The 42888-nt window shown below is 43.3% G+C and carries 42 protein-coding genes; 18 read left to right on the top strand and 24 right to left on the bottom strand.

From position 1 onward, the window contains the following. Positions 1–55 precede the first annotated feature (55 nt). Positions 56–988: an RpnC/YadD family protein gene (locus BMX56_RS20785; RefSeq protein ID WP_090651589.1), complete on the top strand. Its 933-nt coding sequence runs from the start codon at positions 56–58 to the stop codon at positions 986–988. Positions 989–1205: 217 nt separating this feature from the next. Here BMX56_RS20785 and BMX56_RS20790 read toward each other — a convergent pair whose 3' ends face one another. Genes BMX56_RS20790 through BMX56_RS20805 form a run of 4 tightly spaced genes read right to left on the bottom strand, consistent with a single transcriptional unit; the run spans position 1206 to position 3710 of the window. Continuing rightward, complete coding sequence (locus tag BMX56_RS20790; protein ID WP_090651590.1) at positions 1206–1865, bottom strand: response regulator transcription factor; 660 nt, start codon at positions 1863–1865, stop codon at positions 1206–1208. After that, positions 1858–2637, bottom strand: coding sequence for a sensor histidine kinase (locus BMX56_RS20795; RefSeq protein ID WP_090651591.1), 780 nt, complete (start codon positions 2635–2637; stop codon positions 1858–1860). The genes BMX56_RS20790 and BMX56_RS20795 overlap by 8 nt, the downstream gene beginning before the upstream one ends. After that, on the bottom strand, positions 2619–3269 hold the full coding sequence (locus BMX56_RS20800; protein WP_090651592.1) for a hypothetical protein: 651 nt from the start codon (positions 3267–3269) through the stop codon (positions 2619–2621). The genes BMX56_RS20795 and BMX56_RS20800 overlap by 19 nt, the downstream gene beginning before the upstream one ends. Before the next feature lie 36 nt (positions 3270–3305). Further along, a complete protein-coding gene (locus tag BMX56_RS20805) occupies positions 3306–3710 on the bottom strand; it encodes a hypothetical protein (protein ID WP_090651593.1) in 405 nt (134 codons plus the stop codon). A 231-nt stretch (positions 3711–3941) separates the two neighbouring features. Between BMX56_RS20805 and BMX56_RS20810 the strand changes: the two genes are divergently transcribed. Both BMX56_RS20810 and BMX56_RS20815 read left to right on the top strand, forming a co-directional pair. Continuing rightward, positions 3942–4214, top strand: coding sequence for a hypothetical protein (locus tag BMX56_RS20810; RefSeq protein ID WP_090651594.1), 273 nt, complete (start codon positions 3942–3944; stop codon positions 4212–4214). 5 nt (positions 4215–4219) lie between these two features. Then, positions 4220–5455, top strand: coding sequence for a hypothetical protein (locus BMX56_RS20815; protein WP_090651595.1), 1236 nt, complete (start codon positions 4220–4222; stop codon positions 5453–5455). 412 nt (positions 5456–5867) lie between these two features. Here BMX56_RS20815 and BMX56_RS20820 read toward each other — a convergent pair whose 3' ends face one another. The 3 genes from BMX56_RS20820 to BMX56_RS20830 form a co-directional block, all read right to left on the bottom strand. Next, positions 5868–6311: a DinB family protein gene (locus tag BMX56_RS20820; RefSeq protein WP_090651596.1), complete on the bottom strand. Its 444-nt coding sequence runs from the start codon at positions 6309–6311 to the stop codon at positions 5868–5870. 776 nt (positions 6312–7087) lie between these two features. Further along, positions 7088–7642 carry a cysteine hydrolase family protein gene (locus BMX56_RS20825; protein ID WP_090651597.1) on the bottom strand — a complete coding sequence of 185 codons (555 nt, stop codon included), beginning with the start codon at positions 7640–7642 and terminating at the stop codon, positions 7088–7090. A gap of 120 nt (positions 7643–7762) precedes the next feature. Continuing rightward, on the bottom strand, positions 7763–8341 hold the full coding sequence (locus BMX56_RS20830; RefSeq protein ID WP_090651598.1) for a Crp/Fnr family transcriptional regulator: 579 nt from the start codon (positions 8339–8341) through the stop codon (positions 7763–7765). Between the two features lie 441 nt (positions 8342–8782). On the opposite strand from BMX56_RS20830, the gene radA reads away from it, so the two are divergent. After that, positions 8783–10258, top strand: a complete 1476-nt coding sequence (gene radA / locus BMX56_RS20835) for a DNA repair protein RadA (protein WP_090651599.1) — start codon at positions 8783–8785, stop codon at positions 10256–10258. Positions 10259–10387: 129 nt separating this feature from the next. Here the strand turns inward: radA and BMX56_RS20840 are convergent, their stop codons facing one another. Further along, positions 10388–11764 carry an NHL repeat-containing protein gene (locus BMX56_RS20840; protein ID WP_090651651.1) on the bottom strand — a complete coding sequence of 459 codons (1377 nt, stop codon included), beginning with the start codon at positions 11762–11764 and terminating at the stop codon, positions 10388–10390. A gap of 256 nt (positions 11765–12020) precedes the next feature. Between BMX56_RS20840 and BMX56_RS20845 the strand changes: the two genes are divergently transcribed. After that, positions 12021–12485, top strand: coding sequence for a DUF4920 domain-containing protein (locus BMX56_RS20845; protein WP_090651600.1), 465 nt, complete (start codon positions 12021–12023; stop codon positions 12483–12485). 65 nt (positions 12486–12550) lie between these two features. On the opposite strand, the gene BMX56_RS20850 is transcribed toward BMX56_RS20845, so the two are convergent. The 4 genes from BMX56_RS20850 to BMX56_RS20865 form a co-directional block, all read right to left on the bottom strand. Then, positions 12551–13240: a hypothetical protein gene (locus BMX56_RS20850; protein WP_143065495.1), complete on the bottom strand. Its 690-nt coding sequence runs from the start codon at positions 13238–13240 to the stop codon at positions 12551–12553. 159 nt (positions 13241–13399) lie between these two features. Then, complete coding sequence (carB, locus tag BMX56_RS20855) at positions 13400–16216, bottom strand: carbamoyl-phosphate synthase large subunit (protein WP_090651602.1); 2817 nt, start codon at positions 16214–16216, stop codon at positions 13400–13402. A gap of 165 nt (positions 16217–16381) precedes the next feature. Continuing rightward, on the bottom strand, positions 16382–17101 hold the full coding sequence (locus BMX56_RS20860) for a sterol desaturase family protein (protein WP_090651603.1): 720 nt from the start codon (positions 17099–17101) through the stop codon (positions 16382–16384). 73 nt (positions 17102–17174) lie between these two features. Then, positions 17175–17744, bottom strand: coding sequence for a Crp/Fnr family transcriptional regulator (locus BMX56_RS20865; RefSeq protein ID WP_090651604.1), 570 nt, complete (start codon positions 17742–17744; stop codon positions 17175–17177). Positions 17745–17839: 95 nt separating this feature from the next. On the opposite strand from BMX56_RS20865, the gene BMX56_RS20870 reads away from it, so the two are divergent. Beyond that, complete coding sequence (locus tag BMX56_RS20870) at positions 17840–18370, top strand: hypothetical protein (RefSeq protein WP_143065496.1); 531 nt, start codon at positions 17840–17842, stop codon at positions 18368–18370. Positions 18371–18376: 6 nt separating this feature from the next. Here the strand turns inward: BMX56_RS20870 and BMX56_RS20875 are convergent, their stop codons facing one another. The 3 genes from BMX56_RS20875 to panC all read right to left on the bottom strand — a co-directional run bounded on the left by BMX56_RS20875 (position 18377) and on the right by panC (position 20678). Further along, on the bottom strand, positions 18377–19345 hold the full coding sequence (locus tag BMX56_RS20875) for an energy transducer TonB (RefSeq protein WP_090651606.1): 969 nt from the start codon (positions 19343–19345) through the stop codon (positions 18377–18379). 32 nt (positions 19346–19377) lie between these two features. Further along, the gene (panD, locus tag BMX56_RS20880; protein WP_090651607.1) at positions 19378–19728 is read right to left on the bottom strand and encodes an aspartate 1-decarboxylase; all 351 of its coding nucleotides are present in this window, start codon (positions 19726–19728) and stop codon (positions 19378–19380) included. A 119-nt stretch (positions 19729–19847) separates the two neighbouring features. Beyond that, the gene (panC, locus tag BMX56_RS20885; RefSeq protein ID WP_177183874.1) at positions 19848–20678 is read right to left on the bottom strand and encodes a pantoate--beta-alanine ligase; all 831 of its coding nucleotides are present in this window, start codon (positions 20676–20678) and stop codon (positions 19848–19850) included. Between the two features lie 154 nt (positions 20679–20832). Between panC and BMX56_RS20890 the strand changes: the two genes are divergently transcribed. From BMX56_RS20890 to BMX56_RS20915, 6 genes are all read left to right on the top strand, one after another. Further along, positions 20833–21657 (top strand): glycogen/starch synthase, encoded by an 825-nt coding sequence (locus BMX56_RS20890; protein WP_090651609.1) that lies wholly within the window; start codon positions 20833–20835, stop codon positions 21655–21657. A 15-nt stretch (positions 21658–21672) separates the two neighbouring features. Further along, on the top strand, positions 21673–23079 hold the full coding sequence (locus tag BMX56_RS20895; protein WP_090651610.1) for a DUF4270 family protein: 1407 nt from the start codon (positions 21673–21675) through the stop codon (positions 23077–23079). Between the two features lie 187 nt (positions 23080–23266). Then, positions 23267–25102 (top strand): glutamine--fructose-6-phosphate transaminase (isomerizing), encoded by a 1836-nt coding sequence (gene glmS, locus BMX56_RS20900; protein ID WP_090651611.1) that lies wholly within the window; start codon positions 23267–23269, stop codon positions 25100–25102. 173 nt (positions 25103–25275) lie between these two features. Beyond that, on the top strand, positions 25276–26211 hold the full coding sequence (locus BMX56_RS20905; RefSeq protein WP_090651612.1) for a hydrogen peroxide-inducible genes activator: 936 nt from the start codon (positions 25276–25278) through the stop codon (positions 26209–26211). A 202-nt stretch (positions 26212–26413) separates the two neighbouring features. Then, a complete protein-coding gene (locus BMX56_RS20910) occupies positions 26414–28831 on the top strand; it encodes a TonB-dependent receptor (RefSeq protein WP_090651613.1) in 2418 nt (805 codons plus the stop codon). Positions 28832–28833: 2 nt separating this feature from the next. After that, on the top strand, positions 28834–29994 hold the full coding sequence (locus tag BMX56_RS20915) for a PepSY-associated TM helix domain-containing protein (RefSeq protein WP_090651614.1): 1161 nt from the start codon (positions 28834–28836) through the stop codon (positions 29992–29994). 72 nt (positions 29995–30066) lie between these two features. Here BMX56_RS20915 and BMX56_RS20920 read toward each other — a convergent pair whose 3' ends face one another. Both BMX56_RS20920 and BMX56_RS20925 read right to left on the bottom strand, forming a co-directional pair. Continuing rightward, a complete protein-coding gene (locus tag BMX56_RS20920) occupies positions 30067–30402 on the bottom strand; it encodes a DUF5615 family PIN-like protein (protein WP_090651615.1) in 336 nt (111 codons plus the stop codon). After that, the gene (locus BMX56_RS20925; protein WP_218152463.1) at positions 30399–30626 is read right to left on the bottom strand and encodes a DUF433 domain-containing protein; all 228 of its coding nucleotides are present in this window, start codon (positions 30624–30626) and stop codon (positions 30399–30401) included. Before BMX56_RS20925 ends, BMX56_RS20920 begins: the two co-directional genes overlap by 4 nt. A 37-nt stretch (positions 30627–30663) precedes the next feature. Between BMX56_RS20925 and BMX56_RS20930 the strand changes: the two genes are divergently transcribed. Next, positions 30664–31122, top strand: coding sequence for a nuclear transport factor 2 family protein (locus BMX56_RS20930; RefSeq protein WP_090651616.1), 459 nt, complete (start codon positions 30664–30666; stop codon positions 31120–31122). On the opposite strand, the gene BMX56_RS20935 is transcribed toward BMX56_RS20930, so the two are convergent. The 5 genes from BMX56_RS20935 to BMX56_RS20955 form a co-directional block, all read right to left on the bottom strand. Next, positions 31123–31674 (bottom strand): NUDIX hydrolase, encoded by a 552-nt coding sequence (locus BMX56_RS20935; protein WP_090651617.1) that lies wholly within the window; start codon positions 31672–31674, stop codon positions 31123–31125. Continuing rightward, positions 31667–32074, bottom strand: a complete 408-nt coding sequence (locus BMX56_RS20940; RefSeq protein ID WP_090651618.1) for a hypothetical protein — start codon at positions 32072–32074, stop codon at positions 31667–31669. The genes BMX56_RS20935 and BMX56_RS20940 overlap by 8 nt, the downstream gene beginning before the upstream one ends. Before the next feature lie 75 nt (positions 32075–32149). Then, positions 32150–32950, bottom strand: coding sequence for a TPM domain-containing protein (locus BMX56_RS20945; protein WP_090651619.1), 801 nt, complete (start codon positions 32948–32950; stop codon positions 32150–32152). 12 nt (positions 32951–32962) lie between these two features. Beyond that, positions 32963–33397, bottom strand: a complete 435-nt coding sequence (locus BMX56_RS20950) for a TPM domain-containing protein (protein WP_090651620.1) — start codon at positions 33395–33397, stop codon at positions 32963–32965. Between the two features lie 202 nt (positions 33398–33599). Continuing rightward, entirely contained in the window at positions 33600–34181 is a 582-nt protein-coding gene (locus BMX56_RS20955; RefSeq protein ID WP_090651621.1) for a LemA family protein, read from the bottom strand. 174 nt (positions 34182–34355) lie between these two features. Here BMX56_RS20955 and BMX56_RS20960 point away from each other — a divergent pair, with 174 nt between their 5' ends. Together BMX56_RS20960 and BMX56_RS20965 are read left to right on the top strand one after the other, a co-directional pair. Continuing rightward, positions 34356–36647 (top strand): GH92 family glycosyl hydrolase, encoded by a 2292-nt coding sequence (locus BMX56_RS20960; protein WP_090651622.1) that lies wholly within the window; start codon positions 34356–34358, stop codon positions 36645–36647. Positions 36648–36867: 220 nt separating this feature from the next. Further along, complete coding sequence (locus tag BMX56_RS20965; RefSeq protein ID WP_090651623.1) at positions 36868–37245, top strand: hypothetical protein; 378 nt, start codon at positions 36868–36870, stop codon at positions 37243–37245. 87 nt (positions 37246–37332) lie between these two features. Here BMX56_RS20965 and BMX56_RS20970 read toward each other — a convergent pair whose 3' ends face one another. Beyond that, positions 37333–37899, bottom strand: a complete 567-nt coding sequence (locus BMX56_RS20970; RefSeq protein WP_090651624.1) for an RNA polymerase sigma factor — start codon at positions 37897–37899, stop codon at positions 37333–37335. 655 nt (positions 37900–38554) lie between these two features. Here BMX56_RS20970 and BMX56_RS20975 point away from each other — a divergent pair. Genes BMX56_RS20975 through BMX56_RS20985 form a run of 3 tightly spaced genes read left to right on the top strand, consistent with a single transcriptional unit; the run spans position 38555 to position 40945 of the window. After that, on the top strand, positions 38555–40105 hold the full coding sequence (locus BMX56_RS20975; protein ID WP_090651625.1) for an NAD(P)/FAD-dependent oxidoreductase: 1551 nt from the start codon (positions 38555–38557) through the stop codon (positions 40103–40105). Beyond that, complete coding sequence (locus BMX56_RS20980) at positions 40102–40587, top strand: DinB family protein (RefSeq protein ID WP_090651626.1); 486 nt, start codon at positions 40102–40104, stop codon at positions 40585–40587. The genes BMX56_RS20975 and BMX56_RS20980 overlap by 4 nt, the downstream gene beginning before the upstream one ends. Further along, positions 40580–40945, top strand: a complete 366-nt coding sequence (locus BMX56_RS20985) for a CoA-binding protein (protein ID WP_090651627.1) — start codon at positions 40580–40582, stop codon at positions 40943–40945. Before BMX56_RS20980 ends, BMX56_RS20985 begins: the two co-directional genes overlap by 8 nt. Before the next feature lie 71 nt (positions 40946–41016). Here BMX56_RS20985 and BMX56_RS20990 read toward each other — a convergent pair whose 3' ends face one another. After that, positions 41017–42396: a methyltransferase RsmF C-terminal domain-like protein gene (locus BMX56_RS20990; protein ID WP_090651628.1), complete on the bottom strand. Its 1380-nt coding sequence runs from the start codon at positions 42394–42396 to the stop codon at positions 41017–41019. Positions 42397–42888 lie beyond the last annotated feature (492 nt).

Raw genomic sequence — 42888 nt, forward strand, 5'->3', positions numbered from 1 at the left:
CGTTTTCCTTTATTAAGTTTTAATAAACCGGGCTTTTTATTTTTATTATTGCTTAATGAGAAGAAAAGACGACATTCTTTGGAAAGGGATCCTTGAAGATGTTTTTGACGATTTTTTGTGTTTTCTTAATCCTGAAGCTGCAGAGGTTTTCGACTTTGATAAAGGCTTCGAATTCCTGGATAAAGAGCTGGAGCAGGTTTTTCCGCCCGAAAACAATGAGTACTCGCCAAAGGTGATCGATAAGCTGGTTAAGGTATTTACCAAAGCAGGCAAAGAAGAATGGATTTTGGTACATGTGGAAGTGCAGGGCCAATATCAAAAAGATTTTGCAAGCCGCATGTATACTTACTTTTACCGGATACTTGATAAGTACCAAAAGCCTATAGTTGCCTACGCCATATTTACCGAAGCCAATACAAAAGTAAGGCCCGATCATTTTGCGATAGACTTTATGGGCACAAGCTTACGGTATACGTTTAACACTTATAAAATAGCCAGCCAAAGCGATAAAGCGCTGCAAGCGAGCGATAACCCTTTCGCCCTGGTGGTGCTTACAGCAAAAGCGGCGCTTGCAGGCAAAGACCTGAAAAGCAGCAGGGAGCGTGATGAACTATTGCTGAACTTAAAGCTTAACCTGACCAGGCTATTACTGGCCAAACAGATAGCGAAAGAAAAGATAAGGGTACTGATGAATTTTTTGAGGTATTACATACGCTTTGAAAATCAGGATATAAACACTAAATTTGAGCAACAGGTAGAAATTTTAACAGGAAGGAGCAACACCATGGGCATCGAAGAACTTTTATTAGACAGGGCTGAGAAAAAAGGCGAGAAAAAAGGCGAGAGAAAGGGTGAGAGAAAAGGCAGAAGTGAAGGTGAAAAAGCAAAAGCTATAGCCATTGCCCGTGAAATGAAAAAAGAAGCCATGCCGGTTGCCCAGATCGAAAAATTCACCGGGCTTTCGGCTGAGGAAATAGAAAAATTATAAGCAAGCCACTGTAAATGCTAAAAAGCCCGTTACTTATAGTACAACGGTTAACCATAATTGGCTTTAGTCCATCGTCATTAAATTTTAACTATCCGTTATTGAGTCCCCCAAAACTTATCAACTTACACAATTGAACAGCAAGCGGGAGCTTTATCCTGAAAAACTTCAACACAATTTCCCTGTCGGTTTAAGCTTAATATTAAGCCCGATTGAAGCTTTATAAAGTAACCAGGTTGTTTTTTATGGCATACATGGCCAGCCCTACCCGCGTTTTAAGTTCCAGTTTTTCGCAAAGTGTATCGCGGTAACCCTCTGCAGTGCGTACGCTCACAAATAGTTTGTCGGCTATTTCCTTGTAAGTAAGCTCGGTGCAGGTAAGTTTTAAAAATTCAATCTCCCTGTCGGATAATTTTGCAAAAAGGCCGGCGCTGTTTTTTGCTTCGGTTAATTGCATTACCGAGTTCATGACTTTGCGTGTTACCAGTTCATTGTAAAAGTATCCCCGGGTGGTTAGTTCATCAAAAGCCAGCTTTAATTCGGCTGGATCGGCATCTTTTAGTACATATCCCTTTGCGCCGCTTTTAATCATTTTAATAATCGCCGATTCGGCATCCATTGTACTAAGTGCAAGTGTTTTTATTGCAGGATAATTGGCCCGTAGCCAGGCCGTGGTGGCATATCCATCCATAACGGGCATGTTTATATCCATTAAAACAATATCTGGCAGGTTGCCCGGTTTTAATTGTGCTATAAAATCCTTGCCGTTTGAGGCATCACATGAAACATGATAGTTTGCAAAAAGATTGATCAAAACCGTAAGGCTTTTTCTGAAAAGCGCATGATCATCAACTATTGCTATTTTTATTTTTTCACTCATAAGGTGTAATAATGGTAATTGTTGTCCCTATATCTGCCCTGCTCTCAATTATAGCTTTACCTCCTATAATTGCTGCGCGCTTTACAATATTTTGCAGGCCAAGCCCATGCTGTTTACAGGTTGATGATTGGCTGTCAAATCCTTTTCCGTTATCGGTTATTTCAATTTTCAAATTATCAGTATCATATGTAAAATTAACGGTTACATCCGTGGCATTGGCGTGCTTGATCACGTTTTGAAAACTCTCCTGCATCATGCGGAATAAAATGAGCTTTTTTTCGTTTTTTATAACCCGTTCATCCCCTGTGCTATTAAGCGAAACCCGTATGATACCGGTTTGGCTTATTCGTTGTAATTCGTGCTTTACCATCTCGGGTAAATCTGAAAACAAAACACGCTCGGGGTTCAGGCTTTTGGCAATATCACGCAAATCGGTCATGGCTTTGCTAACGTTTTGTTTGGCTTCGGCCAGCAAGGTTTTGTTCATAGCCTCCTGTTGGTCCATAATATTTAGCTGTACTTTTAATACACTTAGCGTTTGCCCAACGTTGTCATGAATTTCCATGCTGATGGTATCGAAGCTTTGTTCCTGTATCTCCAGCTGCGATTTTAACAGCTGTTCGTTAAAGTTCGCCTTCATTGTTTCCCGCTCGTTAATAAACCTGTTGCTTTTGGCCCGCTGCCAAAACAACATAAACAGCATAAACACGGTTAACAGCAAAACCAATAGCGTAACCAAACATATGGCCAAAATCAACTCACTTTTATCCATGTTTTTTTACAACTAAAGCCAATACAAAAAAAGCTATACTCAATAATACTCAGGGCGGTTTCCATAATACTGTATATATGGCCATCCTGGTCCAGGTTGTTGTTCATGATATAGTTAAAAAAGCTCATGTACAAAAAATCGCCCACGGTGGCAAACATAATGCCCGTTGTTATCCAAAACATTGGCGTGTTAAAAAAAACTATTAATTCATCATCCATCAGCAAATCGGCAAAATAACACAGGCAGCAAATGAGGGTTAAAAACTCACCTATGTTGCTTGTAAGCGAGTTGTATATAAAAAACTGCCCCTGTAAAAATATTTGGTATATGTAAAACAGAACAAAAGCCAGCAAGGCAATTTTTATCAGCTTTTTGGTGAAAGCCTCCTTAACTGTTTTACTAAAAATATACGGGTAAAAAGTGTATTCAATAAGCGTATAAAGGTTAAATATAAAATGGTTACTTTTTTTAAAGGCCAGTGAGTAAAAGTAACCTGATGTTTGTATAATAAAAGTAATCATTAAAAACCAGGTAAAAAGCCGGAGCCAGCGAGGCTCCAGCCGATGGTACCTGAAACATGATATGGTTAACGCGATAAGCAGCGGTATTGTGGCGATGATAAGATCTTGCATTTAAGGTGGTTAAGCCTTAAATATAAGTATTTTTTATCAAGGACAGTTAGGGGGGCACAAAGGTACCCGGTCATCGCCGAGGCCTTTGTATGAAGTTGAACCAGGGACTGCCACTGCATTCGGGTCCAGCTGATCTTCACTATTAAATGTTGTTGGATTATCCGGGTTAACTTTGTCAACGGTTGCTACAAGGATCATATTAACCTGTCCGGGATATTCCAGATCATCATCTTCATGGCGACCCAGATAAATCCTGATGCCATTGGCAAGGTTATCGGAAAGCAATGCACTGATTTCTTTGGCACTTACCCAGCCAGACTTGGTTTCCCCTGGAGGCAATGTGCTTTCATACTTCTTCCGCATTTTCATGATGTCTTCATAGTTGGTTGGTTGAATTGGGGCCAACTCTAAAGGAATTGTTGCATTTAATTTTACTGACATGGTTTTAGTTTTTAAATTGTGAAAAATGGTTGATTGTATTTTGTGTTAACACTTATGCAAGTTGCAAATACATTAAGCTTCAGGCAATCGTATTAAATACCCTTTCGCCACCGTAAAAATACGGTAGCAAGTTACCGCCATTGTACGCTGGTGGCATGTCACATGCCGTTGTAATTTTACAACGCTGTACACATTGTATAGCAGTTAATTATAAACTTAAATCATAAAAAGATGAAAAAGATCACAATTACTGTAGTATTTAATGTTAGCGGGCATGGCAACATTGGTTTAATCCCAACTAATTTTAGCCAGTGGACGGTTAATGGAACAAGCTCACGGGATTTTAACCTGGATCCGGGAGATTATACTATTACTTATTTAATGGCTACAGCAACTCCTGTCGGCGGCGGTTCAATTACCATAACCGAAGGCAGTAAACAGCTTGGTAATGTGGTGCTTTCTTCTGGCGTTGCAGGTGGCACAATTGATATCACCGTAATATAGTTGTTATGAAAAAGCTTATTTTGATGGTTATACTCGGTTTATGTACCGGTATGGCATACGCGCAAACCCAGGGTGCCGCACCCTTAAAGAAAACGGTCGCCGATTCGTTAAAAGCAGATACAGCCGCAGCAAACAAGGACGTTATAAGAACAGCCGCAAGCCTAAAAACCGGGACGAGCCAGGATGTACTGAGCAGCTTTTTTAAACTGGCGTTTGCTGATTTGAAAGATGGACATCATTTTCAGTTTAACTCTTCGCTTTTTGCGGTAAGGGCAAAAACCGACCCGACACTCTGGATTGACACCAATTATAAAAAGCAGGTATTTGCCAGGAATTTTGTTTTTGGGGTTGATTATGGTCTTGATTCGAATTATAAATTCAAATCGACATCAGTGAATGTCAAATATGCCATCATCAATAACCGGGATAAGAATATTTTTGAATTCGGTGTTGGCAAAAAACTGACTCTTCTGATGGACAATGCCAGTAATCTGTTTAATACAGCTTCCAACATGTATTTTGATAAGTATAAATCGAGATATGCGGCTGAGCACAAATTGGTGTTGAATTTTTTCAATTATACTGATCTTAAATCTAAAACCCCTAAAGATAGTTTACCCAAAGATTTTATCGCTATAGTAGAATCGTTGATAAAGCTTAATCATTTTGATCTTATTACTATCGACAATTATCAAGATATCCGTGAAGCTATTGGTGACATGTATAAAACAGCTGCCGTTCTCATGGCCCAGCAAAGCCTTTGGACGGTAGGTGCCCAGATAACAGCCGACAAAAGCAAGCTCATTTCGAGAACCAATTTCAGTTCGGAATACCTGAAAGGGATCACAAAAAACAATACCAGCATGGGCCTTGAGCTGGATATTAAAGCCAACCTGAGTATTTACGATTCGACGATAGTAAGCACAACTTTTCATCGGAATGTATTTGCGGCATCGGCCGGTATTAACTGGATAATTTATAAAGATAAAACCACGCAGAAATCATACGTGGAATTTAAGCCCGCGTTAGCTTATGACAATGTATTGAGCGGCGTTTATGCCGGCGAAACAAAAAGCAGGTTTACTGCCGACGGGGTTTTGCGGTTCAGGGTTACCGATGATTTGTGGATACCGATTGATATTAAATATGACCCCAAGGCGGGTAAGGTTTTTGGCTTCCTGAACATCACCTCGAACTTTGACTGGCTTGGGGCCAAATCAAAAACATCGGGCACCAATTAGCTTTATCTGAACGTTAGTTTAGCATTACTCCGGTTATTGGCGTACCTGGTTATTTGGCGGTGTGCAGGGCTTATTTTAGTCAGCCTGGCATCTTCTTTCAGTTAAATTTTTTAATTGTATGTCACGTCCTTAAAACAAAACCAACTTTATTCCGTTCTATATACATCACGGAATCCGGAGAGGTTGGTAGAATAGCCTATCCAGGTTTTTAAGATTAAACGACAGAAACAGGGCCACAGAAGAAATTTTGCGGCCCTGTTTCGTTAGGCACACCCTGCGGCTATGATGTCTTCCACTGCGGTTTGGTTTCCCACAGAATGCTGTTCCTAAAGCGGCCTTTAGCCACAACCGGCTATCACAAAGATGGTTGTGAGGGCACTGTCATCGGTCGTGGGGTAATCGGTTACATCTTTTAGGCCCCAAACTGCCTCAAATGATGGTCGATATGTTTATAGGCAAAGCACCCTATCTGTTCCTTGGTCATTTTGCCAAAAAAAGGGTGTACAAAATTGTGGTTGGCAAAATTTTCTTCTTCATGGATCAGGCCTATCCATTTGGTTTTTTCGGCCTCCACGTCGCCCGTGCCGGTTATGTTAAAGCCAGGAACAGTAGGCATGTTTTTTTTGACAGGGCTGTCGTCTTTTAGCATACCCTTCAGGGCCATTTTGCCAAACAGCTTTCCAATAAACGATTGTTTGTATGTGGTTTTACCCAATACCATTTCTTCCCAAAGGCTGCAATGTTTCAGCATCTGGTAAACTGTCATTTTACCCCATTGCGCGGTACTGTTTTCATCGAGGGTATTTATACGGGCAATAAGTTCGGCACGGGTGGCGTTGTCAAAAATGCTTTTCATGGCTGGGTAATTGGCGCTTTTAGGTTGGTTTAAAAATAGTTAATTGTTTGTGATGATAAAAGTTAGGCAAACTCGTTATGTTGCGGTATTTCGCGAAATGTTAAGTAGGAATGACGTATATCGCATGGCGGCTACGACTCACCCTGACGAGGCTGCGCCCGTCTGCCTCTCTCCGACTGCGTCGCATAGAGGGGCTAAAAAATAAAAATTGGGGTTTACCCTCTTTGCGGTGCAGCCGGAGAGAGGGTCGGCCAGCGCAGCGTAGCCGGGGTGAGTCTTCGTCCGCGTTTGAAGCCAATGTTCATTTGAACCGAAACACATCATATTGTTGAGGTAAGTTGCCCAACAAAGCTATAGGATACTGATGAATAATAGTAGTTTTGGTTACGACAAAGAACGGGTAAAATGCGACAAGGGCAACAGACCTTTAAAATGGATTTGATGTACAAACTTACCGGTGCAATAGCGGCTTGTTGCGTAACCCCATGTAAGCGTAAGCGTACCGCCTTCCCGGGCGGCATTTAAGGTATTGGACTATTGCTATGTACAATAGCGGCGGGTCAGATACCTAAGAAGCTCCTATTAGTCATTGTTGCCGACTTTCGTCAATGGTAAAAGAGAGCTTCACCGCGGCTTTTTCCCAATATTTAGGCGGGGTTTTGGCTAAAGCCGTTGGTCTTTTAATTATTAGTCGGTTGATTTTAGTCAGCGGCAATGATTTTTACATAATACTTAAATAATCTAAACCCAAAATAAGCGGCTTCTGATATCGCCATTTATTTTTTATTCCAATCCGCCAATGTCATCACCTCTGCCTGGCTAACAAAAACTTTGGTAGTTAGTACACGATGCACTTCTTTGTCTGCGTCGCCGCAGCAATCTGCCAATACCGTAATGCGGTAATCTTTATCGGCAGCTTCGCGCAGTGTTGATAGTACTACGCCGCTGGTATCAATGCCGGTTAATACAATATGTTGTATTTGCTGCGCCCTTAAAATTACTTCCAGATCGCTGCCGGTAAAGGCGCTCACACGGCGTTTTACCACAACAAGCTCGTTGGCTGCGGGCGCCAGGTGAGGGTGAACTTTTATCATTTCGTTGGGGTTAACCCCTGAAAGGCGGTCTTTAGTGGCGCCAAATATTTTATTTTGACGGCTTATTTCAGGTCCGCCTGCCCTGAAACCTACAACCACATAAATAACGGGTATTTGCGCGGCACGTGCGTGGGCTATAGCGTTGGCCACATTGCCAAGCAGTGTTTCAGGGTTGCCCAGGCGTGCTACCACGGGCAGTTGCATGTCCATCACTAAAAGGGCTGTATTATTTTGCATGTTTTACCGGGTTTAATTTGTTAAATGCTTCGGTTTGCTAAATCGATATTTTCAGCGGCATTACTTTATAAACAACGGTAAAATTAACTATTGCGGCAGGGTCGGCCCGGGACAAATGTCTCAAAATCGTTTTATCGCCCTGATCCGGCTAAGCGTTCGCCGGTTCATGCCCAGGTACGAGGCCAGGTTTGTGAGGGTGATGCGCTGTAATAAAAGAGGTTGGTTTTTCTCAATATACCGGTAACGCTCTGCCGGGGAGTACATTTTGAACAGGTTGCTATGTACGCTTAAATCAAGTAACATATTGCTCAGCAACCGCCGGCCAAAAACCATTATTTGGGAGCTGGCGTAGCATTGTTCTTCTAACTTTTTGCGGTTTAATACCCATATTTCGCTTTTCTCGCCTGCGGCGATGGTAAATTCCGACGGGATCCCTGCCTTGCCATTCCTATGATCGGATGTTACCGAACCTTCCAGGTGAAAGTAAATATTGATTTCGGCCCCATCGGTGTTGCGGTAGTATGTACGCAGATGGCCGTGTTCTACAAAATAAAAGGCTGGGCAAACTTCGCCGGCCTTTAAAATGATATCACCTTTTTTAAGGTGTCGCTTCTCAAAATACCCTGCTATCAGGGGTGCCGTTTCCGGCGACTCTGGCAGTAGCCGGGCGAGATATCCGAGCAGTTTGGCATTACCCATTTTCAAAGATACAGAATAAGGTACCCGGCGCCCTACCGTAATTTAAATAAGCAGCTTTAAGCTTTTGCATCCGGTTTTTTGTTTTTATATAGCCCTCCCCGGCTACTCATTTTATCTCCGAAAAGCCGGGGATGCAGAAAGGTATTCAAAAGGTACCGAAAGGATGTACTATGGGTGTCGGAGGGTATCGGCAGGTGAAGTTTGGGTGATAGTTAATTCGTTCATTTTCAATTAATTATATATTATTGTTTTATTTAATTTGTTATATGTTTGATTTTCAACGAGTTGAGATGTTGCCTGTTTTGAGATAAAAAATGAAGGGTAGAAGCGGCAATTACTAAATAAATTAGCAAGTCAGAAAATTTATCCACATATTTGTGTATACCGTGCAAATTTCACCATTTGCACATTTGAAATTTAAAATCTGCACATCAAACTTCCATGGCCAAAACTAAAATTGCCTATTTCTGCCAAAGCTGCGGCTTCGAATCTCCCAAGTGGTTGGGTAAATGCCCATCGTGCCAGCAATGGAACACTTTTGTTGAAGAAATTATAGAAAAAGGTAATACCAGCAATGCCGTACCAACCTGGAAGGTAACATCCAATACCCAGCAACGCGCCAACAAGCCCGTACAGGTAGCCGATATTACCTTTAACGAGGAGGATAGGGTACTTACCCCCGATAAAGAATTTAACCGCGTTTTGGGAGGCGGGATAGTGGCCGGCTCATTAGTGCTTATAGGAGGCGAGCCGGGCATAGGTAAATCGACCCTGATGCTGCAACTGGCGCTTAATATGCCCAACCTGAAGGTGTTGTATGTATCGGGCGAGGAAAGCGAAAGGCAGATTAAAATGAGGGCAGAACGATTAACAGCCCCCCAGCCCCTTGGAGGGGGAGCAAAAAGGAATAGCTCGGCGATGGTTAATTCGGAGGCTCCCCCTTTAGGGGACGGGGGGGGCTCTTACATACTTTGTGAAACCTCCACCCAAAACATATTTAAGCAAATAGAGGCTCTGGAGCCCGATCTGGTGGTAATAGATTCTATCCAGACGCTGCACTCATCGCACATCGAATCGACGCCGGGGAGTGTATCGCAGGTACGGGAGTGTACGGCCGAAATGCTGCGTTTTGCCAAAGAAACCTCTACGCCGGTGTTCCTGATAGGGCATATTACCAAGGATGGGGCAATTGCAGGCCCCAAAATACTCGAGCACATGGTTGATACCGTGCTGCAATTTGAAGGCGACAGGCACCATGTTTACCGCATTCTGCGTACGATAAAAAACCGTTTCGGCTCAGCATCTGAGCTGGGTATTTACGAGATGATGGGTGAAGGACTGAGGGAGGTATCCAACCCCTCAGAAATCCTGCTATCGCACCGCGACGAACCGCTGAGCGGCATCACCATATCGGCCACTTTAGAGGGGATGAGGCCCATGCTGATAGAAACCCAGGCATTGGTAAGTGCATCTGCCTACGGTACTCCTCAGCGTACTGCAACAGGCTTTGATACCAAACGAATGAGCATGTTGCTGGCCGTATTAGAAAAACGATGCGGTTTCAGGCTGGCAGCTAAAGATGTATTCCTGAATATTACGGGCGGCATCAGGGTAGAAGACCCTGCGATTGACCTGGGCCTGGCCGCAGCCATTATATCGTCGCATGAAGATATGCCCATTCCCTTCAAAACATGCTTTGCAGGCGAAATTGGCCTATCTGGCGAGATTAGGGCAGTAAACCGTGTTGAGCAGCGCATTGCCGAAGCCCAAAAGCTGGGCTTTAACCAGATATTTATCTCCAAGTACAACCTCCCATCCGGCGGGCAGGACAAAAAACGTATGGACTTATCCCGCTATGATATTGATATCAAAATAGTAAGCAGCATCGAAGAGGTATTTGGGCAATTGTTTGGATAGAGGTGAAAGGTGAAAGGTGAAAGGTGAAAGGTGAAAGGTGAAACAACCGGGCTTCGCCGGTTGATTCACCTGGTGGGACATGCCGCTAACGCAGCTATCTTTTACCTTTCGCCTTTATCCTTTCACCTACTATAAAGATGGTAATACAATTTTACGGATACGGTTATTGCCTGAATCTGCAATGTACAGGTTGCCGCTTGCATCGGCGGCTACGCCTTGTGGCGATGCAAAAAGTGCGTTTTTACCACTGCCTTCGGCAAAGCCGGCGGTGGCGCTAAGGCCTGCAAGTGGCAGTAATACTTTATCGGTGGTAATTTCAAAAATACGGCCTGTTTGGTCGGCTATAAAAAGGTTTCCTTTGGCATCAAATGTTAATGCCGATGGCGAACCGATAACCTGGTGTTTAGGATCGCCCAAATAAGTGCTAACTACACCAGCTGATGTTATTTTGCGGATTGAATAATTTAGCGCGTCGGCTACATAAATATTGCCTGATGCATCTATAGCAAGCCCCGATGGCTTGTTAAACGAAGCAGTGGTGGCAGTAGTGTTATCAACCCAGGCAGCTGTCCTGTTGCCGGCGAATGTGGTTACCACACCAGCAGCAGTAACCTTACGGACCAGGTTATTGCCCCTGTCGGCTACGTAAAGGTTACCCGAACCGTCAATCACCAGGCCGCGAGGGTTGTTAAATGAGGCCGCTGTGCCTGTTCCATCGTCATAACCTGCGCTGCCGCTACCCGCCAATGTGCTTACCACGCCTGCAGGCGTTATTTTCCGGATAACGTTATTGCTAAAATCGGCTACATATATATTGCCGGTGGCATCGGTTACCAAGCTTTGCGGAGCATAAAAACGGGCGTTGGCCAATGAGCCATCTACATATCCAATAGCTCCGTTACCGGTTAACGTGTTTACCGTTCCGCCGGTAGTAACAGTCCTGATGGCGCTGTTAAAAGCATCGGCTATGTAAATAGTACCAGTACTGCCGATTGTGATACCTTGCGGACTATAAAAAGACGCTGCGGTTCCGTCCCCATCAATGAAGCCGGCACTACTGTTACCCACAAATGTGCTCACGGTGCCTACTTTCGATGTCAGATCGGCGCCGGTGGTAAACTCTACAACTTTGCCATAGCCGGTACCAACAGAATTGGTTGCATAGGCCCGTACATAATATTTGGTATTAACTTTTAAACCTTTCATTTTACTGGTATAGGTTAAATAGTTAACAGTATCGGCAGTTTTTGAATCGGCAGTAGTCGGGGTTGAATTTGTAGTGCTCCAGCATACGCCATAGGTTGATACGGCATAAGTAAGTGCTTCGGTAATAAAACCGCCGCTATGGGCACTGGTATCGGCCGCATCTTTAACCACATCAATGGTAGATATAACGGGCACTACGCCTGGGGTAGCATCATTGCTTTTAACACATCCTGTTTGGGTTAACGACATAGTAAACAGCGCTGCCGTAAACAGAATGGAATTAGTAAGATTTTTGTTCATTTGAAATAATATGAATTAATGGGCACGGTTTTATCAGCTGTAAAAATAAACAACTTGGCAAAGCTTGTTACCTAAAACTAATATTTTAACATTCATTAACACTTAAATAAAGGCCGGCAGCAAATTGACTAAAAATAAATGAGTTTAAAGTGAATATAATACGGCTAATAACCACAAAATGTAACAGTGACAGGCCGGTAAACTAAGGATGCAACATTTTGCAGGTTATGGTGTTAAGTAAAAACAAGCAATTGCTATGAAAGTATCCGTGTTACTCATTGTGCTGCTAATGCCCGGAGTGGTATTTGGTCAAAAGCACATACCGCTACCCCATGGTATGGTTTACGGCCAAAAGCCAGATACCATGGCCATGATAGCTGCCAATAAGCTGGAAGCCTTTATGGGTAAAAAAACACGGATAAGTACCACTGTTGAGGGTAGGATCATAAAAGTGACTAAAGAAAAAGGCGGCTGGTTTGATGTAGATGCAGGTAGCGGTAAAATAATTGAAGCCCATTTTAAAAATTACAACGTTACACTGCCAACCCAACTGGCTGGCCGTACCGTAATTATGGAAGGCGTGGCCGAAAAAATGTTTATTGCTGATGACCTGCAGCATTTAGCGGGCGATACAGTAAGCGGCAAAAAACAACACAAGATAAAAACAGACCCTAAACGGCGGGTGACTTTTGAGGTAAAGGGCTTATTGATTGATAAGTGAGCCTTTAACAAACAACAAAGGCCCTTAACCGGGCCTTTCTCAATATATGATACATTGAAGTTGAATTAAAATTTGGCATTGCGGGTTAGCGCCGCGGGCTCAAGAAACAGGTCATGGCTTAAAAGTTCTTTAACTTTTTGTGCTACTTCGGCGCGGTTCACCGTGGCAGCATCGCGCCTGCATTTAAGGTAATGTTCCCTTGCCACTTTTTCGGCCAGGTCGCCAAGGGTTTTTACTTTTAGTTCTTTACCAAACCTGCCAGCAAGAGCAAATCCCGAAAGGGCAATTGCCAGGCCAAAAGCAGCTACGACAGGCTGAAAGAAAAAGCCAGCCAGGGATGCTGCCAGTATGAATGCAAAAGCGGCAATTACACCTTGTTTGGGTTGCAATAAATTAAGCTGAAAACCCATTTCCCGTTCAATCTCATTAATAACTACAATACGGTTATCGCGCGGAAAAATGTCTTCGAGCCGGGTTTGAGGTTTTACCAATTCCCTTGGAGCGGTAATGGTACAGTTAATGGCATTCCTGATTTTGTAAAATGCCTGTTGGGTGGTGCAGCTTTCGTTGTTTACATGTTTTATCTTTTCAACAACAATATCGCAAAGTTTACCGAAGGTTTTAACATCCCGTACAGATGTATCTTCGAAACTAATATTAAATGATCTTTCAATTTTTACAAGAACGTCACCTAAATCCTCAGGGTCAACATTATTAAGATTGAACGCCTGGTTATTATTCAAATTAACTTTCAAAGTATAGCAACTAAATTTAACCATAATTTCCCTGCCCCCTAAGCGACAGGGAAATTCTATAAGCTTTTAAACCACTTTTTAGTCATAAGTACATTCCCGGTAGTCATAAGTGGTCCGTCTTTTCGACTTAGAACTCAAAACTTCCGACTAAAGACTACTTTACCGGCTCAGGTACATCGATTTCTCTTTGTACAGATGCCTGAAGTATGGGTCCTGCAGGTTAGGAATAAAGCGGATAGCCTCGCCCGTCGATTTCATTTCAGGGCCTAATTCTTTATTCACTTCAGGGAATTTATCAAATGAGAACACTGGTTCTTTGATGGCATAGCCCCAAAGTTTGCGTTCGATGGTAAAGTCTTTCAGTTTGGCAACGCCCAGCATCACTTTTGCCGCTATGTTAATGTATGGTACATCATAAGCTTTTGCTATGAAAGGCACGGTACGCGATGCCCGCGGGTTGGCCTCTATTACATAAACCTGGTCGTTTTTAACCGCGAACTGGATGTTCAGCAAGCCGCGAACGTTTAGTGCCCTGGCAATTTTTTCAGTGTACTCTTCCATCTGGCTTATCACATTATCCGACAAATCAAAAGGCGGCAAAACCGCGAATGAATCGCCCGAGTGGATACCTGCCGGCTCAATGTGTTCCATTAAACCCACAATATGTACATCGTCGCCATCGCTTATCGAGTCGGATTCAGCCTCGGCGGCACGATCAAGGAAGTGGTCAATCAGTACGCGGTTACCGGGCAGATTTTTAAGCAGGCCGACAACGGCTTTCTCCAAATCCTCATCGTTAATAACAATGCTCATGCCCTGGCCGCCTAATACATAGCTCGGGCGAACAAGTACCGGGTAGCCAACGTGGTGGGCAACTTCAAGGGCCTCTTCAGCGCTTTCGGCAACGCCATATTTAGGGTAAGGGATATTCAGTTCTTTCAACAAATCGCTAAAACGGCCACGGTCTTCGGCTACGTCCATATCGTTGAACGAAGTGCCAATGATTTTAATGCCATGCTCATGCATTTTCTCGGCCATTTTTAAAGCCGTTTGGCCACCAAGCTGAACGATTACACCGTAAGGTTTCTCCAGTTCGATGATCTCGCGCACGTGCTCCCAGTAAACCGGCTCAAAGTATAGCTTATCGGCCATGTTAAAGTCGGTTGATACCGTTTCGGGGTTGCAGTTAACCATAATGGCTTCAAAGCCCGATTCTTTTGCGGCCAGTAATCCGTGCACACAGCTGTAATCAAACTCGATACCCTGGCCAATACGGTTAGGCCCCGATCCTAAAACGATGATCTTCTTTTTATCTGACGAGACAGATTCGTTTTCGCCTTCGTAAGTAGAGTAGTAATAAGGTGTTTTTGCAGGGAACTCTGCCGCGCAGGTGTCAACCATTTTGTAAACGCGCTTAATGCCCAGGGCTTTGCGGCGCTGGTAAACATCCTCTTCGGTAACGTTACCTAAAATGTAAGCTATTTGCGTATCCGAGAATCCTTTTTGTTTTAGGGTGAACAGGAAGTCTTCGGGAATATTATTCAGTGAGTAACGGCGCAGCTCGTTCTCTAAGTTAACCACATCCATAATCTGGTTCAGGAACCAGCGATCGATCTTGGTAACTTTACGCACCGATTCTATTGGTACGCCAAGGCTCAAGGCATCGTAAATATGGAATAACCTGTCCCAGCTTGGATGCTCCAGGCTGTACATGATCTCTTCCAGGTTGCGGCTTTGGCGGCCATCGGCACCTAAACCGGCCCGGCCTATCTCTAAACTCTGACAGGCTTTTTGCAGTGCTTCAATAAAGCTGCGGCCAATGCCCATGACTTCGCCTACCGATTTCATTTGCAGGCCAAGCTCGCGGTTGGCGCCTTTGAATTTATCAAAGTTCCAGCGTGGTATTTTAACAATCACGTAATCCAAAGTAGGCTCAAAATAAGCCGAAGTTGTTTTGGTGATCTGGTTTTCTATTTCATCAAGATTATACCCTATGGCCAGCTTAGCAGCAATTTTGGCAATTGGGTAGCCGGTTGCTTTAGAGGCCAGCGCCGATGAGCGCGAAACACGCGGGTTAATTTCAATGGCGATGATGGCTTCATCGGCCGGGTTAACCGAGAACTGTACGTTACAGCCACCCGCGAAGTTACCAATGGCGCGCATCATGCGGATAGCCTGGTTACGCATATCCTGGTAGCAGCGGTCGCTCAGGGTCATGGCCGGGGCTACGGTTATCGAGTCGCCGGTATGGATACCCATAGGGTCGAAGTTTTCGATAGAGCAGATGATAATTACGTTGTCGTTATTATCACGCAGCAGCTCTAATTCGTATTCTTTCCAACCTATGACAGCTTGCTCAACCAAAACCTCGTGGGTAGGCGATGCCTGTAGGCCTTTGCTTAATGCGGCATCAAAGTCTTCTTTTTTGTGTACAAAGCCGGCACCTTTACCGCCAAGGGTATAGCTTGGGCGGATAACCAGCGGGAAACCAATTTCCTGCGCAGCTTCTTTACCTTCAAGGAAAGAGTTGGCAATTTTGGATTTGGCAACGCCTACACCAATATCAACCATCAATTGGCGAAACGCTTCGCGGTTTTCGGTTTTTTCGATGGCTGCTATATCAACACCAACAATTTTTACACCGTATTTTTTCCAGATACCTTGCTCATCAGCCTCAATACAAAGGTTAAGCGCTGTTTGGCCACCCATGGTAGGCAGTACCGCGTCAATTTGTCGCTCGTTAAGTATCTGCTCGATACTTGCACAGGTTAGGGGCAGCAGGTAAACATGATCGCCAATAACCTTATCCGTCATGATAGTGGCGGGGTTGCTGTTGATAATGGAAACGGTGATGCCTTCTTCTTTAAGGGAAAGGGCGGCTTGCGAGCCGGCGTAATCAAATTCGCAGGCCTGGCCAATAATGATGGGGCCAGAGCCGATGATCAGAACGGATTTGATGGAATTATCTTTGGGCATAGGGCTTTTTTTTAAATCAAAAGTTCTAAGTCAAAAGTTACCGGCTTTTTGCAGGCCAATAAACGATTTTTCCTATGCACTGAAGGCGAGAAATCCCGACCTCAGTGTCGGGGTGCAAAGATAGAGTTTTGAAGCACACAATTAATCTTTTTTTTGAATTAATATTTATATTTTATGTACGTCCTTAAATTTTAGCATTTCGGTGAGTTTTAGCTCCTTGTCGGTATCAAATCCGCATGATGTTGTAAAGTTTTGCGGATTGATGTACGTACCAAATAACATATCCCACCAAACAATATCGCCATAATTATTGCTGTGTTTTTCGTACTCGTGATGGATACGGTGCATCTCGGGTCGCTGGAAAATGTAACCTATCCATTTTGGAGTTTTAATATTGGTGTGATAGAAAAATTCGCCCAAAGCGGTACACAAAGTATATATAGCTCCTGCCTCGGGGCTTAAGCCAAGCAGCGTGTACGCCAGTAAACTGCCTATTACTGAGTTCACAGTCATCTCCAGGGGATGTTTATAAAACGACGTTATCACTTCAATACGCTGGGCGCTATGGTGTATCTGGTGAAAATGCCTCCATAAAAAGTCACTCTGATGGCGCCACCTGTGCCACCAATAAAATATAAAAGTTGCTATAAAATACGCCACCACTCCGCCAAGCCAATTGGGCATATGGTGCGACAGGAAGAATAGAGAATAGCCTGACAGCCATTTTTCCCAGCTATAACCGGCAATAACTACAATAAGTAACTGAACAAAATTAATAGCAAGCACCCTGATGGTCCAGGTAGGTACCTGGGGGAGTTTCCACCCGGGTGAAAGCTTTTCAATAATGAAACAAACTGCGAAACAAGCTAAGATGATATAAAGCATAATTTTATGTTTTTGATTAAATCAAATCTCGGTGCCAAACAGGTCAATAAGTTTTGACTTATATCAAAAAACGTTACCCTTTAGCTCTTATCCTGCTTAAGGTTTCTTGTTTAATACTTAAAAATGATGCTATTTGCCCCAGAGATGCCTTCTGAAGAATGTCGGGATAGGAGGATAACAGGTTTTCATAGCGCTGCTTTGCGGTAAGTGTTTGCAGGTTAATGGCGCGCTCTTCGCTGCGGATATAGTATTGCTCGGTAATTAGCCGGCCGGTTAAATTAAACTCCGGATGATTTTTATAAATATTTTGAAGTTGATCCCAATTGATGGACTGCAATACGCTATCTTCCAACACCTGGATATTTTCGAACGATGGCTTCCTGGAGAAGAAACTATAAACCGATACTATAATTTCACCTTTGCCCATAAACCAGCTGGTAAATTCGCTGCCCCCTTTGTGGTAGTAGGCTCTGGTAAAGCCTTGTTTTACAAAATAAATCCGTTGCGACACCTGTCCTGCTTTTAACAGGATTGATTTCTTAGCATAATGGTCTTCAACCAGATATGACTCAAGTTGGCTTTTTATCTGGGGTGTTAGGATATTTATATTATTAAGTACTTGCAATAAACCATTTGTTTCCATAAAATCTTAATATATTTATACAAGGTATAAATTACCTATAAAACCAATTAAACTTGTAATTGTAGTAATGTACAATTACCTTACAGCGATAAATTATGATGAAGAAACATACATTTTTTCTGTTTGCCGCTATTTTCCTGCTCGGGAGCTGTGGTATGCTGCAGTCAATCATGAAATCTACCTTTCCTTATACGGCTAACCTGGTAATTCCGGCATCGTCATCGGTCGATCAGCCACATACCGCCATAAGTACAGCTAACAGCTTCGACCAGGATTTTACCAAAGATGGCAACAATGCAAACCGGATAAGTGAAGTTCGTATTATATCGGCAAAGCTACAATCAAAAGATCCATCGGATTATAACATTGGTAATATTGCTGCATTAAGGATTTATATGGCCAAGGCTGATGGCAGCGATGAGGTGCTGGTTGCCATTCGAAAAGATATTACTGCCAATGTTGGTAATAGTGTTGTACTGGACATAGACAATTCGCATTTTTTAGACGAAATTGTAAGGGAGCCAAGCGCGCGCATCAGGATGGTTTACCTGCTACGTAAAGCAGTTAGCACCGATGTGGAACTCAAGGTATCGTTAAGCATAGGCGCCGAGCCAAGGGAGCGATAGTTATTATTACTTTCCGCTTAAAGCGAAATTGACAGGAACAGAGAAATATACCCTTACAGGCGAACCCATAGAAGTTCCCGGAATCCATTTTGGTGAGTTTTTAAGTACCCTGGTGGCTTCTTCGTCTAATATGGGAGCAACTGATTTGGATACTTTAATATCGGTTAACTTTCCGTCTTTTTCTACCACGAACGATAATATTACCTGGCCTTGAATATTTCTTTCACGTGCGAAGTCCGGGTATTGTATATGATTTGAGAGGTATCGCCCAAAACCCTCAACGCCGCCTCTGAATTGCGGCATAACGTCTCTTGCCTGGGCATATGTGGTAATTTTTCCGTCGCTGGTTGTAGCGGTGCCGCTTATAAGTTTTCCATTATCATAGGTTTCTGTAAATGTGGTATGAATGTTTTTAAACTCCCCCTTCCACAGGCCATCTCTTTTTCCGTTTTTTACATTACCTTCTTCGTTAATGTATTTAAACTTATCATCATAGCCTTTGTAATAGCCATTACCGTCGGTAACCTGCGGGTTTCCCAGCGAATCGAGGTTGGCGGTTATCAGGTAATCATCTCTGATTTCATCACGTAAGGCGCTGTTTTCGGGGTAAGATAGTTGCTGGTATAGTTTGCCATTGGGATAGAAGTTTGTTTCATCGTCAACTTTTGATCCGTTTTTGTAATTACTTACCCGTTGTCTGAAACCGTTTGCGTAATAGCTTACGCACGGCCCTGTGAATTTGGGCGGATCGATAGTCACAGACTTACCAATCAGCTTTTTTTTGCCGTTAACATAAAATTCAAATACATTGTAATACACCGATCCGCTATCTGGCTCCCGTACTATCCTGATATAGTCGGCACTATCGCGTACATCGACATATTTGCCGTTATATTTTAAAAAATAAACATTCTGGCGCTGGGCAAGGCAAAACGATGCCACAAGAAGAAAGGTAAAGGTTAAAAGTGATTTCATTAAAAAAGCAAGTGCGTTAAACCGGCACTAATTTACTTTATTAATTTATTATCGGCATCAGGAAATACCAATATCGGTTCATATTTTCTCGCTTCATCGCGCTCCATATAGGCGTATGACATAATGATAACCACATCGCCAACCTGCGCCAGCCTGGCGGTGGCACCATTTAAGCAAACTGTGCCGCTGCCGCGTTCGCCTTTTATCACATAGGTTTCAAAACGGGCGCCGTTGTTGTTATTCACTATCTGAACTTTTTCGTTCGGGATAATATCGGCTGCTTCAATCAGGTCTTCGTCAATTGTAATACTGCCCACATAATTCAGCTCCGCCTGAGTAACCTTCACCCTGTGAATTTTGGACTTCAATATTTCAATAATCATGGCGCAAAGTTATAAATAAATTAGTCGATAGTTCATGGCCCATAGTCCATAGATTGTAAAATGATTAATCACGGCTGTAACGCCATTTTTGCTATCGTCTATGGACTATCAGCCATCGTCTACCCAATCAACATATTATCTATCAATCTTGTTTTACCTGCACGGGCTGCCACCAGGGCAACTACAGTTTTTGTGTCTGAATTGGCCGGAAGCAAGGTATCGCCATCTACAATTTCAAAATATTCGAGGTTTATGCCTGGCTCGGCTTTTATCATCTGTTCGGCCTGCTGCTGAAGCTGGGGGATATTTTCTTTACCGAAATTACTTTTAACCCAGTTTAATGTTTTTGATAATATGAGGGCGTGCTGCCTGTCGCTAACAGTTAAATGAATGTTCCTCGAGCTCATGGCCAGTCCGTCGGCATCGCGTAAAATAGGACACATTACCAGCTTTACGGGCATGTTTAATAAACTAACCATTTTACTGATTACCATAAACTGCTGGTAATCTTTTTGGCCAAAAAAGGCGATGTCGGGCTTCACGATGTTAAACAGTTTATTTACCACCTGCATTACGCCCTGGTAATGCCCGGGGCGAAATTTGCCCTCCAGCAAATGCTCCAGGCTACCTATGTCTAAATGCCATTTCTCATTATCATCATACATCTCATCAACCGCCGGGTTAAACAAAATATCGCAGCCCGCCTGCTCCAGCATGGCTATATCGGCAGCAATGGGGCGGGGGTATTTTTCAAGGTCTTTGGGGTCGTTAAACTGGGTAGGGTTTACAAAAATACTGCAAACCACTTCGGTGCTAATTTGCTGAGCCTGTTTAATTAACGATATATGGCCGTTATGCAGCGCACCCATTGTAGGTACAAAGCCAACGGTTTTGTTGGCTTTATTGGCAAAGTGCTGGGTTACCTGTTGCCTGGTAGTAAATATCTTCAAAGCTTTTGAATTACAAAATTTGGTAAAGGTGTGCATTTACGCAAAAAATACCAAAAGTTACTTGCACAATTCGTTGACAGTTCATATAATAATGATTATATTTGCAAACTCAAATTTTTTGACTTCTTTACATATTTTTAATACTGATTAAGTGATGGGTAAATCTAAGCTATTGTTTATAACTCATGAAATGTCTCCTTTCCTTGAACTCACAAAAATTGCTGAAATAACACGCCAACTTCCGCAGGCAATGCAGGAGAAGGGGTTCGAGATCCGGATCCTTATGCCGCGTTTTGGCAATATTAACGAGCGCAGGAACAGGCTTCATGAAGTTATCCGTTTATCGGGTATGAATATCATTATCAACGATAATGATAACCCGCTGATCATTAAGGTAGCATCTATCCCGGCAGCACGTATGCAGGTGTATTTTTTAGATAATGAAGAATATTTTCAGCGTAAACATGTGTTTGGTGATAAGGACGGGAAGTTTTATGCCGATAATGACGAACGCATGATTTTCTTTTGCAAAGGTGCATTGGAAACGGTTAAAAAATTAGGATGGGCCCCTGATATTATCCATTGCCATGGATGGTTAAGCGCCCTGGTGCCTGCGTATTTAAAAACTACTTACAAAGACGATCCAACTTTTAAGCATTCAAAAATCATTTATTCGATTTACGAAAATGACTTTAGTGATAAACTTGGTGCCGATTTTGCCCAAAAAGCAATCATGAGCAACATGACCGAAGCACATGTTGACGCTTACAAAGAAGGTACTAATACTGCTCTTTATGCCGGTGCAATCCAATACTCAGACGGTATTGTTTTAGGCAGCGATAATATCGATGCAGATGTGTTAAATAATGTTAAAAACAGCAATAAATCGGTTTTAGAATTTGATTCTACCGCAGATTTCGAAAATTATTACAATTTTTACGACGAAATTACCAACGACGAATTGGTGCATGTTGCATAAGACTTAATATTATATATGAAATTTTTCAGATTAGACTTATTGACCCTGTTAATAAGTCTTTTTATTTTCAATAGCTGTAAGCGCCAGGAGGGCATAGGTTTAGGGGTAGATACATCAACCCAAACATCTGGCACTTTGCTTGTTGATACTACTGTTACCATTAAAACTGTTGACGAAGATACTGCAACCGTAGTTACATCCGGCTTGACCAAAACACCGCTTGGCGAGTTTGCTGACCCTGTTTTTGGTACAACAAAAACAAATGTTGCACTGGGTATTCAGTTGCCAACCGCCCCTTATACTGTTCCGGCGGGTACACTTACTATAGATTCGGCCGTGCTTGTGCTGGGTTATGCTGATGGGTTTTACGGCGATTCGGTTGTGACACGGTATAAGATAAACGTGTACCAGTTACAGGACAAGCCGGTTAACCAAACCTATTATGGTACCAATCGCTGGGCTAACCAGGGAACTGTTTTAGCATCCAAAACATTTACTGCCAATACACACGATAGTTTAACCATAGCCCGGATAAGGAAAGATACTGTGGATACTGTGCAAAGAGTGGCCCCACAGTTACGTGTGCCTTTCAGCAAACAATTTATTTATGATCATCTTTTTAATGCAAATGGTACTGCTTTGGCTTCCAATGCGGCTTTCCAGGATGCTGTTAAAGGTTTATACCTTACTTTACAAAGGGCGCAGCCAACAAATGCAGGCGGCACATTGCAATTAAACCTTGCTTCTGCCGGTTCGCATCTGGATGTATTTTACAAGGCAAAAAAGGATACTACAACTGATACGGCAAGCGTATCATTAACCTTCCCGATACATGCCGCCGAAATAAGGCGCCAGTACAGCGAAACTGTAACCAAAGCCAAAACAGCCGGGGGAACTACCCAAACTACAGTTTATCTGCAAGGCCTGGGCGCATTGCGTGCAAAAGTTGGATTTCCGGGTATAAGCAAGCTTAACCCCGACTCAATAGTGTTAAACCGGGCCGAATTGGTAATAACACCCGTTCAGGGTTCCGGCATTCCGTATGCGCCATTACCTAAGCTGACCATGTACCAATTGGACATTGCCAAACAGCGTATTTTGATACAGGATGCATCGGCATCAAACCCGCTTTACCAGACAGGCATATTTGGAGGCTTTTACTCCAACACAACCAAAGAGCCGGTAAAAGCCTATCGTTTTGTAATTACAAGCTACATCCAGGATCTTATACGTAAAAAGACCGTAGATTATGGAACTTACATTGCCCCCATTGATGCTACCGAAGTAAATTCAACCACCGGGGCTACCGGGATAACCCCAAGCGCACAAATTGCGGCCCGTTCGATTTTGATTGGCAGCGATAATAATTCATCTTATCGCATTAAACTGAACATCTTTTATACCAAGATACCCAAGCTGTAAAAGCTTAATTAAAATAAAAAGAATCCCCGCTTAGGGGATTTTTTTGTTTAAGGCCAAAAGGCTTCTTAAAATTATTTTTTAAGTATCTAAAAACCTTCCGTTTTTCTGAAATAATTAAAATAATAAGCTATGAAGTGTGTTATATAGCTGATTATTTTTGCTCCATTTACACTTTATTAAATTTACTATGTGCGGAATTGTTGGTTATATAGGTTACCGGGATGCTTATCCCATCGTTATAAAAGGGCTTCATCGTTTAGAATACAGGGGGTATGACAGCGCCGGTGTTGCGCTGTTAAATAAAGAACTTAAGGTTTATAAAAAGGCCGGCAAGGTTGATGACCTTGAGAAATTTGTAAAGGATATTGATCTTAAAGGGTCATTAGGGATGGGTCATACACGCTGGGCAACCCACGGCGAGCCAAGCGACCGCAATTCGCATCCACATTCGTCGGGCAACCGTAGGCTTACGATAATACATAATGGCATTATCGAAAACTATGGCATCATCAAAGAAACGCTTATTGCCAAAGGCCACATTTTTAAAAGTGATACCGATACCGAAGTGTTAATACACCTGATAGAAGATATCATGGATCAAACCGGGCTTGGCCTGCGGGAGGCCGTAAGGGTATCTTTAACCAAAGTAATTGGCGCGTATGCCATTGTTATCGTGAGCGCAGATGAACCCGACCTGTTAATAGCGGCGCGTAAAGGCAGCCCGATGGTTATAGGTGTTGGCAAAGGCGAGTATTTTGTAGCATCAGATGCCACGCCGATTGTGGAGTATACCAAAAACGTGATTTATTTAAATGATAACGAAATTGCTTACATACACCGGGATAGCCTGCTGATAAAAAATATCGATAACTCGGTACAAACACCCTATATCCAGGAGCTCGACCTGAAGCTGGAGATGCTGGAAAAAGGCGGATACGAGCACTTTATGCTAAAAGAGATATATGAGCAGCCACGTTCTATCCGCGATTGTTTACGCGGGCGTATTTATCCGCAGCAAGGTAAGGTACAATTGGGCGGCATTAAAGAATACACCGAGAAGCTGAAGAATGTCGACAGGATCATCATCATTGCTTGCGGAACATCATGGCATGCCGGCCTGGTTGGCGAGTATTTGATTGAGGAATACGCCCGCGTACCCGTGGAAGTGGAGTACGCCTCGGAGTTTAGATACCGTAACCCCATCATCACCGAAAAAGATTTGGTAATAGCCATCTCCCAATCAGGCGAAACTGCCGATACCATGGCGGCTATTGAACTGGCTAAAGAAAAAGGCGCCACCATTTTTGGCATATGTAACGTGGTAGGTGCATCCATTCCACGTACTACGCATGCCGGTGTTTATACGCATGCCGGCCCCGAAATAGGGGTGGCATCAACCAAGGCATTTACAGCCCAGGTAAGTGTTTTAACGCTAATAGCGTTTTATATAGCCCAGCAGCGTGGTAAAATAACCCAAAGTAAGCTGGTTGAATATTTGACCGAATTAAACCAGATCCCTCAACTGGTTGAGGAGGCTTTAAAATGCAACGATCACGTTATAAAGATAGCCGCGAAATTTAAAGATTCAACCAATTGCCTGTTCCTGGGCAGGGGCAGCTCATTCCCGGTAGCGTTGGAAGGTGCTTTAAAGCTCAAGGAGATCTCCTATATTCATGCCGAAGGTTATCCCGCTGCCGAAATGAAGCATGGCCCTATAGCGCTAATTGACGATGATATGCCGGTGGTTGTTATTGCGACCCAAAGCTCATCGTACGAAAAAGTGATTAGTAACATACAGGAGGTAAAGGCCCGCAAAGGACACGTAATAGCCATTGTTACCGAAGGTGATACCGAAGTAAGGGACATGGCCGACTATGTGATTGAGATACCTCAAACCCACGAAGCATTTGTGCCGCTTATTGCTACTATCCCATTACAACTATTAGCTTACCACATAGCCGTAATGCGCGGTTGTAATGTAGACCAGCCACGAAATTTGGCAAAATCGGTAACGGTGGAGTAGGGGGATTTAGATGTGAGGTATTAGGATTGAGATTTGAGACGGCTTTACTGGTGTTGGAAATCTTATTTTTTTGCCTTTTGCAAAGTGTCTCACGTCTCACATCTAATATCCCAAATCCAAAATAGATAAAACTAATAAAATTTTATATTTGCATAGTATTTATCTATATAAAAATGACCATAACCCAGCTTGAATACATTGTAGCAGTTGATACTTACCGCAGCTTTGTTTTAGCCGCCGAAAAATGTTTTATTACCCAGCCAACCCTAAGTATGCAGGTACAGAAACTGGAAGATACCCTTGGCGTAAAAATATTTGACCGCAGCAAACAACCCGTAACACCAACCGAAATTGGTATAGAAATAATTACCCAGGCACGCATTATGTTGTCTGAAAGTGAAAAGATCAAAGAAATTATTACCGACAGGCAAAAAGAGTTATCAGGCGAGTTAAGGGTTGGTATTATCCCTACTGTATCGCCCTATATATTGCCGAAGATCATTCACGGTTTTATCGAAAAATACCCGCAGGTAAAGCTTATTGTATGGGAACAAACCACCGAGGAAATCGTTCAGCAATTGAAACTGGGAATGATTGATTGTGGTATATTATCAACGCCGCTACATGAAAGTAACTTAACCGAGATCCCAGTTTTTTACGAAAACTTCGTGGCCTACGTATCTAAAAACAGCAAACTATCCAAAAAGAAAAGTATCACGCCCGATGATATTGATATGGAGGAGATTTGGATCCTGAACGAGGGGCACTGCATGCGCGAACAGGTATTAAATATTTGCCAGCGCCGCAAGGCCACCAAAGGCTTCCAGCATTTTGAATATAATACAGGCAGTGTTGAAACCCTTAAACGCATGGTTGACCAAAACAACGGCGCCACGATATTACCCGAACTTGCCCTCACCGATTTAACCGATAAACAGCTCGACAAGGTCCGATACTTTAAAACGCCCGAACCGGCCCGTGAAGTAAGCATAGTTATCCAACGCAACTTTTTGAAACGCCGCCTGATTGAAGCCCTCAAAAATGAAATCCTTGAGTTTGTACCCAAACGAATGAAAAGCAAAAAGAAAAAAGAGGTAATGGATATATAGGGATTTGGGATCTTGGATGTTCGATTTCGGATTTTTGAATGTGCAGATTTCAAATTACAGATGTGCAAAGTGAATTTTATAGACAGGTCTTGATACTTACTACTTGATACTTACTGCTTCTTTGGAATCTTTCTAAATAAATTTGGATGAATTGTCATAATGGATTACTTTTGGCCATTATTTATAATTAGTCTAAATAAAAATGAATCGACTTCAACCCTACCTTTACAAATTATTTTCTACTGTTTTTTTAGCTGCTGTGTTACTTTTAATGGTTACACCGATATTTGCCCAGCAAAATCGCGGTACCGTTAGCGGGCATGTAATTACCAATACCAATAAGCCGGCCGACAATGTTTCAGTGATGTTAAAAGGTACCAAATATGGCGCTGTTACAAATGATGACGGGGATTTTAGCTTCAGGGCGCCACAGGGTAAATACACGCTGGTAGTTTCGCAGGTTGGTAGCCAGAGCCAAGAGGCTGCCGTTGAGGTTATTGCTGGTAAAACCATTGTTATACCCCAGTTCACCGTGTCTGATGCTACCCACGGTTTACAGGAAGTAAATATCAACGCCAATAAAACCAATAAGTTTAAACACAAAAAAAGCGTTGATGTATCTAAAATGCCTTTGAGCAACCTGGAAAACGCTTCGGTTTATAATAGTATAAGCAGCCAGTTATTGCAGGAGCAACAGGTATTTTCCGTTGATGACGCCATACGCAACGCATCGGGAATCCAAAAAATGTGGGAGGCAACCGGCCGCGGCGGCGATGGCGGCGCCTATTATGCCAGTCGTGGTTTTGTAGTGCAATCTGCATTACGTAACGGTATCGCCGGTAATGTTACCAGCTCGATTGATGCATCCAATATCGATCGCATCGAGATTATTAAAGGCCCGTCGGCCACTTTGTTCGGTAGCAGTCTTACTTCATATGGAGGCTTAATTAATCGCGTAACCAAAAAGCCCTATGATTCATTTGGCGGCGAGATTTCCGGCTCCTTAGGCAACTTTGATTTTCAGCGTGTGAGTGCCGATATCAACGCCCCGCTCGACGCCGGGAAAAAGGTATTGTTACGCTTAAACACAGCTTATAATCATGAGGGTAGCTTTCAAAACACAGGCTTTAACCGCACTATAGCTGTGGCGCCAAGCCTGGTTTATAACGCTACCGAGAGGTTAAGTATCTCGGTAGATGCAGAGTTGTTTTACGGGAAAAGTATTGGTAAGCCCATCTTCTTTTTCCCGTATGGTGTAACCATAGCCCAGCTTGGACATGATCGGGCTGATGAGCTTCCTATCGATTACAAGCAATCGTACATGGGAAATGATTTAACCGAAACATCAAGGAGCACCAATTTTTATGGCGAAGTAAAATACAAGATCTCCAATTCGTGGACCTCGCGCACCAACATCGCATCAACCCATAGTTACTCCGATGGTTTTGGGCCTTACTATTACCTGCTCCCCGGCGATTCAATTTCCCGCAATGATCAGTCGACCCGCAAAAGCAAGGATGATATGATCGAAATTCAGCAAAACTTTAATGGTGATTTCAAGATCGGGAAGTTCAGGAACAGGTTTGTAGGCGGGCTTGATTTTTTCAGGGACAACTCCAACCAGTTTTTCTTCGGGAGTACGCTTGATACCGTATCATTAAAAGGGAACCAAAATTATGGCAACTTTAATAAAGCCGCGATGGATGCCATGTATGCAACCGGCACCTATGGCTTTACCTACCCGGCCATCTACATCCGCAACACCTATAGTGCATATGTATCTGATGTATTTAACATTACCGATCAGTTACTTGCATCTGCAGCCCTGCGGGTAGATCGTTTTGTCAATATCGGCAACTACGATCCTACAACTAAAACCAGGTATGGCGCTTATCAGCAAACTGCTTTCTCGCCAAAGTTTGGCCTGGTTTATCAGCCGGTTAAAGATCATGTATCATTATTTGCCAATTACCAAAACAGTTTCCGCAACCAAACAGGCATTACCGAAGATAATAAACCACTTAAACCCGAACATGCTAATCAAATTGAAGGTGGCGTTAAGCTGGATTTGTTTGAGGGCAAGCTAAGCAGTACTATAAGCTACTACGATATTAAAGTTAAAGATATCACCCGCCCATCGGCTACGCCAAACAGGGTTATCCAGGATGGTACTCAGTTGAGTAAAGGCATCGAAGCCGAAGTAATCGCCAACCCAATTGCGGGCTTAAACGCTGTTTTGGGCTTCTCATACAACGATTCAAAATACGATGCTACTACCAATGCCGATGTGGCCAACCGTCGGCCGGGTACGGCGTCATCGCCATACCTGGCCAACTTTTGGGTAAGCTATCGTTTACAAAAAGGCACCGTTAAAGGTTTAGGATTTGGGTTTGGCGGCAACTATGCCAGCGATAACAAAATTATTAATAGCGTAAGCCAGGGTGTATTTACTTTGCCCGCTTACACTATTTTTAATGCATCTGCATTTTACGACCTGAAAAACTACCGCATAGGCGCTAAGATGGATAACCTGACCAACCAAAAATACTGGATAGGCTATACCACCGTTAACCCGCAAAAATTAAGAAACTACGCCCTTACATTTACCTATAAATTTTAAATATGACGTTCAAAAAAGTCATGTTATTTATACATCGCTGGCTCGGCTTTATATCCGGGCTGGTGGTGTTTTTGGTGAGTATTACCGGTTGTATCTTTTGTTTCCAGGACGAGATCCAGGATGTTATCCACAACTATCGCCACGTAAAAAACGAGTATAAACCCTACCTGCCGCCATCGGTACTGAAAGCCGAAGGTTTAAAAGGATATCCCGGCGCCACGGCCAGCTACATGTTTTATTATGGGGCCGACAGGCCGGCCGGTGTACTGGTGAATTTGCCAAAAGATAAGGGAATTTTGTATGTATACCTTAACCCTTATACAGGGCGGGTTACCCACACCGAAAACCCGGAAAGTAATTTTTTCATTATTGTTGAATACATTCATTTATACCTGTTATTGCCACCTAAAATAGGCGGCCTGGTGGTGGGTATTTCGGTTATTATATTTGTGATGCTCATGATAACCGGCATCATCCTGTGGTGGCCTAAACGTAAAACCGACCGCAAGCGCAGCTTCACCATAAAATGGAATGGCCGCTGGCGCAGGGTTAATTACGATTTGCATAACGTACTGGGTTTTTATGTTACCGGCGTTGCCATAATTTTAGCTATAACCGGTTTAGCTATAGCTTTTGACTGGATGCGGGAAGGCATATACACCACAGCCAACCTTGGCAAGGCCTATCCCGAAGAAAAAGCAGTGTTAAAATCCGATTCGCTTTTAAAAGGCAAAACCGATTCGCGTTTTGTTATCGATAAATCGTTTGAATCCGCCCAGGCAGGGTCGCCCCGGGCCGAAATGTTTTTGCTTTTTGATGACGCATCCGCTTCGGGAACTATCGGTATAAGCGCCTACGCCCAAAGCCTGCACTACTTTAAAAGCGACGAATATGCTTTTGAAAAGTATACCGGCAAAATGCTCAAAAAAACTACCCATGCCCAAAAAAGCCCTGGCATGAAAATGAATAACATGAATTACGATTTACACGTTGGCCAGGTGCTGGGGCTTACAGGTAAAATCATTGCCTTTTTAGCCAGCCTAATCTGTGCTTCGTTGCCCGTAACAGGGTTTATCATTTGGCTGGGCAAGCGTAAAAAAGGTAAGTCAAAAAATGGGAAAGCGGTGGCGCATAGGCGTGCTGTAAAGCAAATGGGGGTTTGATGTGACATGTTTTTCGTTTAAGGGCATGTCATCTTTAAGCTAAAGCGTGGTAACTCGAAGTTAACTATCCGGTTAAAGATATATCTCAAAAATGCCCAAATCATCAGTGGACAAAAATTGATTAATCTCTTTTTTTAGAGAAATTAATAAGTGAGCGATCTTTTGAGTGCCGACGTTGCCGGTGCGCAACCAAATTATTTTAGGTGGATAGGAGTAAAGATTTTGTAATTCGCAAAAATCCTCGTCAAAAGTTAAAATTGTGTAGTTGTTTGTTTTGGCGAATTGCCAGATCATAAAATCGCTTAAACGTTCGTTTGCCCGAATTTCATTTGTAGGGAGAATATCCCAATCTAAAAGGAGTTTTTTTATACGCCATGAAATATTTTCGTCAGCGATGAGCCGTATCATGCCACTTTAATTATCCGTTCTTTGTTAGCCGCATAGGCAAGGCATGCAAATATAGCTTCGGATGTTAGTTGCGGGAAATCGCTTAGAATTTCTTCATGACTCAAGCCGGATGCCAGCCATTGCAAAACGTCATATACAGAAATCCGCGTACCCTTAATAACCGGTTTACCAAACCTTATTTCGGGGTTAAATTCAAGATATTCTTTATAATCAATTGGCTGCATATACAAATTTACCTAATTTGTCGTCAAATCCCATCACATGAAAAAGATATTCTTTTTAAGCGCCATCCTTTTTGTATCCTTCAAAACATTTGCCCAGCAAACCGATAAGGAGGCTGTAAAGCAAACCATTAACACCATGTTTGATGCCATGCGCAAAGGCGATAGTACCATGCTGCGGTCGGCTTTTCATAAAAACATCGTTTTTGAAGGTGTAGCCAATAAAAAGGATGGCACGGTTGAGCTGGAGATGGAAAACCCCAATGATTTTATAAAAGCCGTAGGCACGCCGCATAAAGAAATGTGGGACGAGGAGATAACCTTTAACGATATAAAAATAGATGGCGACCTGGCCAGCGTTTGGACACCCTATAAATTTTACCTGGGCAAAACCTTTAGCCATTGCGGGGTTGATGTTTTCCAGCTGATGCGCACTGCGGCGGGCTGGAAAATTATTTATGTTGTGGATACCCGTCGCAAGGACAATTGCCCGGAATGATTACAGCGCCCCCAGTTTTAACATGCCATAAAACAAGCCTGAGCAATGCATGGCTTGTTTTATTTTATTATCAAGCAGCAATTGTTTTATTTCTTCGATAGTATACTCTTCGACAATAAGCTCTTCATGATCATCCAGCTCCTGGCCTTGTACTTTTTTGCCGCCTTTGGTAAAATAGGTAAAGGTTTGGTTATTGGCGGTTGATGGGTTGCCGTATACGGTGCAAATCAGTTCAAATTCATCAAACTGGTAGCCGGTTTCTTCCAGCAGTTCGCGGCGGATGGCATGAACGGGTTCTTCCCCGGGATCAACTACGCCTCCCGGAATTTCGAGTGAAATAATATCGGCAGCATGGCGATATTGTGTTACCATTAATATTTTATTGTCATCGGTTACTGCTACGGCATTAACCCAGCTTGGGTATTCTAAAACATAGTAGTCTTCAACAATTCGTTTATCGGGCATTTCACAGCGATCAACGCGTAATGTAGCCCATGGGCCTTTATGTATGTAAGTAGATGATAGTAGTTTCCAGGTAAGATCTTTACTCATAGTTTGTTTGTAGAAATTGATAGATGGTATTGCGCTTGTTAATGTTTTCAAACGATTGCCGGTGATATTGTTGCTCCAGCACATCGTAAACTAACAAAATCTTTTTAAATGACAGCAAAAGTTCGGCATTTGCTGTAAAAGGCAGGCTATAAATGTATAGTAATTGCGCTAAGGCATCCAGATTGTCGGCACTGTAATTTTCATGTTCAAGCAATAACTTAAAAGCATCAATGTCAAGCTCAAGTATTTCATGAAGCTTAATATTGTACTCATTTAAAAGTGTGCTATCAGCAAGCTTTATAAACTCATCGGCTTTACCAGCCTCCTTAAGCCCCAACAGCCGGACAATAACCAAAGCCATTTTTTCTAATTCGGTGAGTATATAATCTTTCCTATACATGAGTTTAATAAATCAATAAATAAATTGCAACTCAAATCAATAATTCAGTCATTCACTAAATCAAATAATTAAAACCTACCAGCTGCCACTTGATCCGCCTCCGCCGCCACTGCCGCCGCCGAAACCGCCAAAGCCTCCACCGCCACCGCCTCCGCTTCCTCCGGAGAAACCGCCCCAGTCAGACCCACTGCTGCGGCCGCTGCCGCCAAGCATGCTGCCGGCCAAAAACCACCAGAAGGGGCTTGCGCCACCCCTGCGGTCGATAATTTGCCGGCCGCCCCCACCGCCGCGGTTACGAAATATGATAATTAATATAACAACTACTATCACAATCAGGATGATGATTCCCGCGCCGTCTCCGCCGCTGCTTTGGTCGTTTTCCTGTGCTTCGGCCTTAAATTCGCCTTTGGTAGCTTTTATAATATCGTCTGTAGCCGCATCCAGCCCGCCATAATAATCGCCCGCTTTAAAATGGGGTTTCATGTCGTTTTGGATAATGCGCTGGGTAAGTACATCAGGCAATGGCCCTTCGGCGCCATAACCGGTTTGGATAGCCATTTTACGGTCGCTTATAGCAACAATTACCAGGATGCCGTTGTTCTTTTCTTTTTGCCCAATACCCCATTTGCGCAGCAGTTGCTGGCCATAGTCGTTAATATCATAACTGCCGGTTGATTTCATGATCACCACAGCTATTTGCGTGGATGTAGAATCGTTAAAAGCAACCAATTTGCTTTCCAGCTTTTGCTTATCATCGGCCGATAAAGTATTGGTATAATCGGTAACCAGTGTGGCCGACCGTTCCGGAAAATCCTGCGCAAACGCCATCGCGGAGCAAAGCAGCAGGCTAAAAAATATCGTGAGTTTTTTAAACATGAGGTTTATAGGTTATTCGCCATCCATAAAAGCGATATCATCGGGTAGTTCGTTAACATCACCGGCATGGTGCGGGAAATATTTTTGCAGTTGTTCGCCGGCAATTTGCAGGCCGGTTACAATACCTTCAACAATATCGCCGTATTTAAAATGCTGCAGCATATCCTCCTTGGTTGTATCCCAAAAATCGGCAGGCACAACCTGGTTAATCCCGGCATCGCCAATAATGGCAAACTTTCGGTCAACAGTGGCTACATATATCAACACCCCATGCCTCAGTGCTGTTTTGTGCATATTAAGCTGAAAAAAATATTTCGCTGCCCGGTCAAGCACATCCTCGGCGCATTTCTTTTCTATACAAACCCGTATCTCGCCACTGCTGCGGCTCTCGGCCTGTTCAATAGCTTTACGGATGCGTTGCTGTTCTTCTTCGTTAAATACCGCCATCTTTTTAATTAGTGATTGGGTGAATTAGTGATTTAGTGAATGAATGAATTAGTGAACGAATGAATTATTATTTCTTTAAGCAAATGAACGATACGAATTGATAGCTCAAACCGCTAATTACCCTGTAGTTCAAATCAGTAATTCAGTCATTCAATAATTAAACTGCTCAAATCACTAATTCACTAACTCGCTAATTCACTAATTAATTGAACTCAACCTTCGGTGCTTTCTCGCTTCCGGGTTCGGCGGTGAAATATCCTTTTTCGGAGAAGCCAAACATTTTGGCCGTGATGTTAGCCGGGAACGAGCGGATTTTGGAATTATATTCCATTACAGCATCGTTAAAATCCTTACGGGATACGTTGATCCTGTTTTCGGTGCCTTCCAGTTGAACAGATAAGTCGCGAAAGTTTTCGTTGGCCTTTAAATCCGGGTATTTTTCTGATACAACCAACAGCCTGCCAATGGCCGAGCTTAACTCGCCCTGCGATGACTGGAAAGCTTTGATAGATTCGGGTGTAAGTTTTGTAGGGTCAACCTGCACCGATGTTGCTTTTGCGCGGGCTTCTATTACGGCGGTCAACGTGCTTTTTTCAAAGTTAGCGGCACCTTTAACCGTATTTACAAGATTGGGTATCAGATCGCTGCGGCGCTGGTAATCACTTTGGACGGCGCCCCATTTAGCTTTAACAGTTTCGTCGAGCTTAACCATGCTGTTATAACTACATGAGCTTAAGCTCACGGCTGCTACTGCAATTAATATTACTGAAAGTAACTTTTTCATAGGTTGAAGTTGTTTTACAGGTGTGTTTTTGATTTAGATTACAAAACGCATACCGTTGTTACAACTGGTATGGTTTAGTGACATTATGTCAAGGTACAGAATTTATCACGTTAAGCGAAACATTTAACTGTTATAGCCTATATTTGAAGCTTAATGTTGACATCGACCCACAAAATGAAGAAGACACTCTGCCTTTTTTTTACTGCTATTTCGCTTGGCGCAGCCGCACAAACTAAAACTGCCGAAAATTTAGTACAATATGTAAACCCTATTATAGGTACCCAGCGTATGGGACATGTGTACCCGGGCGCTACAGTTCCTTTTGGAATGGTACAATTGAGCCCGGAGACTGATACTCCCAGCTACGAACTGAACGGCAAATACAATCCCGATGTATATAAATACTGCGCCGGTTACCAGTACGATGATAAAACCATAGTTGGCTTTAGCCATACTCATTTTAGCGGTACCGGCCATTCAGATCTGGGCGACTTTTTAATTATGCCAACAGTTGGGGCATTAAAACTTAACCCCGGTACGGCCGATAAACCCGGCAGCGGCTACCGCTCGGCATTTTCGCACCAGAACGAAGTGAGCCAGGCTAACTACTACAAAGTAAAACTGGACGAAAGTAATATTTTGGCCGAGATGACCACCAGCGCACGTGTTGGTTTTCACCAGTACACCTTCCCTAAGTCCGATCAGTCGCATATTATATTAGATCTGATGGCCGGGATTTACAATTATCCGGATAAAAACGTGTGGACTTATTTAAGGGTTGTTAATGATAGCACCGTTGTGGGTTTCCGCCAAACCAATGGCTGGGCGCGCACGCGGTCGTTATACTTTGCCATGAGTTTTTCAAAAGCATTCTTTCAGCATGGATACAAAAAGTACGATCAGCGCGAAGTATATGGTGGCTTTTGGGGCAAATTTAACCGGGTGAAAAACTTTCCCGAAATTGCCGGCAAGCAAATAAGGGCTTACTTTGATTTTAAAACCGAAGAGGGCGAAAAAATAAAAATCAAGTTTGCATTATCACCGGTGAGTATGGCCGGTGCCTTAAATAATATGCAAACCGAGATACCTGGCTGGGATTTTGAAAAAGTAAAAGCCGACGGCCAGCAATTATGGGAAACCGAACTGCATAAAATAGAGATAGCCGGTAATAAAGAGATAAAAGAGAACTTTTATACCGCCATGTACCATGCCATGATTAACCCCACGGTATATATGGATGCCGATGGGCAATATAAAGGCCTTGATCAAAACGTGCACAAGGCCGAAGGGTTTACCAATTATACCACTTTTTCGCTTTGGGATACCTACAGGGCGCTGCACCCGCTGTTTAATATTATTGAACCGAAAAGAAACGCGGACATGGTACAAAGTATGTTGGCCCATTTTGACCAAAGTCCGGAACATATGCTGCCCATCTGGTCAAACTCGGGTAACGAGAACTGGTGTATGAGCGGGTACCACAGTGTAGCCGTACTGGCCGATGCCGTTGTAAAGGGAAATGTAAACTTTGATGCCAACAAAGCGCTGGATGCCTGCGTAGCCACTGCAAAGCACCGCGATTATGAGGGTATAGGCGACTACATGGATAAAGGTTACATCCCCGATGAAAAAAGCGGCGTATCGGTATCATCAACCTTGGAGTATGCTTTTGACGACTGGGCCATAGCCCAGATGGCCAAAAAGCTAAACCGGATGGATGTTTATAATGAATTCATCAAACGATCAGAAAATTACAAGAACGTATACGATAACGCAGCCGGCTTTATGCGCCCAAGGTTGGCCGATGGCAGTTTCCGCCAAAAGTTTGACCCACTAAGCACCATCAACGAGGGATTTATTGAGGGCAACAGCTGGAACTATACCCTGTTTGCGCCACAGGATCCAAAAAGCCTGATTGCGCTGATGGGCGGCAACAAGCGTTTTGTAGGTTACCTCGATTCGCTGTTCACCATGAACCTGCCCGACAAATATTTTGCCGAAACGGAAGATATAACCCGCGATGGCATCATCGGCAACTATGTACATGGCAACGAGCCATCGCACCACGTAGCCTATTTATACAATTGGACGGATAAACCATGGAAAACACAGGAACGCATCCGGATGATATTGCCACGTATGTACAAACCAACCCCGGATGGTTTGGGCGGTAACGACGATACCGGCCAGATGAGCGCCTGGTATATTTTCAGCACGTTGGGCTTTTACCCGGTAGCGCCTGGATCTGATCAGTATTCCATAGGCAGCCCGGCCGTGAATGGTGGCGTTATCAACCTGGATAACGGAAAAAAATTCACCATCAACGTAAAAAACCAGGGTGCCAAAAACGTGTATGTACAAAAGATAACGCTGAATGGTAAACCCCTGGATGGTTTATTCATTGGCCATGCCGATATTATGAATGGCGGCGAGATCACTTACTATATGAGCAGCAAACATAAATAGATGTGCAGATTCCAAATTTCAGATGTGCAGATGAAGCGAATTTGAAAATTTGAGTATTTTAAAATGAAAACACAGATGTGCAGATTCCAAATTTCAGATGTGCAGATGAAGCGAATTTGAAAATGAAGACAAAACACATATTTCAGATGTGCAGATGAATTTAGATAGAACAAGTGTAATTAAAGTCTCCCCCTTCAGGGGGAGATTTAGAGGGGGCTTGATGTTGTTTCTGCTGATACTCTTTGGTTCATGCGCTGAATCGTTTAAGCAGATTCCGCCGGATAAGTTTAATGATACGATAGCGAAACGAAAGGATATTAAAACATCCGACGAACTGATTAAAGCTTACTACCAGTACCGGCAGTATTACAGTGAAACCGATGCGAGGCCACGATTAAATATCACTTCAAGAAAACTGGATTCGGGCGACTATGAAATAACCGCTATAGACACCATTACGAATGACGACGCCCTGGCAGCCGAGAAAATTGTGATGATAGCCACCCGGAAAGCTGAAACCTGGAAAGCTTTAGATATTAAATACAACTGGAAAGCCCGCGATGGTTATGGTAGTTCAGAATGGGGTACAGGAAACTAAAATCGAATTCAAATTCAAAATAAGGGCCAACCACCCCGCTAATCAGAACCCTCTCCAAAGGAGAGGGCAGGGTGAGGCTGGAGGTCTTTACGCGTAGCAATGCTCCTCGCGGGTAGTTAGTTTACCAATCATTTCTTTTAAGGCAGTGCGTGCGCGGTGTAAAGTTGTACGCGACAGCAATTCACTCATCCCCAGCGATGTGCCAATTTCCTGGTGCGAGTATCCTTCAATGGCGTACATATTAAATACCGAGCGATAAGTTTTAGGGAGTTTTTGAATCAGTTTCATCAAATCCTTTGCTTCAAGCTCATTATCATTATATGCTTTGCTGATAGGCATATCACTATCGGCAGCAAAATCCTCAACCAAAACAACCGGGCGTAACTTGCGGTAGCGCGAAATAGCCGCGTGCACCATAATACGGCGCACCCAACCTTCCAGGCTGCCATCGCCACGGTAGTTTTGCATGTTCCTGAATATTTTTATAAAACCTTCTTGCAGTATATCCTGCGCTTCGTCTTTATCGGTAGCATAGCGCATGCAAACAGCCAGCATCCGCGATGCAAATAGTTTGTAAAATTGTTCCTGGCTTTTACGTTCGTTGCGTAAGCATCCTTCCCAAATTGTCTGTAAACGTTCGTCGGCAGTAGTCATTGTATTGTGTGTTTATTTGTGAAGCCTATGCCAATCCAAGTGCCATTTTGTAATTGATTGATTTTTAGATATTTATAAATTTAAGCTATTTTAAAACTGTTCGTTAGCGGACGGTTGATGCGCACATGCGAACACAAAGCCCCCTAACCCCCTGAAGGGGGAACGATGGTTGGTTAAGCTTATGGCGTAGGGAAGATATAAGCATCAAGCGATACCTTATTTTTATTGGCTGATCCCGGTTAAATGATCCAGGTATCAAAGGGACTTGTATTGGTCAACTACAGGCACAAATATTTGGATGCGCCTAAATTGCGCGATCAGTTTAGTGTTAACCATGATAAAATATAAAATATTGATTATTAAATATTTATAAAAAAAATATTCGAAATATGTTAAGTTATGTTAACCCAATAGATGCGTTTGCCCTGGCATCTTATGGGGATAATTTGGCGCATGTCCAAACCTTTATATTTAAAGCCCTCGTCTTTGGTTGGGTGAATCAAATAAATTAGGCCTTAAAAGAAATATTAAAAAGTCTCCCCCTTCAGGGGGAGATTATTCGCGTTTTATTGTTTTAAGGCGCTCATGAAGGTTTTGCTATTTAGAGGGGGCTTCTTACCTTTGCCCTAATCCGGGATAGAAACCCGGCGATAGTATGACAAAAGAAATTGAAATAGTATGCTCTCCCGGGCAGCATGAAGATGAGGCTGTAATTAAACGCCTTGCGGCGGCAGCTTTAAATATGCAGCCGCAGAAACTATCGGCCGTAAAAGTGTTAAAACGATCTATAGATGCCCGTGGCCGTAAAGTGGTTTACCGCATGATGGTGCAGGTGTTTATTGATGAGCCCTATAATCCCGAAATTTTTACTGTAAATTATCCCGACGTGCAGTTTGGCCGCCCGGTTATTATAGTAGGCGCAGGCCCGGCGGGCATCTTTGCTGCATTGCAATGCATTGAGCTGGGATTAAAACCAGTGATACTGGAGCGGGGCAAAGATGTTAAACAACGCAGGCGCGATTTGGCCAATATTAACAAACAGGGCCTGGTTAACCCCGAATCAAATTATTGCTTTGGCGAGGGTGGGGCCGGTACCTACTCTGATGGTAAGCTGTACACCCGATCTACCAAGCGCGGCGATGTAAACCAGGTGCTCAAAATGTTTGTTGCCCATGGGGCAGATGAAGATATATTAATAGATGCCCGCCCGCATATTGGAACCAACAAGCTCCCCCAGATTATTACCGCCATGCGCGAAACGATACTAAATGCAGGCGGCGAGTTTTTGTTTGATAGCAAAGTGACAGCCTTACTGGTTGAGTTTGGAAAGATAAAAGGCGTAAAACTGGCCAGCGGCGAAAAAATGACCGCTGATGCCGTAATCCTGGCAACGGGCCACTCGGCAAGGGATGTGTTTGAAATGCTGCATCATCAAAATATACTGATAGAAGCCAAGCCATTTGCTTTGGGTGTGCGTATAGAACATCCGCAGGAAATAATTGACCGCGCCCAATACCATTGCGAAAACCGTGGTCCGGATTTGCCGCCATCCTATTATAATTTGGTTGAGCAGGTAGAGGATAGGGGCGTATTTTCGTTTTGTATGTGTCCCGGCGGTATTATAGCGCCCTGTGCAACCGCCGAAAATGAAATTGTGGTAAACGGCTGGAGCCCTTCAAAGCGGAATAACCCATTCGCCAATTCAGGTACAGTAGTACAGATTAATATGGAAGATGTGGCCGGCAATGACATCGATCCATTCAAAATGCTCAACTTTCAGCACGAGGTGGAACGCGCCGCTTTTAAAGCTGGCGGCGGCAGCCTGGTTGCACCGGGTCAGCGTATGGTCGATTTTGTGGAAGGGCGTTTGTCAAATGATCTGCCCGTAAACTCCTACCTGCCGGGCACAAAGAGTATCGAATTGAAGGAGGTGTTACCCGATTGGATTCACAAACGTCTGCAAAAAGCGTTGCCAGCTTTTGGCCGGAAGATGAAGGGCTATTATACCAACGAGGCGATTTTGGTGGGGGTAGAGTCGCGCACGTCATCGCCGGTAAAAATTCCCAGGGATAAAGAAACTTTGCAGCACCCACAGGTTAAAGGATTATTTCCGTGTGGAGAAGGGGCCGGTTACGCTGGTGGCATTATTTCTGCTGCTATTGATGGTGTTAACTGTGCGCTGGCCGCTTTAAAAATATTAGCATGACAATTTCTGAAAAACTGAGTACCGAATTGCAAAAGATACTATCGGGCGATGCCTGGTATGGTTCGCCTGTTTATGATATAGTAGAAAGCATCGGCTTCGAGGCCGCCTACGAAAAGCCGCCTGGATCTGTCCATAACATAGCCGAAATCGTTTTACACATGATAGCCTGGACAGAAGAAGTAATGGATAGGATGAATGGGCTTACGGCTGGCATACCCACAAGTGGCGACTGGCCCGAAACCGGTGCGCCTGACGAACAAAAATGGCAAAACTATGTTGATGATTTAAAGCTGGTGAACGTAAATTTGATTGGCATTATCCAGAACTTCCCGCAGGAACAATGGGATGAGTCGATAAAAGACGAACGGAACCGCGAGATGGGAACAGGTGTGAGCTATGAAGAATTGATTAACGGACTTATTCAGCATCATATTTACCACTCCGGCCAAATTGCTTTATTAAACAGGATAATCAATGGCTGATAAAAAGACACTTATATTAGGAGCAACGCCCGATACCGGCCGGTACGCAAATCTTGCAGCCAACAGGTTGGTTGGTCATGGGCATAGCATAGTTAATGTAGGCATAAAAACAGGCGAGGTTGCCGGTGTGCCTATCGAGAAGCCCGAAACCATTCATAATGATATTGATACGGTTACTTTATATGTTGGTCCTCAAAATCAACCGCCGTTATATGACTATATATTAAAAACACACCCCAAGCGAATCATCTTTAACCCTGGTACCGAAAATTCTGAACTCAGGCGCATGGCCACTGAAAAAGGAATTGAAACAGAGTATGCATGTACACTGGTGCTGTTATCAATAGGGCAGTATTAAAAGCCCCCTAACCCCCTGAAGGGGGAATAAAAGTTTGCAGTTAATAACTGTGTTATCAAAAGACTCCCCCTTCAGGGGGCTGGGGGGCTCGAAAATATCCTGATCTCTTTGGGGTAATAATTATTAATCCTATTTGGCAATAGCTTAGCCCATCCTAAGGCCTGTCCCTCGTAGTTCATCAGGCTCCAGCCCTTTTCCATAGGGTTTAGGTCGATGTTGTCTCGGCGCAGATACTGAATAGCCTGGTCGTAGGTAAGTTCCGTTTGTAAAACCGCGTCTTTATTAATAATAGTACTTAAAGCCAGCTCATGGTCGGGTATTAAATCTTTCCCCATTAACTTACCAACCCGCACGCCCGATTTTTTGAGGTATAGATGCCGTTGTAAAATATTCAGACTTTCTTTATGTGCGCGGTTAATCGCCAGCCAATCTTCGTTCACTTTAAAATAATAGTAGTCGTCCGGGTTGTTAATATATGCTTTTATCTGGTCAATTTCCTTGCTGCTTATTTTTTGCTGCATGTTGTTTTTAAAGGTGCCCAGTTCGCCGGTGTTGGTTCTCTTTTTAAGGCACGATGCAAATAGCCCCTCACCCTTAACCTTGCCCGGATAAAAGCGGTATCCCCATGCCTTTTTATCGTGCGATTGCGTTTCTACAATACCCCACTCCTTATATATAGGTATACGTACGCTTTCCAAATCAAATTCAAGGCAAAGCCAATCCAGTATATCTTCGTTTTCCTGGTGCGAGTAAGAGCAGGTACTATATATAAGGTATCCGTCTTCTTTTAAGGCAGGGAGTATATCGGCCAGGATCCGTTCCTGCCGCTGGTGACACAATTCCACATTGGCCTCCGACCACTCGTTCATTGCCTGCGGATCTTTACGAAACATGCCCGAGCCCGAACATGGTGCATCAACCAGGATAATATCGAAAAAGCTTTTTAACCGCCCAATGTCTTTCGGATCGTTATTGCTCACTATTACGTTTGCCTGGCCCCAACGGCTAAGGTTATCTGTTAATACAGGTACGCGTGTTTTAATAATTTCGTTGGCAACCAGCAAATCATTGGCATTAATGGCCGAATTAAGGAGTGTGCTTTTGCCACCTGGAGCAGCGCAAAGGTCAAGTACTTTTATCGCGTCATCTATATTAGGGCGGATATGTTTTAATATATGGTCGATAAACATAGACGATGCCTCCTGTACATAATAGCACCCGGCATGAAAAAGCGGGTCGAAAGTGAAGGATGGGCGGGTGTTTAAATAAAATCCATCGCTACACCAGGCTACTTGTTCATCTGTTTTTAATGATGGATGCTTGAAAGGATTAAGCCTTATAGAGGTAGGCGCATCAGTAATTTGATGTGCCTGGATAAAATTTTCTTCGTCAAATCCATTTTCTGCGCTTAAGGTTTGCAGGAAATTATCGGGGAACTGTTGCTCATTCATATACTTTGTAAATATACAAATTAGGTATATGCTATTGTTTATAAGATATTCGGGCGCTGTTGGGGTTTATTTAACGTTAGTTTACAGTTACTTGTAGAATTGTTTTAATTATTTGAAAATTTCTCTTGGTTGGTAAGTGGTTTTCTGTGTACATTTGTGGCCGCTCCAGAAAAAGGGCGTTGTTTTTTGAAGAGTTAGCGAATAAAAAAAAGATCAAAAAGAGTGAAATTATCACTTGTTAAATCAAATTAAAATTCGCACTTTTGCAACCCGCAATCGAAGAGGAAGATCAAGTGAAAATGATCGGTTTCGGGTCTCCAAAAAAAAGAAAAAATAAGTTTTGGAAAAGTAAAAAGGAATACTACCTTTGCAGACCCAAACGGAGGGTTGTTCGGAAGAGCAAAAGAAGTTAAAAAGCCGGAGCGATTCCGGTAATAGAAATGACAAATCAGACAAGGTAACTTGTAAAGATTATATAGCGGATTCGGATGA

The organism is Mucilaginibacter sp. OK283, from assembly GCF_900110415.1.
Classification (GTDB): Bacteria; Bacteroidota; Bacteroidia; order Sphingobacteriales; family Sphingobacteriaceae; genus Mucilaginibacter.

Coding starts and splice junctions, on each gene's coding strand:
- BMX56_RS20785 (WP_090651589.1), top strand. CDS start 56: ATGAGAAGAAAAGACGACATTCTTTGGAAAGGGATCCTTGAAGATGTT.
- BMX56_RS20790 (WP_090651590.1), bottom strand. CDS start 1,865: ATGAGTGAAAAAATAAAAATAGCAATAGTTGATGATCATGCGCTTTTC.
- BMX56_RS20795 (WP_090651591.1), bottom strand. CDS start 2,637: ATGGATAAAAGTGAGTTGATTTTGGCCATATGTTTGGTTACGCTATTG.
- BMX56_RS20800 (WP_090651592.1), bottom strand. CDS start 3,269: ATGCAAGATCTTATCATCGCCACAATACCGCTGCTTATCGCGTTAACC.
- BMX56_RS20805 (WP_090651593.1), bottom strand. CDS start 3,710: ATGTCAGTAAAATTAAATGCAACAATTCCTTTAGAGTTGGCCCCAATT.
- BMX56_RS20810 (WP_090651594.1), top strand. CDS start 3,942: ATGAAAAAGATCACAATTACTGTAGTATTTAATGTTAGCGGGCATGGC.
- BMX56_RS20815 (WP_090651595.1), top strand. CDS start 4,220: ATGAAAAAGCTTATTTTGATGGTTATACTCGGTTTATGTACCGGTATG.
- BMX56_RS20820 (WP_090651596.1), bottom strand. CDS start 6,311: ATGAAAAGCATTTTTGACAACGCCACCCGTGCCGAACTTATTGCCCGT.
- BMX56_RS20825 (WP_090651597.1), bottom strand. CDS start 7,642: ATGCAAAATAATACAGCCCTTTTAGTGATGGACATGCAACTGCCCGTG.
- BMX56_RS20830 (WP_090651598.1), bottom strand. CDS start 8,341: ATGGGTAATGCCAAACTGCTCGGATATCTCGCCCGGCTACTGCCAGAG.
- radA (WP_090651599.1), top strand. CDS start 8,783: ATGGCCAAAACTAAAATTGCCTATTTCTGCCAAAGCTGCGGCTTCGAA.
- BMX56_RS20840 (WP_090651651.1), bottom strand. CDS start 11,764: ATGAACAAAAATCTTACTAATTCCATTCTGTTTACGGCAGCGCTGTTT.
- BMX56_RS20845 (WP_090651600.1), top strand. CDS start 12,021: ATGAAAGTATCCGTGTTACTCATTGTGCTGCTAATGCCCGGAGTGGTA.
- carB (WP_090651602.1), bottom strand. CDS start 16,216: ATGCCCAAAGATAATTCCATCAAATCCGTTCTGATCATCGGCTCTGGC.
- BMX56_RS20860 (WP_090651603.1), bottom strand. CDS start 17,101: ATGCTTTATATCATCTTAGCTTGTTTCGCAGTTTGTTTCATTATTGAA.
- BMX56_RS20865 (WP_090651604.1), bottom strand. CDS start 17,744: ATGGAAACAAATGGTTTATTGCAAGTACTTAATAATATAAATATCCTA.
- BMX56_RS20870 (WP_143065496.1), top strand. CDS start 17,840: ATGATGAAGAAACATACATTTTTTCTGTTTGCCGCTATTTTCCTGCTC.
- BMX56_RS20875 (WP_090651606.1), bottom strand. CDS start 19,345: ATGAAATCACTTTTAACCTTTACCTTTCTTCTTGTGGCATCGTTTTGC.
- panD (WP_090651607.1), bottom strand. CDS start 19,728: ATGATTATTGAAATATTGAAGTCCAAAATTCACAGGGTGAAGGTTACT.
- BMX56_RS20890 (WP_090651609.1), top strand. CDS start 20,833: ATGGGTAAATCTAAGCTATTGTTTATAACTCATGAAATGTCTCCTTTC.
- BMX56_RS20895 (WP_090651610.1), top strand. CDS start 21,673: ATGAAATTTTTCAGATTAGACTTATTGACCCTGTTAATAAGTCTTTTT.
- glmS (WP_090651611.1), top strand. CDS start 23,267: ATGTGCGGAATTGTTGGTTATATAGGTTACCGGGATGCTTATCCCATC.
- BMX56_RS20905 (WP_090651612.1), top strand. CDS start 25,276: ATGACCATAACCCAGCTTGAATACATTGTAGCAGTTGATACTTACCGC.
- BMX56_RS20910 (WP_090651613.1), top strand. CDS start 26,414: ATGAATCGACTTCAACCCTACCTTTACAAATTATTTTCTACTGTTTTT.
- BMX56_RS20915 (WP_090651614.1), top strand. CDS start 28,834: ATGACGTTCAAAAAAGTCATGTTATTTATACATCGCTGGCTCGGCTTT.
- BMX56_RS20920 (WP_090651615.1), bottom strand. CDS start 30,402: ATGATACGGCTCATCGCTGACGAAAATATTTCATGGCGTATAAAAAAA.
- BMX56_RS20925 (WP_218152463.1), bottom strand. CDS start 30,626: ATGCAGCCAATTGATTATAAAGAATATCTTGAATTTAACCCCGAAATA.
- BMX56_RS20930 (WP_090651616.1), top strand. CDS start 30,664: ATGAAAAAGATATTCTTTTTAAGCGCCATCCTTTTTGTATCCTTCAAA.
- BMX56_RS20935 (WP_090651617.1), bottom strand. CDS start 31,674: ATGAGTAAAGATCTTACCTGGAAACTACTATCATCTACTTACATACAT.
- BMX56_RS20940 (WP_090651618.1), bottom strand. CDS start 32,074: ATGTATAGGAAAGATTATATACTCACCGAATTAGAAAAAATGGCTTTG.
- BMX56_RS20945 (WP_090651619.1), bottom strand. CDS start 32,950: ATGTTTAAAAAACTCACGATATTTTTTAGCCTGCTGCTTTGCTCCGCG.
- BMX56_RS20950 (WP_090651620.1), bottom strand. CDS start 33,397: ATGGCGGTATTTAACGAAGAAGAACAGCAACGCATCCGTAAAGCTATT.
- BMX56_RS20955 (WP_090651621.1), bottom strand. CDS start 34,181: ATGAAAAAGTTACTTTCAGTAATATTAATTGCAGTAGCAGCCGTGAGC.
- BMX56_RS20960 (WP_090651622.1), top strand. CDS start 34,356: ATGAAGAAGACACTCTGCCTTTTTTTTACTGCTATTTCGCTTGGCGCA.
- BMX56_RS20965 (WP_090651623.1), top strand. CDS start 36,868: ATGTTGTTTCTGCTGATACTCTTTGGTTCATGCGCTGAATCGTTTAAG.
- BMX56_RS20970 (WP_090651624.1), bottom strand. CDS start 37,899: ATGACTACTGCCGACGAACGTTTACAGACAATTTGGGAAGGATGCTTA.
- BMX56_RS20975 (WP_090651625.1), top strand. CDS start 38,555: ATGACAAAAGAAATTGAAATAGTATGCTCTCCCGGGCAGCATGAAGAT.
- BMX56_RS20980 (WP_090651626.1), top strand. CDS start 40,102: ATGACAATTTCTGAAAAACTGAGTACCGAATTGCAAAAGATACTATCG.
- BMX56_RS20985 (WP_090651627.1), top strand. CDS start 40,580: ATGGCTGATAAAAAGACACTTATATTAGGAGCAACGCCCGATACCGGC.
- BMX56_RS20990 (WP_090651628.1), bottom strand. CDS start 42,396: ATGAATGAGCAACAGTTCCCCGATAATTTCCTGCAAACCTTAAGCGCA.